A 57671-nucleotide genomic window follows, 5' to 3' on the forward strand; every position below is an offset into this window, starting at 1 on the left:
CGAACGTGATCCCGGCGAACTGCAGCATCCGCACCCCGGGCCCGAGGTCGAGCCGGTCACGGATGCCGGCCAGGAAGGCCACCACGGCCCGGTTCTCGACCATGACGCCCTTGGGCCGTCCGGTGGACCCAGAGGTGTACGTCACGTACGCCAGGTCGCCCGGACGGGCCCGGCGCGGGGTGGGACCCGGCACGGGGACCGTACCGTCGTCGACCGCCACCACGGGCACCCCCCCCGCCGGCAGCCGCTCCCGCAGCCCCTCGCGGGTCAGGACCACCGCCGCCCGGCAGTCCTGAAGTACGGTCGCGAGCCGCTGTGCCGGATGTTCGGCGTCGAGCGGTACATAGCCGGCGCCGGACTTGAGGATGCCCAGCAGAGCCACGATCCGCTCCGCCGACCGGTCCAGGAGCAGAGCGCACAGGCTACCGGGGCCGATCCCCAGACGGGTCAGCCGAGTGGCCATCTCCGTGCTCCGGGCGTCGAGTTCGGCGTAGGTCATCCGGTGGTTGCCGCACTCGACCGCGACGGCGCCGGGGTCGGCAGCCGCCTGTTGCCGGAACAGTTCGGCCACGGTGGTGTCCTCGGGGGGCAGGTCCCCGCCACGGGCCAGACTCATGGTGACCGTCTCCAGTTCCAGATCGGTGATGACGGGCAACTCCGCGATCCGGCAAGCGGGGTTCGCGGCGGCGGACTCCAGCAGGCCGCCGAGTTGGTCGGCGAGCCGGGCCGTGGTGGCCCGGTCCAGCAGGCCCTTGCGGTACCGCAGGACGGTGGGTGATTCGCCGGACGGGCCGCCGATCTCGAGGACCATGTCGTAGGGCATGGTGCTGCCGATTCCGCCCTGCGGGGCGGGGCCGATGCCGATCCTCAGCAGGGTGTCGTCCAGGTCGCTGGGGTGGGGCTCCTCCGGCAGCGCAGGCCGTCGGCAGGCATCGGCCAGTGCCGTGCGGACGGCGCCGAGGTAGGCCGTGAACGCCACGTCGGAGGGGGACGGCACCCGTAGCAGGCGGTGTCCGGGTCGGCCACCGGGGCCGTCCCAAGTGCACCAGCCGACGACCTGGTCCGCCCGGCGCGTGTACCGGCCGAGCAGGGCCAGGAATCCGGCCGCCACGACCACCTGTTCGGCCGTGGCTCCGACCGGCGGGTCCACCGTGCGGGCCAGTGCGGCCACCGTGGCAGGCACCCTTGCCGTCACCTCGTCCGTCTGCCATCCCTCTGCCCAGTGCCGTGGCGGGACCTCGCGTTCCCCGGGGTCCGCAGAGCCGAGCACGGTCCGCGGCCACAGGTCGGGCATGCTCCGCCGGTTCCGGTGGTCAGCCATCGGTTCCCTCCGACAGCAGCTCTTCCAGTTCGGCCGGGGTGAGCCTGTCCAGTTCCGCGACGAGGTCGCCGGGCAGCGACTCGCCGGAAGGGGCCGCGCGTTCGACCAGTTCCGCGAACTCACCCAGAGTTGGGGCGTCGAACAGGGCCGCGCCAGAGAGGTCCACGGCCAGGTCGTCGCTCACCCGGGCGGCGAGTTGTGTGGCGAGCAGCGAGTGGCCGCCGAGTGCGAAGAAGTCGCTCTGCGGCCCTACGTCCGCCATGCCCAGCAACTCCTGCCAGATCACGCGAACCCGGTCGCCGACGGATTCGTCCCCGGCAGGCGGTGACGCGGACGGTGCCGGGGCCGGGGCGGCGGTCGGCGCCTGCTCCGGCCGGCTCCCCAGCCAGTGACGGCGGCGTTCGAACGCGTAGGTCGGCAGCGGCACCCGGCCTGGCTCCTCGTGCCGCCAGAACCCGTCCCAGTCGATGGTGACACCGCTGGTGAACAGGGTGGCTGCCGCGGACAGCACCGCTTGCCCGTCCGGTATCGCCTGCCGGGGATGACCTAGCGACCCGACCGCCACATGGCCTCCCTCGGCCAAGGACTGCTGGCGTACCAGGGTGGTCAGCGTGGTTCCCGGTCCCACCTCCAGCAGGACGTACGGGTCTGCTCCGTCCAGAAGCTGGCGCGCGCCCTCGTCGAACCGGACGGTGTCACGCAGGTGGCGGGCCCAGTAGACGGGATCGGTGGCCTGTTCCGAGGTGATCCAGCGGCCGTTCAGGTTGGAGATGAACGGGATCTTGGGAGGCCGCAGGGTGATGCTGGACAGCAGCGCGGTGAACTCGTCCAGGACGGGTTCCGTCATGGCGGAGTGGAAGGCGTGGGACGTGCGCAGGAGGCTGTGCCGGATGCCCCGTCCGGTCAGCTCGGCGACGAGCCGGTCGATGCCTTCCGCGGGACCGGAGGCGGTACTCAGCCGGGGGCCGTTGGCGGCAGCGAGGGACACGCCGGCGGGCAGCAGCCGGGTCAGCTCGTCGGCGGACAGGTGCACGGACACCATCTGGCCGGGCGGGAGCTTCTGCATGAGCCGCCCGCGGGCGGCCACCACCCGGACCGCGTCCTCGAGTTCGAACGTACCGGCGAGGCACGCCGCCACGTACTCGCCGACGCTGTGCCCCAGCATCGCCCGAGGGTGTACGCCCCATTCCGCCCAGAGACAGGCCAGCGCGTACTCGGTCGCGAAGAGGGCCGGCTGGGTGTACTCGGTCCGGTCGAGCAGATCCGCCGCCGTACCGGCCGGATCCGGCACCAGCCCGGTGACCACGCGCAGGTCGCTGTGGAGTTCGTCGGCCAGGAGGTCGGCGCACCGATCGAACGCAGTCCGGAAGGCCGGCTCGACGGCGTGGAGTCCGGCAGCCATCCCGTGGTGCTGCGCGCCCTGCCCGGGGAAGAGGAACGCGATCCGCCGTTCCCGCGGAGCCGGACCGTCACCGGCCGAGGGACCGGCCCCGGCCGCCCGGGCGGCGAGCCGGGCCGAGGCCTCGCCCCGGTTCGCAGCCACCACCGCCGCCCGGTACGGCAGTGCCCTGCGCCCGAGCTGGCTGGTGAAAGCCGCATCGGCCAGGTCCACGTCCGGACGCTCGGCCAAGGCGCGGCCCAGCGCCGCGGCGTTGTCCGCCAGCGCTCGTTCGGAGGCACCTGAGACCACCAGGACCTGCGCCGAACGGCGTGGCGCGATCCGCTCCGGCGGCACCGGGGCCTCCTCCAGGACGACATGTGCGTTGGTGCCGCCCATGCCGAACGAGCTGACTCCGGCGCGTCGCGGTCCGTCCCCTGGCGGCCAGGCGGCTGCCACGTCGGGGACGTGAAAGGGGCCGGACGCCAGGTCGATCTCCGGGTTGGGCTCGCGGAAGTAGGGGCTCGGCGGGATCGTCCGGTGCCGTAGCGCCAGCACGGCTTTGATCATCCCGGTGACACCCGCCGCCGCGTCCAGGTGGCCGATGGACGGCTTCACGGATCCGAGGGCGCAACCGGTCCGGTCCTGTGGTCCGTCCGTGTCGAACGCCTCCTGGAGGGCCGCGTACTCGATGGGATCACCGAGCGCGGTCCCGGTGCCGTGCGTCTCGACGTAGGAAATCGAGTCGGGTGACACGCCCGCCGCAAGGTGCGCCGTCCGGATCACGGCGGCCTGACCCTCGGCGCGCGGCGCGGTGAAACCGACCTTGCGGCCACCGTCGTTGTTGACCGCTGATCCCTTGATCACGGCGTGCACCGTGTCGCGGTCCCGCAACGCGTCGGCCAGCGGCTTGAGCACGACGGCCGCGACGCCGTCACCGTTGACCGTGCCGGTGGCTCGCCGGTCGAAGGCGTACACGTGCCCGTCCGCCGACATGACACCGCCGCGTACGGCCCGGTAGCCCTCGCGCTGCGGCACGTGCAGCGACACCCCTCCGGCCAGCGCCACGTCGCATTCGCGGCTGAGCAGGGCCTGACAGGCCAGGTGCACGGCGACCAGTGAGGAGGAGCAGCCGCTCTGCACGGTGATGGCCGGTCCCTGGAGATCCAGGTGGTAGGCCACCCGGGTGGCCAGGCTGTCCTTGTCGTTGGCCAGCATCAGTTCGTGCAGGGTGACGCCGTCCAGGGCCGCCGGGTCGCTGCCCAGGTGGTGCAGCAGATACGTACTCAGACTGGTGCTGGCGTACACGCCGGTCAGGCCCTGGTAGTACGGCGAGCCGTATCCCGCGTCCTCCAGTGCGGACCAGGAGGTCTCGAGGAACAGCCGTTGCTGGGGATCGAGGAGCGCGGCGTCCCGCGGCGTGTAGCCGAACAGCTCGTTGTCGAAGAGGTCCGCGTCGGCGAGCACGCCGCCGGCCGGCACGAAGTCGGCGCGTGAGCGGGTCTCGGCAGGCACCTCTGCCGCATCCAGCTCCGCTTCGCTGAAGCGAGAGATGGTCTCCCGTCCGGCGCGTACGACCTCCCAGAACTCGTCAGTGGACGCCGCACCGGGGAACCGGCCGGCCATGCCGATGACGGCGATCTCCAGACCGGTCGGCTCGTCGTGGGCACTGTCGTCGGACGTCATGACCGCGGTCCCCTCCCTTCGGCGCCGAGCCTGCGGGCACGTTCCCGGAGTGCTTGTCGGTCGCGCGGCGTGTCGGCGCCCGGTCCCCGGTCCGGACGGAGTGGCTCGGCGTCGAGGTGATCGGCCAGATCGCGGATGGTCGGGTGGCTGAACAGGGCGACCGTGGGAACCTTCCGGCCCAGAAGCTGACTCAGCCGGGCACGCAGCCGCAGCAACAGCAGGGAGTCACCGCCGGCTTCGAAGAAGTTCTCGTGGACACCCGTGTCGCGGCCCAGCACATCGCGCCAGGCGCTCGCCACCAGCCGTTCGAGTTCCGAGCCGGGTGCCGTCGGACCGGCGTCCGGCCGGCGGCCCAGTTCGAGCGCTTCGGTGCCGGCAAGCGCGCCGCGGTCCACCTTGCCGTTGGCGTTCAGGGGCAGGGCGGGCAAGGCGTACAGCCGATGCGGGATCATGTACGGGGGCAGCTGCTCGGTGAGTCCCCGACGCAGTCGCTCTGCCACTCCCGCGGGATTTGCGCCATCGCCGGCCAGTACGAGGTACGCGACCAGCTCACGTGCTCCCGAAGCGCCGAGCGGAGCCAGTACGGCGGCGTCTCGGACATCCTGGCTCGCGCGCAGCCGCGCCTCGATCTCGCCGGTTTCGACCCGGTAACCGCGGATCTTCACCTGTGTGTCCGCGCGGCCGAGGAACTGGATGTCGCCGTTCTCCAGCCACCGGGCGAGGTCTCCGGTGCGGTACATCCGGGCCCCGTACACGCCCGGGCGCGGGTCCGGCAGGAAGCGCTCGGCCGTGGCCGCGGGTCTGCCGAGGTAACCCCGGGCGAGCCCGTCGCCGGAGGTGTACAGCTCGCCGACGGCACCGATGGGCACCGGCACCAACGACTCGTCGAGGATGACCACACCGGTGCCACGGATGGGGCGGCCGATGGGCAGATACTCCCCCGGCGGCGGTCCGTCCGGGGTCCACACGGTGGTGAACGTGGTGTTCTCGGTGGGTCCGTAGGCATGGGTGAAGGTCAGCCCCGGGTGAGCCCGCAGCGTGTCGCGGACGTGCTGGGCCGACACGACGTCACCGCCGGCGACCAGCCTCCGGACGCCGGCGAAGACCTCGGGAGCGGTATCGGCGACCTGGTGGAAGAGCCCCGCCGTCAGCGACAGCACCGTCACGCCGTGGCGCTGTACCGTCTCGGCGAGCAGCTCAGGGGTGATTCGTCCCGGCGGATAGACGGCCAGCGTCGCTCCGTGCACCAGGCACGTCCAGATCTCGAACGTCGAGGCGTCGAAGGCGACCGGGGCGATCTGCAGGAAGACGTCTTCAGGTCCGAAGCGGGCCCAGTCCGGGTCCACGAGCCTGGTGACACCGAGGTGCGGAACAGCGACGCCCTTGGGCTCTCCGGTGGACCCGGAGGTGTAGCTGACATAGGCGAGGTGTCCTGGCCTCGGGTCGGGCAGCCGTGCGGGCACCGGGGCGAGATCGGCTGCGGCCAGCTCGTCGTCCAGGTTCAGCACCTCGGTCTCCCCGGTGGGCAGAGCGGCCAGGTGTGCACTCGCAGCGAGGACGAGGGCGGGCCGGGCATCGCCGAGCAGCCGTTCGATCCGGTCCCGGGGCTGTTCGGGGTCGAGCGCCAGGTAGGCGGCCCCTGCCGAGACCACGGCGAGCAGGGCGATCACAAGCTCCGGCGACCGGTCGGCACGTATCGCGACCACGGACTCCGGACGCACGCCTTTGGCCACCAGCCGGGCCGCGAGGGCCTGGGCACGCCCGTGCAGTTCGCCGTAGCGGAGCACGGTGTCGCCGCAGACCACGGCCGGGCTGTCGGGCCGTTCGGCGGCCTGGGCGGCGATACGGGCCGGTACGGTGCGGGTGTCGGCCGTGGGCGGCCCGGTGGTCCAGTGCCGGGACGGCAGCGCGTCGTCGGTTTCCGGGGCGAGGTCGCACAACCGCGTGCCGGTTCGCCTCATCGCGTCGTCGGCCAAGGCGGCTGCCCGGGTGAGCAGGCGTCCCGTCTCGGCGTCCGAGTAGCCCTCGGGCGGCCGCAGAAGGCGTACGCCGTCCGGCACGGCTTCCAGGGTGAGCACCGCCTCCCCCGCGCCGGTACGGCCTTCGTCCAGCACGGTCCGCACCCGGTCGACCAGGACGTCGAAAACGAGACCGGGAGACACGTCGACCACACCGTGCCGAAACGGGCTGCCGGCCTCCGGAGTACGCCAGGCGACGGGTACACGCTCCGTTCCGTCCCGGCGCTGAAGTACCGCGGCCAGGGCGGCCAGGGCCCGGGCGAGGTCAGTATCGAGAGCCGGTTTGACGGCCTCGTCCGGCAGCCGAAATTCGGCGGGCGCCGACGCCTCACTCCGCATCATTCCACTCCCCCCTGTATCCGTGCGCCGGGCTGGTTATCCCGGCTGACCGGAGTAACTATCAACCACGTCTTTGGCTGCCCCATGGAGGTTCCCTGACGTGGCCCTGGCAGCACGCTGGCGCCTTAGCGGCAGCCCAGTGAATTCCCTTGTAGTCGGCTCTGAGCACATGCCAGCCTCTCTCCCGGAAAGTTCAGCCCGAAATATTCAGGAAGGAATCGGCATGGCCGCACTGGATATTCCCTACACCGAGCTTTACGTGGGGGACCGGCACAAGACCGTCGAATATTTCACCGGCTCGTTCGGATTCGAGGAATCAGCAGTCTCCGAATCCCCCGACATGCAGTCGTCGCTGCTGCGTCAGGGGGCCGTCCGTCTCGTGGTGTCCAGCGGCCCGGCCACCGAGCACTTCCTCGACCAGCACGGCGACGGCATCGCCGATATCGCACTGACATGCGACAACGTGGCGGAGACCGCCGCCGCCGCGGTCGCGGCGGGCGGCCGCGTTCTCCCTTCCGACCGGGGCAGCATCGCCGTCTCCGGGTTCGGGGACGTGCGACACACCCTGGTTCCGACGGGACCGGGCGAACCGGCCGACCGGGTCTGGACCGAGGGGCGAACTGCCACGCCGGCGCGCGACGGAGCCGCACCGATCCTCTCGCTCGACCACATAGCGGTGTGCCTGAGCGCCGGCACCCTCCACGAGACCGTGCAGTACTACATCGACGGATTTGGGTGCGAACGGTTCTACAGCGAATACGTGGAGGTGGGTGAGCAGGCCATGGACTCGATCGTGGTCCGCAACCCGTCCGGCGGTATGACTTTCACCATCATCGAGCCCGACCCGCAACGTGAACCCGGACAGATTGATGCGTTCCTCCAGCGAAACTCCGGCTCCGGAGTCCAGCATCTCGCCTTTCTGGTGGATGACATCGTCGCCGCCGTACGCGATTTCCGAAATCGCGGTGTCGAGTTCCTGCACACACCCGGCACCTACTACGAAATGCTGGCCGACCGCATTCCCGAAATGGCCGATCAGATATCGAGCCTTTCGGACACGAACGTACTCGCCGACTGCGACGAATGGGGATACCTGCTCCAGTTGTTCTCGCGTTCGCCGCACGAGCGGAACACGCTGTTCTACGAGCTGATCCAACGCCACGGCGCCCAGGGCTTCGGCAGCGCCAACATCCGCGCACTGTACGAAGCCGTCGAGCGTGAGCGGGTGGCCTCGCAGTGAGCGGATCCAGCTCCGCCGTCGAGCGGATGGCGGACGCACTCACCCTGTCGGACGTCGCCCGCCTGGCCCGGCCACGACTGGCGCCGCCGGTCTGGGACTTCATCAACGGCGGCGCCGGCGAGGAACGTGCCCTCGCGGCGAACAGGTCGGCATTCGAACGGATTACGCTGCGTCCCCGGGCACTGGCCGGTACCGGCCGGCCCGATACAACGGTCAAGATCCTCGGGCGTGAGTGGGCGGCACCCCTCGGAATTGCCCCTGTCGCCTATCACACGCTGGCTCATGCCGACGGTGAAGTGGCCACCGTGCGCGCCGCCGATGCCGCGGGTCTTCCCGTCGTCGTGAGTACCTTCGCGGGCCGCGCCTTCGAGGAATTGCCGGCGACGACCGCTCCGCTGTGGCTGCAGGTGTACTGCTTCCGCGAGCGCGCGATCACTCGAGACCTGATTCAGCGGGCGGAACGGGCCGGGTTCGAAGCCCTGGTTCTCACGGCCGACACCCCCCACCTGGGTCGCCGACTGCGCGACGTCCGCAACGGATTTCGGCTGCCTTCCGGTATCCGGCCCGCCAACCTGCCGGGGGAAGGCTTCGACTCGCCTACCGACCACGGTCGTGACGCGCTCGACCCGGAGCTGGACTGGTCGGTGGTCGAGTGGCTGCGCTCGGTCAGCGACCTGCCGGTGCTCGTGAAGGGCATCATGTCTGCGGAGGATGCGCTGCACGCGTGTGCCGCGGGTGCCGACGGAGTGGTGGTGTCCAACCACGGCGGCCGTCAACTCGACTGCGCCCCGGCGACTTTGGATGTACTGGCCGAAGTGGTCCAGGCAGTGGCGGGCTCATGTGCCGTGCTGCTCGACGGCGGTGTGCGGGGTGGCACGGATGTCCTGACCGCTCTCGCCCTGGGGGCCGACGCGGCGCTGATCGGTCGACCGGTGCTCCACGGCCTGGCAGCCGCGGGGCAGGACGGTGTGACACAGGTGCTGGACATCCTGCGCACCGAACTCACCGACGCCATGGCCCTGACCGGCACCCGTACGATCGCCGACGCCGGGAAGGTCAGGCTCGACCGGGCCGGCCCGGGGCACCGCCGCGGCCTCCTCGTCCCGATGCAGGCACCGGCCACTCCGGCCGACGTCGGCGGGCCGGTGTCGCCTGGGGAAGCCGGTGTCCTGCGCAAGGAGGACCTGCACCCGAGCATCTCGGACCCAGTGCTCGACGCCATGAACTTCCTCAACGAGGTCACCGACCGCTACCCGGAAGCCATCTCCTTCGCCCCGGGGCGCCCGTTCGAAGGCTTCTTCAGCACCGATCAGATCCTCACCGCGGTTGAGCGCTACCTTGACCACCTCGCGGAGCAAGGCGTCCCGCCGGAACGCATCCGCAACTCGCTCTACCAGTACGGGCCGGCCGCCGGCCAGATCCGGGAACTGATCGCCAACTCCCTTCGCGTCGACGAGAACATCGACGTACCCCCCGAGTCGATCGTCGTGACGGTCGGTGCGCAGGAGGCCATGGTCCTGGTGCTCCGGGCGCTGTTCTCCCGGCCGGACCAGGTACTGCTCGTCTCCAGCCCGTGCTACGTCGGCATCACCGGCGCAGCCTCCCTGCTGGACGTCGCGGTGGCCGAGGTGGAGGAGGACGAGAACGGCTTCTCCTGCGCGGAGTTCGAGGCCACCGTACGCCGGGAGATCGCCGCCGGACGGCGCCCGACCGCGGTCTACCTGGTGCCCGAACACTCCAACCCGTCCGGCGGCACTCTCGCGACACCGGACCGCCACCGCCTGCTCGAACTCGCGGAGCGCTACGACGTCCTGGTCATCGAGGACAGTCCGTACCGCTTGGTCAGCCGGGGCGCGCAGCCACCCGCACTGAAGTCGCTCGACCGCGGGCGTCGCGTCATCCACCTGGGCTCGTACGCGAAAACCGTCTTCCCCGGCGCCCGGGTCGGATACGTCGTGGCGGATCAGCGTGTCCGGGACGACCTGCGCAAGGGCACGGGTCTGCTGGCCGCCGAACTCGCCAAGATCAAGAGCATGGTCACGGTCAACACACCGTCGCTCAGTCAAGCGGCCGTGGCCGGGGTGCTGATCGCGTCGGGCGGGCGGTTGTCACAGGCGAACGTCGGAGCCGCCGACCACTACGGCGAGGGTCTGGACACGGTCCTGCACGAGTTGGCCCGGGTCTTCCCCGTATCGGAACGCGAGCGGCTCGGTGTGCGGTGGAACGAGCCGACCGGCGGCTTCTTCCTCACCATGGGGGTCGGCTTCCGGGCCGACGACGAGGCACTGTCCCGCTCCGCCGAACGCTTCGGGGTCCTGTGGACGCCCATGTCGTACTTCTATCCGCGAGGCGGCGGCGAGAACGCGGTCCGGCTGTCGTTCAGCTACCTCACGCCCCAGAAGATCAAAGAGGGCATCGCACGGCTCAGCCGCTTCATCGAGGCGGAGACACTGCGGCACGGTTCCTCCTCCGCTGCCCGGCTCGACGGGGAGGGGGCGCCGGCATGAGATCCGCCGCAGTCATCGGCACCGGCCTCATCGGAACCTCGGTGGCACTGGCCCTGAGCCAGCGGGGCGTGAGCGTGTACCTGAGCGATGCCGACCCGTCAACCGCCAGAACGGCGGCCGCGATGGGCGCCGGCAACCTCGGGCTGCCGGAGACTCCCGTGGACCTGGCCGTGTTCGCGGTCCCTCCGGCCCGGATCAGCGCGGAGGTGGCCCGCTGGCAGCGGATCGGGCTCGCCCGCGCCTATACCGACGTCGGCAGCGTCAAGGCACGTCCTGGCCAGGAGCTGTCCGCATGCGGAGGCGACCCGGCCAGCTACGTGGGAGGCCACCCGCTGGCCGGAGGGGAGCGCTCCGGGCCACTGGCCGCCCGGGGAGACCTTTTCCAGGGCCGGTACTGGGTCCTGACCACCTCCGACCACACTGATCAGAGCGCCTTCAACCACGCTCTGGAGCTGGTGTCCCTCTGCGGGGCCGTCCCCGTTCTGATGAACACGGTGGCTCACGACCGGGCGGTGGCTCTGACCTCGCACGCGCCCCACATGCTCGCGGCCCTCATGGCGGGACGCCTGGTGGAGGCGGAGGACAGCGCGGTCCGCATTTCCGGACAGGGGCTGCGCGACATGACGAGGATCGCCGGCGGCGATCCGGGGCTGTGGAGCGAGATCCTGGACTCCAACGCCGCCGCGGTCGCCGATGTACTCGCGTCCGTTGCGGACGACCTGGACCGGACCGTCTCGGCGCTCCGAGCGCTTGTGGAGAAGGACGAGGCGTCCGCCGAGTCCAGCCGCCGGGACCTCGAGGAACTGCTGCGGCGCGGGACCACCGGACGAGCCCGGATACCGCAGAAGGACGGCCGGCCGTCCTTCGATCTGACGGCGGTGCCCGTGGAGATCTCGGACCGCCCGGGGGCCCTGGCCCATCTACTGGCCGACGCGGGAGCCTGCGGGGTCAATATCGAGGACGTACGCATCGAACACGTTCCCGACCCGCCGCGTGGTCTGGTGGAACTGATGGTGGAGCGGGCCGCCGCCGGACCGCTCAGTGCGAGCCTGCGGAACTCCGGCTGGCTGCTGCAGAAGTAGGAGACCGGCCCGGCCGACGGCGGCAGCGCACCACCGGCACCGGGTCGGCCTCCAGGTGGGGCGCTCAGTCAGGCCAGGCCGGGATGGGGATTTCCTCAGCCGGCATTCTACTCAGCACGCCTTTGTGCAGGTCTTGCAGTTCCACGCCCGGTTCGATTCCCAATTCCTCCCGCAGTCGGCTGCGGGCGACGGCGTAACCCTGAAGCGCTTCAGCTTGCATGCCGGACCGATAGAGGGCCAGCATCAACTGGGCCGCGAGCGTCTCTCGCAGCGGATGGGAATTGACCAGTTTGGTCAGCTCCGGAATTATCCGCCGATGGTTCGCGAGCGATATCTCAAGACTGAGCAACTCCTCGTAGACCGCGAGCCGCTCGCTCTCCAGGAAACGTGCTTCCTGCTGCAGAAGCTCTCCCGGAACTCCGGATAGAGCATTCCCGCGCCATACGGACAGTGCATCACGAAGTTCACGCGCCGCACCGCTGACATCCCCGCAGCGGACCAAGTCCCGGCCCGTCTGGACCCGCTGTCGGAATACCCGCAGGTCGATCGCGACAGGATCGACCTCAAGCATGTATCCGGCGTTTCCCGTGGCCAGTTCGACGCCCGGAGCACGGCCGATGAGCTGACGGAGCCGGTAGACGTAGGCCTGCAAGGTGGTCCGGTAGGCCGACGGAGGCCTACCGGACCAGACATAGTTCGCGAGGCTGTCGACCGAGACGAATTCATTTACGTCCAGCAGCAGCGACGCCAGAACAGCCTGCTGCTTGGGCGCCGTGACAACTACCCTTTTTCCTTCGAGTCTGATATCCAGCGAGCCGAGAATACCAAACTTGACCCGATCGGCTAAAATCGACACACTAACCCCCGTCAGGACACGCTTGAAACAGATTGACCCAATACGGATCAACCACACCAAGCCGGACGTGACCGGCTCTCTTGCGCTACCTCACTTGCAGCGTAACCCAGCACCGGCGCAGCAGCATTCAATTGCTGACCAAATTGATCCACCGAGACCCCCGTGGGGCCGACACAAGTGTCAACCCCGCCGAGCGAAGGCTCGGCGGGGTTGACACGGCGCACCGCGGAACTTTCAGCTGCTGGGTTCCTGCCCGCGAAAAGGGGCTTTCAGACGTCAGATGTGATCGGTCTCCTCGCCGGCGGCCTTCTCGGCGGTGGTCTCCTCGGCGGTGATCTCCTCCGCCGCCGCTGCCACCGCCGCCGACGTCTCCGCCGACTCCTCAAGGACCGCCGCGCCCAGCAGCTCCGTGGCCTCCTTCGCCGCGGTCAGCAGCACCGTGTCCTGCGGCGCCTGGTCGGCGAAGTTCTCCGGGTGGTGGCAGGCCACCTGCTGGCCCGGGCGGAGCTCGAGCAGCGGCGGCTCGGTCGTCTTGCAGATCTCCGTCGCCTTCCAGCACCGCGTGTGGAAGCGGCAGCCGGAGGGCGGCGAGATCGGCGAGGGGACGTCACCGCGGAGCAGGATGCGCTCGCTCTTCATGCCCCGGCGCTTGGGGTCAGGGACCGGCACCGCCGACATGAGCGCCTTCGTGTACGGGTGCATCGGCGACTCGTACAGCTTGGTGCTGTCCGCGAGTTCGACGATCTTGCCGAGGTACATCACCGCGACCCGGTCCGAGACATGCCGGACGACGGAGAGGTCGTGGGCGATGATCACGTACGTGAGGCCGAGCTCCTCCTGGAGGTCGTCCATGAGGTTGACGACCTGAGCCTGGATCGAGACGTCCAGGGCTGAGACGGGCTCGTCGGCGACGACCAGCTTCGGCTTCAGGGCGAGCGCGCGGGCGATCCCGATGCGCTGGCGCTGACCGCCGGAGAATTCGTGCGGGTAGCGGTTGTAGTGCTCGGGGCTCAGGCCCACCAGCTCCAGCAGGCGCTGTACCTCCTTCTTGACCCCGCCCTCCGGCTCGACGCCCTGGAGCCGGAACGGCGCCGAGACGATCGAACCGATGGTGTGCCGCGGGTTCAGGGAGCCATACGGGTCCTGGAAGATCATCTGGATGTCGCGGCGCAGCGGACGCATCTTTGCGGTGGACAGGTGCGTGATGTCCTGACCCTCGAAGGTGACCTTGCCGCCGGTCGGGTCCTGGAGCCGGGTGATGACCCGGCCCATGGTCGACTTGCCGCAGCCCGACTCCCCGACCACGCCCAGGGTCTCACCCTTGCGCACCTCGAAGTCGATGCTGTCGACGGCCTTCACCGCGGCCACCTGCCGCTGCAGGATGCCCTTCTTGATCGGGAAGTGCTTCTGCAGGTCCTCGACCTTCAGCAGCACCTCCCGGTCCCCGGACGCCTTCTCGGAAGCCGACGCCTGCTGCGGGATGACCGCCTCATCGGATTTCTTCGTGTCGCTCACAGCTTCGGCGCAATCTCTTCGGTCCAGATCCGCGTACGGTCCTCGGCCGAGAGGTGGCAGGCGGACCAGTGGCCGCCGTCGACCTGCTGCAGTTCGGGACGGACCGTGCGGGTGACGTTCCCCTTGGGAAGGTCCGCGTACGGGCAGCGGGGGTGGAAGGCGCAGCCCGAAGGGACGTTGATGAGGCTCGGCGGCTGGCCCTTGACCGGGATGAGCCGGTCGGAGGTCTCGCGGTCGATGCGCGGCATCGAGCCCAGCAGACCCCACGTGTAGGGGTGCTGCGGCTTCTCGAAGATCTCGTCGACCGGGCCGCGCTCCACACACCGGCCGCCGTACATCACCAGCACGTCGTCGGCGATTTCGGCCACCACACCCAGGTCGTGGGTGATGATGATGACCGCGGAGCCGAACTCCTTCTGCAGGTCACGGATCAGGTCGAGGATCTGCGCCTGGACGGTCACGTCCAGGGCGGTCGTCGGCTCGTCCGCGATGAGCAGTTCGGGGTTGTTGACCAGCGACATGGCGATCATCGCACGCTGGCGCATACCGCCGGAGAACTCGTGCGGGTAGCCGTCGACGCGCTTGGCGGGCTCGGGGATGCCGACGCGGTCGAGCATCTCGATGGCGCGCGCGCGTGCCACCTTCTTGCTGACGTCGTGGTGGACCCGGTACGCCTCGACGATCTGGTCGCCGATCTTGTAGTACGGGTGCATCGCGGACAGCGGGTCCTGGAAGATCATCGCCATCTCGCGGCCGCGCAGCCGGCGCACTTCGTCCGGGGAGGCACTGACGAGTTCCGTGCCGCCCAGCCAGATCTCGCCGGACATCTGAACGTTCTTGCCCCGGGCGCCGAGCCGGTGCAGGCCCATGATGGCGAGCGAGGTCACGGACTTGCCCGAGCCCGACTCGCCCACGATGGAGAGGGTCTTGCCCTTCTCCAGGGAGAAGCTGAGGCCGTCGACCGACTTGACGATGCCGTCGTCGGTCGGGAAGTGCACCTTGAGGTCGCGGACATCGAGGAAGGCGTCCGACGGGCTGCTCGGCGTGGGCTCACCCACGGCGGCACCGGTCTTGGAGAGTTCGGTCACGAGAGCCTCACCCGCGGGTCGGCGGCTGCGTAGAGCAGGTCCACCAGAAGATTTGCGATCACGACGAAGAAGGCGGCGAGCAGGGTCACGCCGAGGATCGGGGGCAGGTCGTTGTCATCGATGGCCTGCACCGCGTACTGGCCGACACCGTGCAGCGAGAACACGGTCTCGGTGATCACCGCGCCGCCCAGCAGCAGACCGAGGTCCATGCCGAAGACGGTGATGATCGGGGTGAGCGCGGCGCGCAGTCCGTGCCGGACGACGACCTTCCGCTCGCGCAGGCCCTTGGCACGGGCCGTGCGGATGTAGTCCTCGTTCATCGTCTCCAGCATGCCAGAGCGGGTGAGCCGCGCGTAGATGGCCGAATACAGGAGCGCGAGCGAGCACCAGGCGGGGATGAGCGTGTTGGCCCACTGTGCCGGGTTCTGGGTCAACGGGACGTATGTGCGGCCGAAGATCGGCCACTGGTAGGTGAAGAGCAGGATCGCCAGATTGCCCGTGAAGAACATGGGCAGCGAGACGCCTGCGAGGGCCACACCCATGAAGGTGCGGTCGAAGAAGGAGCGTGGCTTCAGCGCGGAGATCACACCGATCGCCACACCCGAGACCAGCCACAGCACGGCGGCACCGGCGGCCAGCGACAGGGTCACCGGCATCCGGGAGGTCAACTGCGGCCAGACGGCCTGGTGGGTCTTGAAGGAGTAGCCGAAGCACGGCGCGTCACAGTGCACCGTGGTGGGGCCCAGATCATAGGTGGCGCCGGAGACGATCCCCTTGATGAAGTGCCAGTACTGGACGTAGACAGGCTGGTCCAGACCGAGGTTGTGCTTGACCGCGGCGATGTCCGCCTTCGACGGGCTCTTGCCGATGTACTGCTGCGCCAACTGGTCGGCGGTCTGCCCGGCGAGCCGCGGCAGCACGAAGAAAATGGCGAAGGTGACCGCGGAGACGACCAGCAGCAGGATCACCGCTGCGAGCGTCCGACGGAGGATGTACGAGATCACGGGGATCGGCGCTGGTGCCCGCGGGCCACGAGGTCCGCGGGCACCAATGCCTTCACCTGCCTTCCGGGGCTGCTACTTCGACGCGACGCCGATGTTGAGGTAGTCGTACTGGCCGCTCCAGGCCGCCGAGGACACCAGGTTGGTGTTGTTCACCGGGCGGGCCAGCAGGACCTTGAAGTAGGTCAGCGGGACGATAACGGCGTCGTCCATGGCCTGCTTGTCGATCTGCGTGTAGAGGGCGTTGCGCTCGGTGTCGCTCTGCGTGCCGATCGCCTTCGCCAGCAGGTCGTTGACCGACTTGTTGTCGTACTGCGACAGGTTGGTGTTACCCGACTGGCTGATCGCCTCGCCGTTCAGGATCTGCTGCAGGAAGCCGTAGCCCGACGGCCAGTCAGCACCCCACTGCATCATCATCAGGCCGACGTTCTGCTTGTTGGCGAAGTTCGGCACACCCGCGTAGTCGGTGAAGTACTTGCCCGACGGGTACTGCTTGAGGCTGGCGTTGATGCCGACCTTCTTCAGCGAGTTGATGATCGCCGTGGCGGCGTCAACCTCCTGCGGACGGTCCGAACGGGCCGTGATGTTGGTGTTGATCGACGTCTTGCCGCAGGCCTTCAGCTGCTCCTTGGCCTTCGCCACGTCACCCTTGTTGCCGGTGGTGGCGTAGACGTCCGCCTTCGCGTAGCCCGGGATGTCCGGGGGCAGCACCGTGGTGGCGACGTCACCGCGGATCGGACCGCCCTCGGCGGTCTGCACCGAGACCTTGTCGATCGCGTACTCGACGGCCTTGCGGCAGGCGGCGTTGTCGAACGGCTTCGACTTGGTGTTGATCGCCATGTAGACCAGACGGCCACCGTAGGTGTTGTCCGTGTTGGCCTTCTTGCCGGCGTCGGTGAGGACCTGGGCCTGCGTGGCGGCCTGGACACCCGTGCCGCCGAGGTCGATCGCGTCGCCGGCCAGGACGTCCTTGTCGACCGTCTCCGGGTTGACCTTCAGGTTGACGATGATCTTGTCCGGCAGCTGCTTGCGCAGCGGGTCGGTCTTCGGGTCCCAGTTCTTGTTGCGGACCAGCACGGCCTGCTTGCCGTCCTGGTAGCTCTGGAACTGGTACGAGCCCGAGGACACGATGTTCTTGACGTAGTCGACGCCGTTGTCCTTGGCCTGCGGGACCGGGGCCGTCTGCGGGGCGGCGACCAGGTAGTCGAACTCCTGGAAGGCCGTCTTCAGGTGGAAGACGATCGTGGTGTCGTCCGGGGTCTCGATGGAGGCGAGGCCCTTGGCGCTCTTGTCCTTGTAGGGGCCCTTGTACTTGTCGCCGCCGACCAGGAACTGCTGGAAGTAGTTCGGGCCGAGGGAGAGCACGTCACGCGCGAAGTTGGAGCGCTCGACGGCGTACTTGACGTCCTTGGACGTGATCGCGGTGCCGTCCTGGTACTTCAGGCCGGAACGAAGCTTGTACGTCCAGGTCTTGCCGCCGTCGCTGGGGACGCCCTTGCCCGCGGCGAGGTCCGGGACCAGGGTGTTGCCCTTGGAGCCGGGGCCCGGCTCGAACGTCATCAGCGGGCGGGCGTACAGCCGGCTGAAGTTGTACATGTACGCGTAGTACGTGTTGCCCGGGTCGAACGAGTCCGGGACGTCGGACAGCTCGTAGGTGACCGTGCCGCCCTTCTTGTCCGATGCGTTGACGACACCCTTGGTAGCCGCGTTGGCCGCGGCGGAGCTGCCGCCGTTGTCGTCCTTGTTGTCATCGGCCTTGCTGCACCCTGCAACCAGCAGGGTGGCGGAGCCGATGGCCGCGATCGCGGCCAGCGCTGACCTTCGCATGATGGGTGGGTTCCCCTCCATTGTCGGAAACTTATCGGGCTCTCGGATGCCGGCAGGCGTCAGCGGCTGCGCGGGTCGAGAGCGTCGCGGAGACCGTCACCGAGCAGGTTGAACGCCAGCACGGTCACGAAGATTGCAAGGCCGGGCACGATCATGTACTCAGGATCGACCTGGTAGAACGTCACGGCTTCGCGGAGCATGCCACCCCAGGACGCTTGCGGGGGCTGGATGCCGACACCAAGGAAGCTGAGGGACGCCTCGAAGAGGATGTTGGTCGGGATCAGCAGCGTCGAGTAGACGATGATCGGGCCGACCAGGTTGGGCATCAGCTCTCGAAACAGGATGTACGGGCCCTTGGCACCCAGGCCGCGGGATGCGTCGACAAACTCGCGCTCCCGCAAGGCCAGGGTCTGGCCGCGCACGATCCGGCCCAGGTAGGGCCAGTTGAAGAAGCCGATGACGAAGATGAGCACGCTCAGGTGGAGCGGCAGTCCGTTCAGGCCGAACGCGCCGCCCTGCAGGGTGGCGGAGATCGCGATGGCGAACAACAGGAGGGGGAAGGCGAGGAAGGTGTCCATCAGCCGGCTGATGACCGAGTCGACACGCCCGCCGTAGTAGCCCGCGACGACACCCATGACGGCACCGATAACGTTGGACAGGATGGTGGCGCCGAAGGCCACCACCAGCGACACCCAGGAGCCCTCCAGGATGCGGGTGGCGATGTCACGGCCGAACTTGGGGTCCACGCCCAGAGGGTGATCGAGGCTCATACCGCCCCAGCCGCCGGACGGCAGCGAGGTGTTGGGGTCGATCAGCTCCTGGTGGAAGGCGTTGGGGTCGAGACCGAACAGAGCCTGGATGGGGCGGGCGAGGATCGCCACGACGATCAGCAGGACGACAACGATGCCGCCCACGACGGCGACCCTGTCCTTCTTGAACCGGGACCAGGCGATCTGCCCGAGGGAACGACCCTCGATCTGCCCCTTACCGGCACCCTGCAGCACAGCCTCCGGCTGCGCATCGGCTGCCGCCCCGGTGGTCTCGATCGGTGCGGTCACTGTGACCTGACCCCTCTCACCGGCGGTGACCGGCTTTTGTCCGCCGCGGTGGGCGGCTTGGTTCGCTTGCATGTTGCGCGGTGGCTGCCGATGGTTACGGCCCGACCGTCCGCGAGACCGTTGACTGGCACTGCGTACCGGCTCGCGGGATCGGTGACTTCGCGTCTGAAAGGCGAGTCTTCAGTGCCCTGGTGATCACGCGCCAGGGCTGATGGAGAAAGTATGCGCAACCGTGATGCCGATCGAGGTTTCCGCTATCCGGACTACTGGCAACAGAGGTCGGACGGAATAATTCGGACACAGTGCACAAAGAAGCTCCAATGGTGCGCATCTACGCGCGAAGATCACTGCATGGACAGCGGTCGAGCACCACCCGCCGAGAGCCCGGAGCGGAGCGTTCAGATGTGACCGACGCCACAAGCGGTGCGGGGCGCGTCCGGTTTGCCGCTTTCTTGCTTTTTCGCCCCACGCACAGAGTGGACAATCGGCATTTTGACCCTAAATCGATTTTCCTGTGCTTTACGAATCTGAGCTTTCTCTGAGAATTCGACCGGATCGCACCGCAGTAAACTGCTTGCCCAATCGAATTCACAGGGCTAACTTCATTCCCGCACCGCTGCTCCGGCGACCGAAATACTGGGGCAGAACGAAACGGGGAAACGGGGAGAACAAATGAAGACACCGAAGAGGCGCGCGCTCTGTTCTGTTGCGACGGGCGTCGCTCTGCTCGGCGGAAGCTTCGCCATCATTCCCGCGACGGCGACTTCGGCAGCCGCCGCGCACTGCGAGCCTTTCACCTACTACACCGTGTCCAAGCTGTCCGGCGCCTCCTACAAGACCCGTGGGCCTGTCCGCAGCAAGTACAACAGCAGCTCCCACTCGGCCACGCTCTCGATCTCCGAGACGACGAGCACCACGAGGGCGTCCGCCTGGAGCGGCGAGGCAAGCGTGTCCGTGGGCTGGGCCATCGCCACGGTCAACGCCAAGACCAGCTACTCGGTGACGAAGACGGCCGCCAAGGGCGTCACCGTGACCGACACCATGGTCGTCGACTCGCACAAGCGGGGATATGCGCAGCCGATGGTCGAGTACCACAACTTCGGCATCTACAAGTGGCGCCAGGGAGGTGACTGCAAGCAGTATCCCGTCAAGGACATGGGAATCCTCAAGGGGATAACTTCCTCGGAGCACTGGGCGGAGTGCCAGACGAAGAGCACAGACGGCTGCACTCCCAGGCCGTGATGTAATACGCGGCAGATACGGACGGGCACCACAAGAAATCCGGGTGAGCGGCAGAAGTCACTGCCGCTCACCCGGATTTCTTGTGCTCAGAATCAGAAGCAAGGAGATGGGGAAGAACTACTGTCCGAGCGGCGGTCAGTAGCCGCCGGGCGCGGGCGGGTAGCCGTAGCCGGCCGCCGGGGCCGGGGGGAGCGCCGCGTGGGCCTCCCGGTCGTAGAACGGACGGGCCGCCGCCCTCATCCACATCACGACCGGGTCGTACTCGTCGGTCATGGCCACCGTGGACACCGGCAGGCCGTCCGGTACCGCCCCGATCGACTGCTGCATCATCGCCCGCACCGAGTCCACGGCCGGCGGCGAGGTGTCGTACACGTCGAGGCCGATCGCGAGGTACGGCGCCCCGAGCGCCGGCTGCACCCAGGCACGGCGCAGGGAGCGGATCGCGGGCGTGCGGTGGGCGTTCTGCGACAGCAGAGCGTAGAACTGCGGGATCTCGATGGCCGGTTCGGCCAGCCGCAGCGGGCCGGCCGGCTGCCGGTCCAGGCCGGTGGCGATGCGGCGCAGGTCCAGCCAGGGGATGCCGACGCCGCCGCCCGGGGCGTGCGGGTTGAGCCAGAGCCCGAAGTGGTCGGGGTAGAGGGTGCGGGCCACGTCGACGCCGTCGACCACCTCGTACGACCGGTTCCAGCCGCTTGCCGACAGTTCCTGGGCCGAGGTCACGCAGGGGGCGTAGCCGTGGCCGTCGACCTCCATGTTCCCGTACTGGGCGTCGGGGGAACCGGACTGGCCGTGCCAGAGCAGCATCCAGATCTGGCCGGAGGCGGGCGTGGCGAGGGCGCGGAGGAGTGCCTCGTAGGCGTCGTAGCGCCCGGGCGTTACCTGGCGCAGCATGTGCTCGACCTGTCCGGTCGCCGCGGTGCCGCTGGCGCTCACGTGTTACCGCCCCTTCATCTGTCGCCCCGCGTGTGGAGGCCGCCCCGCGTTTGGAGACAGCTTAAGGGCCCAGGGAGCGGGGGCCGATTGTCCGTGCGCGGGTGCGGCTCCGTGGTGGCCGGGCGAGCCCGCCCGGCGAGCCGCGAACGGGCACGGGCCCGTGCCCCCGGCCGGTTGTTCCGAGGGTGTTTCTAGTGGCCGTACTGATAGAAGGGGCGGACGTGGTCCCGCATCCAGTGGGCCACCGGGTCGTCCGCCACGTCCAGCAGGACCAGGTTGACCGGCCAGGGCACCGGGACCCGGCCCAGTGCCTTGCCCAGCGCCTCCAGGGGCAGGGCGCGCAGGTCGCCCTCCCACTGGGAGAGTTCGACGCCCACGAACATCACCGGGTCGGACGTCTCGACCGCGGCCAGGCAGCGGCGGGCGGAGGCGACCACGCCGATCGCCGCGAACTCCGCCGACGCGGCGGCCAGGAAGTCCATCGGGTCGTCCTGCCAGTCCGGCTCGAAGAGGCGGACCCGGCCGCCGGAGGCGGGTCCGTCCAGTTCGGTGCGGCCGACCCGGCACAGCTCGGCGACCCCTTCCGGCGGCAGCGGGAGGCCCACCATGCCCCCGGGGTTCACGGCGATGCCGACCTGCGGGGGCAGGCCGCGGGCGAACTCGGCGGCGGGCGCGATCGTGTACGACAGGTGGGAGCCGGCCACCAGGCGGAACTGCTCCTCGGAGCTGAAGACCGGGACGTACACCTGGCCGGCGATCTCCGTGGTGGGCAGGTCGAGGGGGCCGCTGTGCGGGCCGCCGCCCTCGGGCAGCGGGATCCACAGGTAGCTGCGGCCCAGTACCTCGATGAGGCGGGCCGCCGCCGCGGGCACGCCGAGGGAGGCCGACAGCACCTCCTCCAGTTCGTTGCCGGGCCAACCGCCGTGCGGGTGGGGGTGTGCCTGTGCCGGGAAGTCCGCGGGAAGGTCCGCCGGGAAGTCCATCTGCCTACCGCCTGCTGGAAACCGCTGTTGAGGCTGAAAAGGCTAGCGGGTGACACCGACAAAGCCAGCAGCCGATTCAAGTCCACGGGCCGCTCCACCTCGTCCGGGGCCGCCCGCCTCGCGCGCTCAGGCTGTGAAGGCGATCCGGCGCAGGGTGTCCGCCGCGTCGCGGTCGAGGAGCACCGCCGAACCGCAGCCCGGAGGCAGATCGCCCTTCTCGACGGAGCGGATCAGCCGGCCCGCCGCCCTGCGGTGGCGCAGGAAGGCGTACCGCGAGACACCACGGCCGCGCTCGCGCTGGCCGTCCAGGGCCGTGCCCGGCGTGACGTCCAGGAGCAGCAGGTGCAGGGTGCCGCCGCGGCGCCGGGCCTCCCGGGCCAGCCAGTCGCGCACCCAGACCTGCGTGCCGCAGTCGTGCACGACCACGCCCTCGCCGGTACGCAGGGCGCGGCGCAGGCCGGCGTAGTGGGCGAGGCGGACCAGCGGGCGGTAGACGGCGTACGGCAGGAGCCGGGCCAGCCGGGCGTCCCAGCGGTCGCGGGTGTCCTGGGAGTCGACGCGTATGCCCTGGACGGTGCGGTGCATCAGCGTCGACTTCCCGCTGCCGGGCAGCCCGGTGACCACGACCAGGTCCCGGGGGCCGAAGAGCAGTCCGTGGGGGCCGTGGCCGGCGCGCTCGCGCAGATCGCGGACGACCGGTGCGGGGCGTGCGCCGTACCGCTCGCGGGCCGGGGCCGTCGGCTGCTCGGGCAGGGCGACGCCCGTCGTCGCCGCGCAGGTCCTCGCGTATGCCGTGGTCCTTGTCACCGTGACCGTCCTCCCTGGGGGTTCAGGAAAGGTTCTCCCCACTTAATGTAAAGAGAAGGTAATGCACGGTGTCTCGCGGTTCGGTGCGCGAACGGCCACAGGCCTGTCACAGAAGGCCGTGCCGGGTCCGGCCTGCCACGGCCGCGGACGGCGTGCAATGATGTCCGCGCCAACTGCATACCGGCCGCTTGAATCCGCGCGGGAGAGTCCCCCGGCACCACGGTGCCCGGGGCGCCGAAGGAGCAAGTCCCTCCCTTGAATCTCTCAGGCCCCGTTACCGCGCGGGCGAGGCACATCTGAAAAGCGGGCCGCTGTGACAGTGGCTCCACCCAAGGTGCAAGCCGTGACCACCCCGTGGTCAGGGCGAACCTCTCAGGTTCCGATGACAGATGGGGAGGACAGCTTCGCCTGTCATGCCCTTGGGACCTCCGGGAGACGACCGACCGATGAGCAGTACCGATTCCGCCGCACCCCGCCGTACCGCGCTCGATGCCCTGCACCGCTCGCTCGGCGCCACCATGACCGACTTCGCCGGCTGGGACATGCCCCTGCGCTACGGCTCCGAGCGTGACGAGCACGTCGCGGTACGGACCCGCGCCGGCCTCTTCGACCTCTCCCACATGGGCGAGATCGCCGTGACGGGGCCGGACGCGGCCCGGCTGCTGAACCACGCCCTCGTCGGGAACATCGCGTCCGTCGGGGTCGGGCGCGCCCGCTACACCATGATCTGCCGGACCGACGGCGGCATCCTGGACGACCTGATCGTCTACCGGCTGGACGAGACGGAGTACCTGGTCGTCGCCAACGCCTCCAACGCCCAGGTGGTCCTCGACGCGCTGCGGGAGCGGGCCGCCGGCTTCGACGCCGAGGTGCGCGACGACCGGGACGCGTACGCCCTGATCGCCGTCCAGGGCCCCGAGTCGCCCGGCATCCTGAAGTCCCTCACCGACGCCGACCTGGACGGCCTCAGGTACTACGCCGGGCTGCCCGGCACGGTCGCCGGGATCCCGGCGCTGATCGCCCGCACCGGCTACACCGGCGAGGACGGCTTCGAGCTGTTCGTGAAGCCGGAGCACGCGGTGGCGCTGTGGCAGGCCCTGACCGAGGCGGGCGAGCCGGCGGGCCTGGTGCCGTGCGGGCTGTCCTGCCGGGACACGCTGCGGCTGGAGGCGGGCATGCCGCTCTACGGGCACGAGCTCAGCACCTCGCTCACCCCGTTCGACGCCGGGCTCGGCCGGGTGGTGAAGTTCGAGAAGGAGGGCGACTTCGTGGGGCGCGAGGCGCTCACCGAGGCGGCGGCCCGCGCCGGATCGAACCCGCCCCGCGTCCTCGTCGGCCTGGTCGCCGAGGGCCGCCGGGTTCCGCGCGCCGGGTACCCGGTGGTCGCCGGCGGCAAGGTGATCGGCGAGGTCACCTCCGGCGCCCCCTCCCCCACCCTCGGCAGGCCGATCGCCATGGCGTACGTCGACGCGGCGCACGCGGCGCCCGGTACGGCGGGTGTCGGTGTGGACATCCGGGGCAGCCACGAGCCGTACGAGGTCGTCGCGCTGCCGTTCTACAAGCGCGAGAAGTAGCCGGAAACCGCCGGAAGAACCGCCCCGGCGCGCTCCGACCACGCCCCCGGGCGTGACCTCACACACATCACCGCTGGTCACGCCCGTTTCCAGCAGTCCCCCTTCACCAGCACTCCCCCGCGTACAGGAGAATTCAGGACATGAGCAACCCCCAGCAGCTGCGTTACAGCAAGGAGCACGAGTGGCTGTCGGCCGCCGAGGACGGCGTGGCGACGGTCGGCATCACGGAGCACGCGGCCAACGCGCTCGGTGACGTCGTCTTCGTCGAGCTCCCGGCGGTCGGCGACACGGTGACCGCGGGCGAGTCCTGCGGCGAGCTGGAGTCGACCAAGTCGGTGTCCGACCTGTACTCGCCGGTCACGGGTGAGATCACCGAGGTCAACGAGGACGTCGTGGAGGACCCGTCGCTGGTGAACTCGGCTCCCTTCGAGGGCGGCTGGCTGTTCAAGGTGCGCTTCGCGGACGAGCCGGCCGACCTGCTCTCCGCCGACGAGTACACCGCCTTCACCGCCGGCTGAGGCGACGCGGAAACAGACGTCGCAGACCAGGCGTCGTAGAAACAGGAGTCGTAGAAGCAGATGTCCGTTCTGAACACGTCCCTGCACGAGCTCGACCCGGAGGTCGCCGCCGCGGTGGACGCCGAGCTGGTGCGGCAGCAGTCCACCCTGGAGATGATCGCCTCCGAGAACTTCGCGCCGATCGCGGTCATGGAGGCGCAGGGCTCGGTCCTCACCAACAAGTACGCCGAGGGCTACCCCGGCCGTCGCTACTACGGCGGCTGCGAGCACGTCGACGTGACCGAGCAGATCGCCATCGACCGGGTGAAGGAGCTCTTCGGCGCCGAGTACGCGAACGTACAGCCGCACTCGGGCGCCTCCGCCAACCAGGCGGCCCTGTTCGCGCTGGCCCAGCCCGGGGACACCATCCTCGGCCTGGACCTCGCGCACGGCGGCCACCTGACCCACGGCATGCGCCTGAACTTCTCCGGCAAGCAGTTCGACGTGGTCGCCTACCACGTCGACGACGCCGGTCTCGTGGACATGGCCGAGGTCGAGCGGCTCGCCAAGGAGCACCGGCCGAAGGTGATCATCGCCGGCTGGTCGGCGTACCCGCGGCAGCTGGACTTCGCGGAGTTCCGCCGGATCGCCGACGAGGTCGAGGCGTACCTGTGGGTCGACATGGCGCACTTCGCCGGCCTGGTGGCGGCGGGGCTGCACGAGAACCCGGTGCCGTACGCCGACGTGGTCACGTCCACCACGCACAAGACGCTCGGCGGCCCGCGCGGCGGCATCATCCTCGCGAAGCAGGCCTTCGCGAAGAAGCTGAACTCGTCCGTCTTCCCGGGCTTCCAGGGCGGTCCCCTGGAGCACGTGATCGCGGCGAAGGCGGTCTCCTTCAAGGTCGCCGCCTCCGAGGACTTCAAGGAACGGCAGCGTCGTACCGTGGAGGGTGCGCGCATCCTGGCGGAGCGGCTGACGGCCGACGACGCCCGCGAGGCCGGCGTGAACGTCCTCTCCGGTGGTACCGACGTCCACCTGATCCTCGTCGACCTGCGCGAGTCCGAGCTGGACGGACAGCAGGCCGAGGACCGGCTCCACGAGGTCGGCATCACGGTCAACCGCAACGCCGTCCCGAACGACCCGCGCCCGCCGATGGTCACCTCAGGGCTGCGGATCGGCACCCCGGCGCTGGCCACCCGCGGCTTCACGGCCGAGGACTTCGCCGAGGTCGCGGACGTGATCGCCGAGACGCTGAAGCCCGCCTACGACGCCGCGGCGCTGAAGGCCCGGGTCGAGGCCCTCACCGCGAAGCACCCGCTTTACCCCGGTCTGAACAAGTAGTTCCCTGGTGGGGGCGCCCGACGGCGTGCGCCCCCGCCCTTTTCCAAGGAGTTCCCGTGGCCATCTCGGTCTTCGACCTGTTCTCGATCGGCATCGGCCCGTCGAGCTCCCACACCGTCGGCCCGATGCGCGCCGCCCGGATGTTCGCCCTCCGGCTGCGCAACGAGGAGCTGCTGCCCTCGGTCGCGCAGATACGTTCCGAGCTGTACGGATCCCTGGGCGCGACCGGCCACGGACACGGCACCCCGAAGGCGGTGCTGCTCGGCCTGGAGGGCGCCTCCCCGCGCACGGTGGACGTGGAGACCGCGGACGACCGCATCGAGGCGATCAAGGCCACGCGCCGCCTGTCCCTCCTCGGCGAGCACGAGATCCCGTTCTCCTTCGACGACGACCTGAAGCTGCACCGGCGCAAGGCGCTCCCCTATCACGCGAACGGCATGACCCTCTGGGCGTACGACGCGCAGGGCACCGAACTGCTCTCGAAGACGTACTACTCGGTGGGCGGCGGGTTCGTCGTCGACGAGGAGGCGGTCGGCGCGGACCGCATCAAGCTGGACGACACGGCCCTGAAGTACCCCTTCCGCACCGGCGACGAGCTGCTGCGCCTGACGCGGGAGACGGGTCTGTCGATCTCCGCGCTGATGCTGGAGAACGAGCGGGCCTGGCGGACCGAGGAGGAGATCCGCGAGGGGCTGCTGGACATCTGGCGGGTGATGCAGGCGTGCGTCTCGCGCGGGATGTCGCGGGAGGGCATCCTGCCCGGCGGGCTGCGCGTACGCCGTCGGGCCGCGGTCTCGGCCCGCCAACTGCGGGCCGAGGGCAACCCGTTGGCGCACGCGATGGAGTGGATCACGCTCTACGCGATGGCCGTGAACGAGGAGAACGCGGCGGGCGGCCGGGTGGTCACCGCTCCCACGAACGGCGCGGCCGGCATCATCCCCGCGGTCCTGCACTACTACATCAACTTCGTCCCGGGTGCCGACGAGGACGGCGTGGTCCGCTTCCTCCTGGCGGCCGGCGCGATCGGCATGCTCTTCAAGGAGAACGCGTCCATCTCGGGCGCCGAGGTCGGCTGCCAGGGCGAGGTCGGCTCGGCCTGCTCGATGGCGGCGGGCGCTCTCGCCGAGGTCCTCGGCGGCTCCCCGGAGCAGGTCGAGAACGCGGCCGAGATCGGCATGGAGCACAACCTCGGCCTCACCTGCGACCCGGTCGGCGGCCTGGTCCAGATCCCCTGCATCGAGCGCAACGGCATGGCCGCCGTCAAGGCGGTCACCGCGGCCCGCATGGCCATGCGCGGCGACGGCTCCCACAAGGTCTCCCTGGACAAGGTCATCAAGACCATGAAGGACACGGGCGCCGACATGAGCGTCAAGTACAAGGAGACGGCCCGCGGCGGCCTCGCGGTGAACATCATCGAGTGCTGAGGGAGCGCGCGCCGCGTCGCCCCGGGCCGAACGTGACTCGGACGGTCGAGTCCGCTGGAAGCACGAGAACACTTCCGGTGACCGGCTCCCAGTCCTCCGGGATGACGAACATCCGACGGTTGGATTCCGCGAGAATCCGCCGTACATGAACAGCTCCAGGCCGCCGCCCAGCAGGAGCGGCGTGTCCATTGCTCCGGCCTGCCAGACGGCGAAGCCGCCCAGCATGCCGAGCAGGAAGAGACATCCCCCGCACGCGGACAATCCGTAGGGGAGCAACCGGACCCCGCGTGCGCGTGGCGTGGTCCGGAGTCCCGCGGACCGGATGGCGTAGTACACGACGACACCCGCCAGCGCGACGGTCAGCGCCGCCCCGGCCGGCGTCGCCGCACGTCCCGGGGGCCAATGTTCCCCCTGGGGCTACCCATAAGTAATCGCCTGCTTCTACGCTGCCGCCAACTCACCCTTCGAGGCAGGGAGTTGGGGCATGGGAGTGGTCAGACGGGTGGCGGCGGGCGTGGTTGCCGCGGGGTTGCTGCTGGTGGTTCCCGGGGTGGCGCACGCGGACACCGGGGCGGGCGCGGTGAAGTTCTCCGCGAGCACCGGCATCGGTACCCACAACGCGTACGAGAAGGACAAGTACACCTACTGGGCGCAGGCGCTGGACTCCGGGGCCTCGCTGCTGGAACTGGACGTGTACGTGGACAGCATCACCAAACGGTGGCGCGTGAGCCACAGCAACCCGTTCGGCAACGACAACAACTGCGAACACGCTGACACACCTGGCGAGTTGTACAGCCAGAGCCGCAACCAGGATCTCGGCAGCTGCCTGGACAACATGGCCGCCTGGGAGCAGTTGCACCCCGACCACGCACCCGTGATCGTCAAGGTCGAGATGAAGGTCGGGTTCAACCAGACCATCGGCCTCGGCCCGAGCGCCTTCGACACGCTCGTCTCGCAGAAGCTCGGCAGCAGCGTGTACAAGCCGGCCGACCTGCTCGGCTCGTCGTACCCGACGCTCGACGCCGCCGCGAAGGCCGACGCCTGGCCCACCCGTGACCAGCTCAAGGGCAAGTTCGTCTTCGAACTGATCCCGGGCACGGTGGAGCAGGCCAACCCGTTCGACCACTACTGGACGGACCAGGAGTACGGCGACCACCTGCGGGATCTGTACGCAGCCGGAAAGATCTCCGAGGCGCAGGCCTTCCCCGCCGTGCTGGGCGCGGCGAACGGGGACCCGCGCACGAGCCGTTACGACGCCTCCATCCGGCCCTGGTTCGTGTTCTTCGACGGCGACGCGGCCACCTACGTCAACAACGGCTACGACACGTCGTTCTACGCCGCGAACCACTACATCCTGATCATGACGGACGCCTACAACGTCTCACCGGCGATCTCCTCCACCAGCCCGACGGACGCCGAGGTCGCGGCCCGTCTCGCCCTGCTCGCCGCCGACCACGCCAGCGTCATCACCTCGGACTGGTCCACCAAGTCGGCCGCCGTACTCGGCGAACTGGCGGCCCGCGGCTGACATTTGACCCGCTCGCGAGGATCCCCCGTGCAAAGCTGGGAATACGGAACGCGCAGTTGCAATTCCTGCCCCCCACCGTCCGTATCCGCACCGGCAAAGGGAGTTCCCCCACATGTTGCACGGAATCGACGTGAGCGCCTACCAGTCCTCCAGCTACGGCACGGACGACCTCTCCTTCGTCTTCATCAAGGCGACGGAGGGGCGTTCGTACGTCAACCCGAAGCTCGCCGCGCAGACGAAGACCGGCCGCGACGCCGGACTGGTCGTCGGCTTCTACCACTTCCTCTGGCCGGGCAACCTGACCGCCCAGGCCGAGTACTTCGTCAAACACGCCCCCGAGAAGGCGGGCGACATCCTCGCCGTCGACTGGGAGACCACCGGGGACGGCACCCACGCGAGCAACGCCGAGAAGGACTCCTTCATCCGCAAGGTGAAGGCCCTGCGCCCCGGTTACCGGGTGGTGCTCTACACCAACCGGAACTTCTGGCTGAACATCGACGACACCTCGTACGCCGGCGACGGCCTCTGGATCGCCGACTACGTCAGCGCCGGCCACCCCCGCATCAAGGCCTCCTGGCGTTTCCACCAGTACACCAGCGACCCGCACGACAAGAACGTCGCGAACTTCGCCAGCAAGGCCGCGCTGAAGGAGTGGGCCAAGGACGCGTGACGCCGGGGCCCGCCCACCGAGGAGGGGCGCAGGGCGGTGCCGTCAGCCGCGGAAGTCCGCCGGCCGCTCCGGGGACGCCTCCGCCAGGGCCTTGCGCACGCCCTCGACGCCCGCGCGCAGGCCGTACACGGGGGTGCCCGGCTGCTGACGCCAGGAGTCGTCGATGCCGCCGTTGTCGACGGTGTCGAAGCCGAGTTCGTCGATGAGGGCGCGGACGGCCGCCTTGGCCGCCTCGTCGTCGCCGGAGACCGGGAGGGCCTGCCGGCCGGGGTCGCCGGCGGGGCGGTGGCGGTCCAGGATGTCCTGGGCGAAGGTGCCGTTGAAGGCCTTGATCACGGGGTGGCCGATCTCCCGCTCGGTCCAGCGGCTCTCGGTGAGGCCCTCGTCCTCGATACCGGCGATACGGCCGTCCCGCTGCTGCGGGTAGTAGTTGCCGGTGTCGATCACGGCCACTCCCTCGGCCGCCCCGTCCAGCAGGCCCGCGGGAAGGTCAGGAACCGCCTTCAGCGGGACCGTGACGACCACGATCTCCGCGCCGCGGGCGGCCTCGTCGGCCCGTACCGCCTTCGCTCCGGTCTCCTCGACGAGCGCGGTCAGCGTCTCGGGACCGCGCGAGTTCGCCACGGACACGTCGTGGCCGAGGGCGGTGAGCCGCCGGGTGAGGTTGCCGCCGATGTTGCCCGCGCCGATGATGCCGATCTTCATGACACACCTCTCGAGAGTCTATGCACCTGCATACATATGCTGCTGTGCGGCATCAACCCCGGCCGTGCACGACCTATTCCGCGGCTGGTCCGACCAGGTGAGGCGCCGGGCCGAGTACCGCTTACGGTTACGGCTCCGGTCCCGCTTCCCGCTCCGGTTCCGGCCCCGGCGCGCGGCGCCGCTCAGCCCGTGAACGGGTCCGCCAGCTCCGCCCGCAGTACCTCCACCGCCTCGTCCGCGTCCCCCGCGGCCACCGCGCGGGTCAGCGCCTCGTGGGCCGCGTCGCCGGTGAGCGGGTCGGCGGCGCGCAGCCCGGTGAGGGCCAGCAGGTCGATCAGGCCCTCCCGGAGCACTGGCACGAACTCGGTGAACAGGTCGGTCAGGACCGGGTTGTGGGCCGCCGCGACCACGGCCGTGTGGAAGGCGATGTCGGCGTCCACGAAGGCGGCGTCGTCCGCCTGCGCCGCCGCCCGCCGCCCGGCGAGCGCCGCCTCGATCGCCGTGACGTCCTCGGGCGTACGGCGCTCCGCGGCGAGCCGGGCCGCGTGCACCTCGACCGCCGTCCGGACCTCGTACACGTCGGTCACCGCCGCCCGGCGCAGCCTGGTCGGCCAGTCCTCGGCCGCCTCGACTGCGATCACGAAGACCCCGGCGCCCTGCCGGGGCCGCACCAGCCCGGCACCGGCGAGCGCGCGCAGCGCCTCACGGACGGTGGAGCGGCCCACGCCGAGTTCCTTCGCCAGGGTGGTCTCGCCGGGCAGCCGGGTGCCGACGGGCCAGGCGCCGCCGGTGATCTGCGCGCGCAGCCGGGCGGCGGCCTGTTCGACCAGGGGGCTCGGGCGGACGGGTCCCAGCGCCATGCGGTGTCACCAACTCCTTCGGGGACCGTGCCGCGGTCGGCGGCACGCTGCACAGGAATTCTCACTTGTCTGAGGACCTGAGGACTCGCTAGCCTACCGGCCATGACGTTCCGCGGTCTTCTTCTCGGCTGCCGCGGCGGGGCCTGACGCGACCGGCACCCCGCCGCGGGTCGCCGTGCTGCCGGTCACTTCCGACCGGACCAGCCGAGAGGCAGCAGCACCGATGACCCTCCTGTGGAACCCGCAGCGCCCCAGCCCGATGCCGTACGACCGCTACCGCCCCTTCCAGGACCGGGTCGCCGTGCCGGTGGCGGACCGGAGCTGGCCCGCCGCCCGGATCGACCGGGCCCCGCTGTGGGTGCCCGTCGACCTGCGTGACGGCAACCAGGCGCTCGCCGAGCCGATGGACACCCCGCGCAAGCGCCGTCTCTTCGACCTGCTGGTCCGCACCGGCTTCAAGGAGATCGAGGTCGGCTACCCGTCCGCGAGCCGGACCGACTTCGACTTCGTACGGCATCTGGTGACCAGTGGGGCCGTACCAGACGACGTGACCCCGGTGGTGTTCACGCCGGCCAGGCGGGACCTGATCGACCGGACCTTCGCGGCGATCGAGGGGATGGACCGGGCCGTCGTCCACCTCTACATCGCCACCTCCCCGGTGTGGCGGGAGGTGGTGCTGCGCCGGGACCGGGCCGAGGTGTGGCGGACCGTGCGCGAGGCGGCCGCGCACATGGCGCGCCGGGCCGGTGACGCCCCCGGCGTCCGCTTCCAGTTCTCCCCGGAGACCTACAACCTGACCGAACCCGACTTCGTCCTCGAACTCTGCGACGGTCTCAGCGAGTTGTGGGACGCGAGTCCGGACCGGCCGGTCACCCACAACCTGCCCGCGACCGTGGAGATCGCCACCCCGAACGTCTACGCCGACCAGATCGAGTACGCCCACCGCAACCTCGCCCGCCGTGACGCGGTGATCCTCTCCGTGCACCCGCACAACGACCGGGGCACCGGCGTCGCATGCGCCGAACTCGCCGTGCTGGCCGGGGCGCAGCGAGTGGAGGGCTGCCTGTTCGGCAACGGCGAGCGCACCGGCAACGTGGACCTGGTCACCCTCGCGCTCAACCTGTTCGCCCAAGGGGTGGACCCGATGGTCGACTTCGGCGACATCGACGCGGTCCGTGAGACGGTCGAGGCGTGCAACCGGCTCCCGGTGCACCCACGGCACCCGTACGCGGGTGGCCTCGTCCACACCGCGTTCTCCGGCACCCACCAGGACGCGATCAGCAAGGGGTTCGAGGAACACGCCCGCCGGGCGGCCGAGTTGGGGGTTCCCGAGTCCCGGGCCCCGTGGTCCGTGCCGTACCTGCCGGTCGACCCGGCCGATCTGGGCCGCACGTACGAGGCGGTGATCCGGGTCAACTCCCAGTCGGGGAAGGGTGGATCGGCGTACCTGCTGCGCACCCACCACGGCGTCGACCTGCCCGCGCGGATGCGCCCGGAGTTCGCGCGGCTGATCCAGGAGGTGACGGACACCAGCGGCCGGGAGGCCACGCCGAAGGAGCTGTACGACCTCTTCCGCGCCGCTTACCTCGCCGAAGGGTCCGACGGCGAGGTCCGCCTCGACTCCTGGTCGGTGTCGGAGGAGGCGCCGGGCCGGCACCGCTTCGTCTGCACCCTGAGCACGGACGGCCGGACCGGCGACCACGAGGGCACCGGCTCGGGCCCGCTGACCGCGCTGGCCGACGCGCTGACCGGCGCCGGCCACGCCACGGAGGTCCTGGAGGTCACGGTGCACGGGTCGTACGCCTTCGCCGAGTGCCGCGTGGCCGGGTCCACGACGGTCTGGGGCGCGGCCGAGGACCCCGCACCGCTGGCGGCCTCCGTCGGCGCGGTGCTGTCCGCGGTGAACCGGGGGGCGGTGCGATGAGCGTCGTACTGCGTGCGGACGGGGTGGGGGTGGTCCGGGACGGGCGGCCCCTCCTCCAGGAGGTGTCGCTGACCGTCCGGGCCGGCGAGCACTGGGCGCTGCTCGGCGCCAACGGTGCCGGGAAGTCCACCCTGCTGGGTCTGCTCGGCGCCCTGGTCCATCCGACGCGGGGCACCGTCGAGGTGCTCGGTAGCAGGCTGGGCCGGGTCGACCTGCGCGAACTGCGGACGCGGGTGGGGCACGTGGACCCCCGTCATCCGCTGACCGAGCCGCTGCGGGTTCGGGACGTCGTCCTGACCGGGCTGACCAACTCGGTGGCGCGGCTGCCCCGGTGGCGTCCGACGCCGGAGCAGGAGGAGCGTGCCGACGGGCTGATCGGAACGCTCGGGCTGGCCGCGCACCGGGAGGCCCGCTGGCCCACGCTGTCGCAGGGACAGCGCGGCCGGACCCTGATCGCCCGCGCGCTGATGCCGGAGCCCCGGCTCCTGCTGCTGGACGAGCCGGCCACCGGCCTGGACCTGCCGGGCCGGGAGCGGTTGCTATCCGCCCTGGACGCGCTGCGCCGCGAGCATCCGGCGCTGGCGACCGTGCTGGTCACCCACCATCTGGAGGAGCTTCCGGCGGGCACCACCCATGCCCTGCTGCTGCGGGACGGGCGGGCGCTGGCGCAGGGCCCGGCGGCCGAGGTGCTGACCGGCGACCAGGTCGGCAAGTGCTTCGACCTGCCGCTCACCCTGGAACGGCACGGCGGCCGCTGGACCGTCCGCGTGGACTCCCCGGCATGAGAAAAGAGGGGGCCCGCGGTGCGGGCCCCCTTCCGCGCCCGACGCCTACTTGTTCAGGTAGGCCCAGAACTCGTCGAACGACAGGACCTTGTCGCCGTTGAGGTCGCGGGTCTTGATGATGCTCTCGGCGACCGTGTCGGTGACGTTCCAGTCACCCCCCTGCGCGAGGGCGGACTTGAACTCGGCGGCGGTGATGAATCCGTCACCGTCCGCGTCGATCCGCTCGAACTGCTTGCGCGCCTCGTCGATGTCCGACACCGATCCGCCCCTTTTGTCTACGTTCCAACTGCCTTACCGGCGTACTGTCGCAGGTCAGATTAACGGCCCGCCCAGTCCTTCAGCGCAGTGACCACCCAGTCGAACTCCGCCACACCCTCGTCAGACCAAAGTCCGGTGCCGTCGTGGATCATGTCTGCGATTGTGGGCCTTCCAGTGGGCGCGGACTCAAGGAGCACGGTGACAGGGACCCTGCGGGACATCCTCGACGCGGCGGCAGCGGGCGTCTTCCCGCCCGCAGACGGCGGCACCACGGTCGTACCGCAGCCGTCGCCGCGGGACGCGGGGGTGCTCTCCTTCACCGCGCACTCGGTGGTGTTCACGGACGAGGACCCGGACTGGGTGTACGACACCCTGCGCGCGGTCCCCTGCGACCCGCTGTGCGCGACCATGAACGCGCGTTTCCTCACCGCGCTGATGGACCGCACCGGCCGGGAGCAGGAGACGATCGACGCGCTGCTGGTCGCCGGCCCGCTCCCGGGCCGCCCGGAACTCGCGCTGACCGAGCTGACCGGCCCCGACCACTCCCGGGTCGTCTACGCCCGCGCGCGCCGCGACGAGGTGCGCGCCTGGGGCGTCGACGGCGGGGTGCTGGTGCTGGGCCGGGGTGTCGCCGGACGCCTGGAGGTCTCGGTGGAGGTGGCGGAAGGGGCACGGCAGCGGGGGCTGGGCCGCGCCCTGGTGACGGCCGCCCGGCAGCTCGCCGGTGAGCCGCTGTGGGCGCAGGTCGCACCGGGGAACGCCCGGAGCGTACGGGCGTTCCAGGCGGCCGGCTATCTGCCGGTCGGCGCCGAGGCCCTGCTGCACAAGGCCTGACCCGGGCGCGCGACCGGCCCCGGCCGACGGAAGACCCCGGCCGACGGAAGACCCCGGCCGACGGGAGACCCCGGCCGACGGAGGACCCCGGTCAGCGGAAGACCCCGGTGTGGCCGAGCGAGTAGCGGCCGGGCTGCGGGTAGACGGCCAGTCCGTGCGGGCCGCTGCCGACGTGGATGCGGGCGAGTTCGGTGCCGGTGCGGGTGTCGATGGCGTAAACCTCGGAGTTGTAGCGGCCGGACAGCCAGAGCACCTTGCCGTCCGCCGACACCCCGCCCATGTCGGGGCTGCCGCCGCCGGGCAGCCGCCACTTCTTGGTCAGCCGGTCGTGGGCGAAGTCGAAGACGGAGATGGTGCCCTCGCCCCGGTTGGAGATGTACATCTCCCGGGAGTCCCGGCTGACGTACAGCCCGTGGGCGCCCTTGCCGGTGCGCAGGAAGGTGGGTTTGGTGAAGGCGTCGCCGTCCAGGACCCACACTCCGTCGGCCATCATGTCCGCGATGTAGAACCGCTTGCCGTCCGGGGAGGCCTTGACGTCCTGCGGCATCGCGCCGTGGAGGGGCAGCCGCTCCTGCCGCAGCACCTCCATCCGTGCCGTGTCCACCTTCAGCAGTTCGCCGCTGAACTCGCAGGACACGATGAAGTACCGGCCGTCGAGGGAGAAGTCGGCGTGGTTGACGCCGTAGCAGGTGACCGGAAGGACCTTGACGGTCTTCATGGTGTGCGCGTCCCGGAAGACCAGCTCGCGGTCGTTGGAGGCCATCACGATCGCGTACTTGCCGTCGGGGGTGAAGTACAGGTTGTACGGGTCGTGCACGGCGACCGGGCGGCCGGCCTCGCCGGTCCTCGGGTCGATGGGGGTGAGGCTGTTGCCCAGGTCGTTGTTGACCCACAGGGTCTTCAGGTCCCAGGACGGCACGACGTGCTGGGGCTGCCGGCCGACCGGGATGGTGCGGATCACCCGGTACGTCCTCGGGTCGATGACCGAGACCGTGTCGGAGTTGGTGTTGGGGACGTAGACCAGGGACGGGAAGCCCTTGACCACCGGGGAGAGCCTGCCGGGACGGTCGGCGGCGTACATGTCCTTCGGGTCGAGGACCGGGGGCATGCCCGGCAGTCCGTCGACGGCCGGTTCCTCCTGCCGGGCCTGCGGCCGCGCGGGAGCGGTACTCGCGGCGGCCGAGGGCCGGCCGGAGTCGTCGCTGCACGCGGAGAGCAGCGCGAGGGCCGCGAGGGCGGCGCCGGCGGCCAGCAGACGGGCGGCTTTCGTGGTTCTCATCGGCTCAGCAGCTCCGTGGTGGTGACCGCGCGCAGTCCACGGCGGTGGAGTTCTTGGAGTACGTCGGGGAGGGCGTCGGCCGTGTCCTGGTAGCCGAAGTGCATGCTCACCACGGAGCCGCCCCTGACCTCGGCGAGCACCTTGCGGGTGACGGCCGACGCGCCGGGCTGTGTGTAGTCGAGCGAGTCGACGTCGTACGACAGCACGTGCGGGTAGCCGGCCGCGACGGCGAGCCGGGCGACGAGCGGCGAGGCGGTCGCCGCCCTGGACGGGCGGAACCAGCGGCCGATCGAACCGGTGAGCCGTTGGAGGCGGTCGGCGCAGTCGGTGATCTCCTTGCGGGCGCCGGCCTCCGCCATGGCGTTGATGGAGATGTGCCGCTGGGTGTGGTTGCCCAGGTCGTGACCGCCGTCGAGGATGCGGCGGGCCATCGCGGGACAGGCGTCGAGCCAGGTGCCGACGGCCAGCACGGTGAGGTGGGCGCCGTGCTGCTCGGCGGTGGTGAGGAGCCGGGTGGCCAGGGCGGGGTCGCCCTGGCCGTGGAAGGTGAGCGCGACCTTCGCGCTGTCGCGGGGGCCGTGGGTGACTTGGAGGGGGAGCCGTTCGGCGGCGGACGATGACGAGGGCGAGGGCGAGACCGAAGGTGAGGCAGAGGGTGAGGTGGGGGGTGCTGCGGTGGCCGTGCCGGTGGTGCCGCAACCGTTGGCCATGGCGCCGCCGGCTACCAGGCCGGCGCCTGCTCGGAGGACGTCACGTCGGTTGGTGGGGGTCACCCGCCCCATTTAAGGGGGATTGGGTAAGAAAATCGGCTATTGACGCCGGCTGCGGGTCGGTGGGGGCCGGTCGTGCCCCCCCCCGACGGCAGCCGGGGACCGACACAGCCCGGCGCCCCTTCGGGGGCACCCCGGCGGACCGCTATCGGTCGGCGACCCGCATCTCGAACCATGTCGTCTTGCCTCGCGGGAGCAGGTCGACGCCCCATCTGTCCGACAGTTTGTCGACCAGGAACAGGCCCCGGCCGCTGATGTCGAGTTCCTGAACCGGCATCAGGCAGGGCAGGCCGCGCGACGGGTCGCGGACCTCGATCCTGATCCAGCCGGGGCGACGGCGCATCCGCAGGCCGAACACGCGGGCCCCGGTGTGTCGCACGGCGTTCCCCACGAGTTCGGAGACGAGTAAGACCGCGTCCTCCGTCATCTTCGGGGTGAGGCGCCACTGACGGAGGATGACGACCTGGGCGAGCCGGCGGGCGGTCGCCGCGGACTCGGGGCGGGACGGCAGCGGAATCTCCGCCTCCGTCGGGTTGCCGAACAGTTCGATCGCCTTGAGCGCCTGCTCGTCCTCGACCGCAGGCGACCACCGTGCCGCGGCCGCACGGCTGTGTCCCCGCGGCTGTTCGATGCCCTCCAGCCCCGCCATGCCCCCATCATGGCCGTCCCGAGCGCGCTCCGGGGCCGTTCCGGCGGAATACGCCCCAGGGAACGCACCGCCCGGCGACTGCCGATCGGCATATGCCATCGGCATTTCGATGCCTCTGACACCCCGCCCGACCTGCGGCGACGGCTCATCTCCGGGCAATCGACAGACCCCCTCGACAAGGCAGACTTAAGGGTGCCTTAAGGCTCCCATAAACCGCCCCATCGAGGGACCCGGAATCAGACATCACGTCAATTGCAAGTGGTTCGGGGGATTCACAACAGGGTGAAGATCACAGGAACTTGGCCTTGCCAGGCCCTTCCTCCACGAAGCTGCGCATGCCGCGCTCCCGGTCCTCGGTCGCGAACAGGCCCGCGAACCAGTTCCGTTCGACGGCGAGCCCGGTCTCCAGGTCCGTCTCCACACCGGTGTCGACCGCCTCCTTGGCGGCCCGGAGCGCGATCGCCGGACCCCGGGCGAGCCGGGCGGCCCAGGCGTGCGCCTCGGAGTAGACGTCGGCGGCGGGTACGACGCGGTCGACGAGGCCGATGGCGAGCGCCTCGTCGGCCTTGACCATCCGGCCCGTGAAGATCAGGTCCTTGGCCTTGGACGGGCCGACGAGCCGGGGCAGCCGCTGGGTGCCGCCGGCCCCCGGGATCAGCCCGAGCAGGATCTCGGGCTGCCCCAGCTTGGCGTTGTCGGCGGCGATCCGGTAGTCGGCGCAGAGCGCGAGTTCACAACCGCCGCCCAGCGCGTAGCCGGTGACGGCGGCGACGACCGGCTTGGGGATCCGGGCGACGGCCGTGAAGGAGTCCTGGAGGCCACGGGCGCGCAGCACCATGGCCGCGTGGTCCATGTTCTGCATCTCCTTGATGTCGGCTCCCGCCGCGAAGACCTTCTCGCCGCCGTAGACGACGACGGCACGAACGTCCTCGCGACGGCCGGCCTCCTCCGCCAGCTCCTTGATCCGGTCCTGGGTGGCGACGTCCAGCGCGTTCATGGGCGGCCGGTCGAGGCGCAGCGTGCCCACACCTTCGGATACTTCGAGGGTAACGGTCATGGAGAGGAGGTTAGCGGGCGTTCACTTCCGGGCGCGGCCCGGCGGGGGCTCACGCGGTCCATTCCTTCCACGACATGTTCCACCCGTTGAGGCCGTTGTCCGGGGACACCGTCCGGTCGTTCGAGTGCTTCACCGTCACCACGTCACCGATGATCGAGTGGTCGAAGAACCAGGCGGCCGGCACCGACCGGTCGCCGCCGCCGCGGAGGTCCCGCAGGCCGACGCACCCGTGGCTCGCGTTGTAGTTGCCGAAGGCGTCCCCACCCCAGTAGTTGCCGTGGATGAACGTCCCCGACGTGGTCAGCCGCATCGCGTCCGGCACGTCCTTGATGTCGTACTCGCCGCCGTAGCCGACCGTCTCGCCGTTCATCCGCGTGACGCGCAGCTTCTCGCTGATGACCATCTGGCCGTTCCACGTGTCGTAGCCCGGCTTGCCGGTCGTGACCGCGAGGGTCTTCACGACCTTGCCGTCCTGCATGACCTTCATCGTGTGCTTCTTGGCGTCGACGACGGAGACCTGGTTGCGGCCGATCGTGAACTTCACGGTCTTGGACTGCTCGCCGTACACCCCGTCACGGCCCTCGACGCCGTTGAGGTTGAGGGTGACGGAGACCTTCGTGCCGGACTTCCAGTAGTTCTCGGGCCGGAAGTCGAGGCGGTCGTTGCCGAACCAGTGGCCCTGCACGTCGACCGCCGGCTCGGTCTTGACGGTGATGGCCTTCTCGACGGCCGCCGGGTCCGTGATGCCCCGGGTGAAGCGGACGGAGAACGGCATTCCGACGCCGACCGTGGAGCCGTCCTCCGGCGTGAAGTACCCGACGAACGTGTTCTTCGGGGTGAGGGTGGTGAAGCTGGAGTCCTCCGCGGACTCCCGGCCCTCGGCGTCCTTGGCCACCGCGTGCACGGTGTACTTGGTCGCGTTGGCGAGGTGCAGGGACGGCGTCCAGCTGACGCCGTCCGCGGCTATCGCGCCGTCCACCTTGTTGCCCTTGGCGTCCTTGACCTCGACGTCGGTCAGCTTGCCCTTGGCGGCGGTGACCTTGAGCGCCCCGCTGGTGTCCACCCCGGTCGCCCCGGACTTGGGGCTGATGCTGACCGTGGCGAGGGACTGCTTGCTCGCCTGGGTCGTCGAGTCCTTCTGCTTGGCGCCGTCCCCGGCCCCCTTGTCGTCGGAGGAGCCGCCCCCGCACGCGGTGACGGCCACCAGCAGGACCCCGGATATGCCGGACATGAGCGCCAGCCGCTTCCCCCGAGCCCTCCGAGTCCGAACCGACGCCCCCGATATCGGCCGCACGTTCAAGTCGTTCTCCCCTCCCAGGGCCTGGTCAGGCCCACCCCGGCGCGTTCACCGCGCACATTGGCGCATATTAACGGCAGGGTTTTGAGCTTGGTGTTGGGCGAATGTCACCGTTGCGTCGCAACTTCCGCCCCCCACCGTCCGGCCGCCGCCCGGTCACTTGACCGCGCCGCCCGCCTTCCACTCCTTCCACCCCATGTTCCAGCCGCCGAGCCCGTTGTCGGGAGCGACCGTCCTGTCGTTGCTGTTGACGACCTCGACCACGTCCCCGACCAGGCTGCGGTCGTAGAACCAGCCCGCCGGCGTGTCCGAGCTGCCGCCCTTCACGTCGCGCAGGCCGACGCAGCCGTGGCTGACGTTGACCCGGCCGGGGGCGTCCGGCGCCCAGTAGTTGCCGTGCAGGAAGGTGCCGGAGTCGGTGAGTTTGAGGGCGTGCGGGACGTCGGGGATGTCGTACTCGCCGCCGAAGCCGACCGTGCGGCTGTTCATGCGGGTGACCTCGTGCATCTCCATCACCACCATCTTCCCGTTGTAGGTGGTGTGCGCTGGCGCGCCCGCGGTGACCGGCACCGTGGCGAGCAGGTCGCCGTCGCGGGTCACCTCCATGGTGTGCTTGGCCGCGTCGACGAGGGAGACCTGGCTGCGGCCGACGGTGAAGGTGAAGGTCTTGTACTGCAGGCCGTAGACGCCCCGGGCGCCTTCGACGTCACGGAGCCTCAGGTCGACGGTGACGACCGTGCCGGGCTGCCAGTAGCGCTCGGGGCGGAAGTCGAGGCGGTTCCTGCCGAACCAGTGCGGACGGATGTCGACCGCGGGCGCGGCGCTGACCCGTACGGCGCGCTCGACGGCGGCGCGGTCGTCGATGTCGCGGCTGAACGCGAGGGAGACGATCATCCCGGTGCCCACGGTGGCGCGGTTCTCGGGGGTGACGTATCCGATGAAGCGTTCGTCGGGGACGAGCGTGGTGAAGGTGGTGTGGCGGGCGGAGCGGTGGCCGGAGCCGTCCAGCGCCACCGCGTCCACCGTGTACTTGGCGGCCAGCGCCAGCTTCGGGTCGTCCGGCCGCCAGGTCACGCCGTCCGCGGCGATGTGCCCGGGGACCGGGGAGTCCTGGGCGTCCTGGGACCTGACCACGTTCACCGACTCGAGCCGGCCGCTCGGCACCCGTACCGTCAGCCCCGCGCCGGGGCGCACGCCCGTGGCGCCGTCGTCCGGGGAGATGCGGATGACGTCCTCGGGCGACGGCGGCGCGCCCCCGAGGACGTGGTCGACGCCCAGTCCGTGCGTCTCGTCCGAGGAGCAGCCGGCGGCGCCCGCCAGCAGCGCTCCCCATGTCAGTACCGCGGCCAGCGCGGCCCCCGCGCGCCGTGCGCGCCCTTGTGCATGCGTCACGTGCCGCTAACGATCGGGCATGCCCCGGGGAAACGTGAGTGCGACGCCGGCACTGGGCAGAACAGAGGGAAGGACGACGAGCTGGGGAGCCGCCGCGCCCGTGGACGAGCCGCCGCGGGCGCGTCCGTGACGGACGCCGTCCGTGCCCGGGGCCGGGAGCCCGGGTGCGGACGGCTGTCCGGGCGCGGTCCGGTGCGCCCCGGGGGCCGGCGAGCCGCGGAACGAAAAAAGGGGCCGACGTGACGAGCGCAGCCGAGCAGCAGGGAGCACCGGCGCGGGCCCCGAGGGCGGAAGCCCCCGCGGTGAACGGGACGCCGCTGCCCGTCCCGTCCGCGTGGCCGGGGGCGTCGACCCCGCTGGGCGCCCGGTTCCGGGTCGGTCCCGACGGGGTGGCGGGCACCAACTTCGCCCTGTGGGCGGCCGGGGCGGAGGCGGTCCGGCTGTGCCTCTTCGACGAGCACGGGCGGGAGACCCAGCTCCGGCTGACCGAACTCACGCACGAGATCTGGCACGGGTTCGTGCCCGGTGTGCTGCCGGGGCAGCGGTACGGCTACCGGGTGGACGGCCGCTGGGACCCGTGGACCGGCGCCCGCTGGAACCCGGCGAAACTGCTCCTCGACCCCTACGCGCGGGCGGTGGACGGCGAGTTCGCGCTGCCGCCCGAGGTGTACGGGCACGTCCGGGACTGGCCCGACCAGCAGGTCGCCGACACGGTCCGCGACGACCGGGACTCGGCGCCGTACGTCCCGAAGGGCGTCGTCGTCCACGACGACGACGACTGGTCCGACGACCATCGTCCGAAGACCCCGTGGGCGGACTCCGTCATCTACGAGCTGCACGTGCGCGGCTTCACCAGACTGCACCCTGGCATACCGGAGGAACTGCGCGGCACCTACGCGGGGCTGGCGCACCCGGCCGCGATCGAGCACCTGGTGAACCTGGGCGTGACGGCGGTGGAGCTGCTCCCCGTCCACCAGTTCGCCCACGAGGACCACCTGCTGAAGCGCGGCCTGCGGAACTACTGGGGCTACAACTCCATCGGCTACTTCGCCCCGCACGCGGCCTACGCGGCCTCCGGTACGACGGGACAGCAGGTCGGCGAGTTCAAGCGGATGGTGCGCGCGCTGCACGCGGCCGGCATCGAGGTCGTCCTCGACGTGGTCTACAACCACACCGCGGAGGCGGGCGAGCTGGGCCCGACGCTGTCCCTGAAGGGCATCGACAACCGGGGTTACTACCGCCTCCAGGACGACGCCCGGCGCTTCGCCGACTACACCGGCTGCGGCAACACCCTGCACGTGGTCCGCCCGCACGTGCTGCGCCTGATCACCGACTCGCTGCGCTACTGGGTGACCGAGATGGGCGTGGACGGCTTCCGCTTCGACCTCGCGGCGGCGCTGGCGCGTTCGATGCACGACGTCGACATGCTCTCCCCCTTCCTGGCCGTCATCGCCCAGGACCCGGTGCTGCGCCGGGTGAAGCTGATCGCCGAACCCTGGGACGTGGGCTCCGGCGGTTACCAGGTGGGCGCGTTCCCGCCGCTGTGGACCGAGTGGAACGACCGCTACCGCGACGCGGTCCGGGACTTCTGGCGCGGCGCCCTCCCCGACGTCCACGACCTCGGCTACCGCCTCTCCGGCTCCAGCGACCTCTACGCCTGGGGCGGGCGCCGCCCCTACGCCTCCGTCAACTTCATCACCGCGCACGACGGTTACACGCTGCGCGACCTGGTGTCGTACGAGACGAAGCACAACGAGGCGAACGGCGAGCACAACCGGGACGGCTCGAACGACAACCGCTCCTGGAACTGCGGGGCCGAGGGCGAGACCGACGACGAGGACGTACAGGCGTTGCGCAGGCGGCAGTTGCGCAACCTCCTGACGACGCTGCTGCTGTCGACGGGGGTCCCGATGCTGGTCGCGGGCGACGAGCTGGGCCGCACCCAGCGCGGCAACAACAACGCCTACTGCCAGGACAACGACATCAGCTGGCTGGACTGGAGCCTGCTGGACGACCCCGCCTGGCGGCCGCTGTTCGACCTCACCTCCCGCCTCATCCGGCTCCGCCACCGCCATCCGGTGCTGCGCCGCCGCGCCTTCTTCTCGGGGCGCGCGCACTCGGCGGACGGACTGCGCGACCTGGCCTGGTTCACGGCGCGCGGGGAGGAGATGACGGAGGGCGACTGGTACGCGCCCGCCGCCACCCTCGGCATGTACCTCTCGGGGCGGGACATCCCCGGCCGCGACGAGCGCGGGGCACCGGTCCTGGACGACAGTTTCCTGACCGTCCTGCACGCCGGCGACCGCCCGGCCCGGTTCGTGCTGCCGGGTCCGCCCTGGGCGGAGCGCTACGAGGTGGTCGTGGACACCTCGTGGGAGGAGCAGCGGGCGGCACCCGGGGTGGTGCACCGGGCGGGGACGGCGATCACGGTGCCGGCGCGGTCGGTGCTGCTGCTGAAGGTGACCGGGTGAGACAACGTTGCAGCCCCGTGAATTCAGCGCCGCCCTCCTGGCCAGGTGATCGGGGCCGCTGATGCACTGAAGCGCATGCCTGAGATTTCCCGTCGTACGTTCGGTGGTCTCCTCGGCGGTGGCGCGGCCGCCGCCGTCGCCGGACCGGCCGCCGCCCCGGCCGAGGCCGCCGAGCGCCCGTTCCAGGCCCGCACCGCGGCCTCCCCCACCGGCCGACCCAACTTCCTGGTCATCCTCGGTGACGACCTGGGCTGGGCCGACCTCTCCTCCTACGGCGCCCCGCACATCAGAACGCCCCATCTGGACCGGCTGGCCCGTCAGGGTGTGCGGTTCACGGACGCCTACTCCGGCTCCGCCACCTGCTCCCCCACCCGGTTCAGCCTGTACACCGGCCGCTATCCGGGCCGTACGCCGGGCGGTCTCGCCGAGCCCGTCGCCAACCGGACCCAGGGCCTTGACCCCCGCCACCCCACCCTCGCCTCACTGCTGAGGAAAACCGGTTACGCCACCGCGCTGATCGGCAAGTGGCACTGCGGCTGGCTGCCCGACTACAGCCCGACCAAGTCCGGCTGGGACGAGTTCTTCGGCAACCACGGCGGTGTGCTGGAGTACTTCTCCAAGCTGGGCCAGCTCGGCGACCACGACCTGTACGAGGGCGACGCCGAGTACCAGGACCTGCGCTACTACACGACCGTGCTGACCGAGCGGGCGGTGGAGTACGTCGGCCGCAAGCACACCGCGCCCTGGCTGCTGAACCTCAACTTCACCACCCCGCACTGGCCCTGGCTGGCCGAGGGCGACGCGGAGACCGGCGCCGAGATCGCGGCGCGGATCCGGGCCGCGAAGAGCCAGGCGGAGATCAGCAACGCGCTCAACCACTACGACGGCGGCTCGGTCGCCAAGTACACGGAGATGGTGGAGAGCCTGGACGCGGCCGTCGGCGAGGTGCTGGAGGCACTGCGCCGCTCCGGTCAGGAGGAGAACACGGTCGTCCTGTTCGCCAGCGACAACGGCGGCGAGCGCTGGTCGTACCTGTGGCCGCTGAGCGGCGAGAAGTTCGTGCTCCAGGAGGGCGGTATCCGGGTGCCGACCATCGTGCGCTGGCCGGCCCGGATCGACGGCCGGCAGGTGAGCCACGAACCGGTGTTCACCCCGGACTGGACGGCGACCCTGCTGGAGCTGGCCGGTGCCCGTCCCGACCCGGCCTATCCGCTGGACGGCACCAGCCTCACGGGGTACCTGCTGCGCGGTGAACGCCTCGCGGAGCGTGACCTGTTCTGGCGGGTCCGGGCCAACCGTGCGCTGCGGCGCGGGGACTGGAAGTACTACCAGGACGCGGACGGCGACGACCACCTCTACGATCTGGGTGCCGATCTCCGGGAACAGGCCGATCTGGGCCCCGACCGCCCCGAGTTGCTCGCGGAGCTGAAGGCGTCCTGGGAGCGGATCGCCGCCGGGCTGCTGCCGTATCCGAACTAGCCGAGGATGCCCCGCTGGTACGCGGTCGCGACCGCTGCCGCGCGGTCCTTGACGCCGAGCTTGGCGTACAGGTGGGTGAGGTGGGTCTTCACCGTGGCCTCGCTGATGAAGAGTTCACGGGCGATCTCGCGGTTGGAGGTGCCCCGGGTGACCAGGGCCAGCACCTCGCGTTCCCGGCCGGACAGCGGTTCGCTGCCCGGGGCGCCGGGGGCGCGGACGGCGGAGACCAGCCGGGAGGCGACGGCCGGGGAGAGCACGGTGCGGCCCTGGGCGGCGGCGCGGACGGCGGTGAACAGCTCCTCGCGCGGGGCGTCCTTGAGGAGGTAGCCGGTCGCGCCCGCCTCGATCGCGGGCAGGGTGTCGGAGTCGGTGTCGTACGTGGTGACGACCAGGACCCTGGCGCGGGCGCCGCGCCGGGTCAGTTCGCGGATGGCGTCGACTCCGCCGCCGCCCGGCATCCGCAGGTCCATGAGGATCACGTCCGGGTCGAGGGCCGCGGCCAGCGTGACCGCCTCGACGCCGTTCGCGGCCTCGCCGAGGACCGTGAAACCGGGGGCGGACTCGAACATGCCGCGCAGGCCGTCGCGGACCACGGGGTGGTCGTCGACGATCAGCAGGGAGACGGGGGCTTCGGCGGTCGGCTCAGCTGTCATGGCGGACCAACGGTACGCGTGCCGACAGGGCCGTGCCGAGCCCCGGTTCGGACTCCACGGTGAGCGAACCGGCGATGCGTTCGGCGCGGGCCCGCATCCCGTCGAGGCCGAAGCCGCCGGCGCGGCTGCGGACGGGCACGGCGAGCGGGTCGAAGCCGGTGCCGTCGTCACGGATGTCGAGGATGACCTCGTCGCCCAGGTAGGAGAGGGTGACTCCGACCCGGGAGGCCCGCGCGTGCCGGGCCGCGTTGGAAAGGGCCTCCTGGACGATGCGCAGGAGGGTGGCCGCGACCTCCCCGTGCAGGTGCTCGGCGGTGCCGGTGAGGGTGAACTCGGCGCGGACGCCGGTGTGTTCGCCCCATTCGGCGACCGTCTTCGTCAGCGCCTCGGGCAGGCCGTCGTGTTCCAGGGCGACCGGCGCCAGGTTGTGCACGGACCGGCGGGCCTCCCCCAGGCTGTGCCGGGCCAGTGCCAGCGCGCGGCCCGCGTGGTCCGTGGCCGTCCCCGGGTCGGGGGTGTTGATGACGACCTGGAGCTGGGCGATGATCCCGGCCAGCCCCTGGGCGATGGTGTCGTGGATCTCGGCCGCCAGCCGCCGGCGTTCGTCCGCGACCCCGGCCTCCCGTGCCTGGACCAGGAGTTGGGCGTGCAGGGCCGCGTTCTCGTCGAGGGCCTGCTGGAGGGCGACGTTGGTGCGTTCCAGTTCGGTGATGGTCTCGGTGCGCTCGCGCGCGCGCCGCCTCTCCTGTTCGTCGAGGTGGGCGACGACCATCTGCAGACCGGAGTTGGCGACCAGGAGCGGGATGAAGAGGAGCCACTGGACGGCGCCGGCGAGCGGCAGCCCGCCGGCCTGCGCGCCGGCCACGGTGACCGCGCTCGCGAGCAGTCCGATCCGCTGCCACCTGGGCGGCAGCGTCTCGTCGGCGTCCATGTAGCCGGCGGCGGCGTAGAACGCGAAGAACGGGTTGAGCCAGGTGAGGACGAAGGCCAGGGCCCAGCGCACGGCGTAGTACACCGTCCCCGACCGGGACGGCGCCCGGCCGCGACCTGGCCTGCGCACCCGGGTGCCGTGCCAACAGAGCTGGAGTGCGAGCGCGGCACCGACCAGCGACCAGGCCGAGTACCACTTGACCGGCGCGGCATGCGGGTCGGCGGAGGCGACGGCGAGGACGACTCCGACGCCGAGCAGTCCGTACGGACCCCAGGTGTGCAGCTGGTCCCAGCGCCGGTCGATCCGGCTGTCCACCGCGGTCATGTCCCCAGTCTGCACGGCCGGCCGCCTACTCCCAGCGGAACCAGCGGGCGGCCCCCGCCGTGAGCAGCACCGCCCAGACGGCGAGCACGCCCAGGTGTTCCCAGCCCGGCCAGTGCCCGGCGGCGGCCTGGTCCAGGGCACGGGCCGCCGCGCCGAACGGGGTCAGCTGGACGATCCGGGCCATGGTGTGCGGCATCTCCCGCACCGGGATCCACACGCCCGCGCAGAACATCATCGGGAAGAACACCGCCGAACCGATCGCGCCCGCGATCCTCGTCGTGCGGGAGAGCGCCGAGACGACGGAACCGAGGGCGAGGGCGGCCGCCGCCGCGAGCAGCAGCGCCAGCAGGTAGCCGCCGGGCTGCCGTGGCAGTCGTACGCCGAAGGCCAGCCGGCCGACGGCGAGCGCGAGCAGCGCCGAGCCGAGCGCGACCGTGCCCTGGACCGCCATCTGCGCGGACAGCAGCGCCGCGGGCCGCACCGGGGTGAGCCGCGTGCGGCGCAGGATGCCCCGCTCGCGGTAGCCGGTGAGGGCCTGGGGCAGGGTCTGCACCCCGGACATGATGAGGGCGATCAGCACGGCGACGGGCACGTACGCGTCGACGGGCCGCAGTCCGCCCAGGGACGTGTCGGCGTCCCGGAACGAGGGGATCGAGCCGAGGATCACCAGCAGCAGCGTCGGGAACAGGGCCACCCAGAAGACGGCGCCGGGTTCGCGGCGGAACAGACGGAACTCGGTGCGCAGGACGGCGGTGTTCATACCGCTTTCTCCTTCGTCAGGTCCAGGAAGGCGTCGTCGAGGGTCGCGTCCACCACCCGCAACTGGTGGGCGGTGACGCGGTGGCGGGCGAGCAGGGTGATGACCGCGTTCACGGTCTCGTCGGTGCCGGCGAGCGTGATCCGGCCGTCCTTGCGCTCCACGGAGGCGAGTGCGGGGAGGGCCGCGAGGTCGTGGTCGTCCAGCGGGGCGGAGGGGGTGAAGCTGATGACGGTGGCGCCCGCGGAGCGGCGGATCAGCCCGGCCGGGGTGTCCAGGGCGGCCACCCGCCCCTTGTCGATCACGGCGATCCGGTCGCAGAGCCGCTGCGCCTCCTCCATGAAGTGGGTGACGAGCAGGACGGTGACCCCGCGGTCCCGGACGTCCTCGATCAGCGCCCAGGTGTCGCGCCGGGCACGCGGGTCGAGCCCGGTGGTCAGCTCGTCGAGGACGACGACGCGCGGGTTCCCGATCAGGGCCAGCGCGATGAACAGGCGCTGCCGCTGCCCGCCGGAGAGCTTGCCGAACCGGGTGCCCAGCTTGCCGGTGAGCCCGAGGCGCTCGGCGAGCGGCCGCCAGTCGGCCGGGTCCGGATAGAAGGAGGCGTACAGCTCCAGTGCCTCGCGGACGGTCAGCTTCGGCTGGAGTTCGCTCTGCTGGAGCTGGGCGCCCAGGACGAGGGCGACCCGCTCGTGCTCGGCGACGGGATCGAGCCCGGTGACCCGGACCCGCCCGCCGTCCGGCACCCGCAGTCCCTCGACGCACTCGACGGTGGTGGTCTTGCCGGCGCCGTTCGGACCGAGGATCCCGAAGATCTCCCCCTCCTCGACGGCGAAGCCCACCCCGTCCACGGCGGCCCGGCCGCCGTACGACTTCCGCAGTTCTGTCACTTCGATGACGGTCGGCATGCTTCGAGGGTCCCGGCCGGAGCGGGTCCGCCGCATCGCCCGTCCCGCTCGGCCCGGCATCCTCCGATCGGTTGACGCGCGGCGTCCGATCGTCCGACCGCTCGAACCCTTCCCAGGTCGGGGGCCCTACGGCGGATCCCGGTCCGGCCAAAACTCGGTGGGCGTTGTCAGTGCCGGTCCGTAGGCTCGGCCCTGATGCCTCCGACACGTGCAACCACCAACGACCGGTCCGCCCTCCGTATCCTGCTGCGCCTGTGGCCCTATGTACGGCCGGTGCGGGTGCGGCTGTTCTCCGCCGCTCTCGTGGCGATAGTCGCCTCCTGTACGGGGCTCGTGATACCCCTCGTCCTCAAATGGATGGTGGACGGCCCGGTGGCCGACCGTGATCCGGCCGGGGTGTGGCTCGGCGCGCTGTACCTGCTGCTGCTCGGACTGGCGGAGGCGTTGCTCTTCGGCCTGCGCCGCTGGCTGGTCGCCAGACCCCTCTCCCACGTCGAGGCGTCGATGCGGGCGGGCCTCTACGCCCGGCTCCAGCGGCTGCCGGTCGCCTTCCACGACCGCTGGGCCTCCGGCCAGTTGCTCTCCCGGGCCACCACCGACCTGATGCTGCTCCGCATGTTCCTCGCCTTCCCCTTGACCTTCCTGCTGGTCAACGGGGTGACGATCCTGGTCGGCGTGGTGATCATGCTGATGCAGGACTGGACCCTGGGCCTGGTCATCCTGCTGCCCACGGTCCCCGTGATGTGGACGTGCGTGATCTTCGAGAAGCGGTACGCGAAGGTGGCCAGGCTCGCCCAGGACCAGGTCGGCGACCTGACGACGGTGGTCGAGGAGAGCGTGCTCGGCATCCGCATCATCAAGGGCTTCGGGCGCCACCGCAGCCAGGCACGCGCGTTCCGGGAACTGGTCCGCACCCTGCGGGGCACGGAACTGCGCAAGGCGCGGATGCTGGCGACGATCTGGGGCGTCATCGTGACGCTGCCCGAACTCGCCATCGGGGCGGCCCTGTTCTGGGGTTCGGTGCAGGTCGCGAACGGCGACCTGAGCGCCGGCACCCTGGTGGCGTTCCTGTCGACGGCCCTGGCACTGAGGTGGCCGGTGGAGTCGATCGGCTTCCTGCTCGCGATGAGCCAGGAGGCGGCGACGGCGACGGAACGGTACTTCGAGGTACAGGACGCGCTGCCGGAGGACGCTGAGGCGTTGCCGCAGGACGCGGGTGCGTTGCCGCAGGACGCCGGTGCGTTGTCGGGTGCGGGTGGTTCGGGGCTGGGCGCGCAGTTCCCCGCGCCCCTTTCGGGGCGTTGTCCGGCCGCCGGTGATGAAGCGCCCCGAAGGGGCGCGGGGAACCGCGCGGTCGGCCCCCACCGTCCCGCACGCGACAACGACGGCATCCGCTTCACCGCCGTCTCCTTCCGCTACCCCGACGCCGCCCCCGACTCGCCCCCCACCCTGGAGGACATCACCCTCCACATCCGCCCCGGTGAGTCCATGGCCCTGGTCGGCGCCACCGGCAGCGGCAAGACCACCCTCACCGCCCTCATCCCCCGCCTGCACGAGGCCACCTCCGGCCACATCACCCTGGACGGCACGGACATCACCGCCATGCCCCGCGAGGAACTCCGCACCCTGGTCGCCGTCGCCTTCGAGGAACCCACCCTCTTCTCGGCCTCCGTCGGCGAGAACGTGCTCATGGGCGCCGACGACACCGCCGGCGAGCCCGAACTGGCCCGCGCCCTCTCCGTCGCCCAGGCCGACTTCGCGCACGCCCTCCCCCAGGGCACCGGCACCCAGGTCGGCGAGCAGGGCCTCAGTCTCTCCGGCGGCCAGCGCCAGCGCCTCGCGCTCGCCCGGGCGGTCGTCGGCCGGCCCCGTTTCCTGGTGCTGGACGACCCCCTGTCCGCCCTGGACGTGCACACGGAGGCCGCCGTCGAGGCCGCCCTGCGCGACGTCCTCGCCGACACCACCGCGCTGATCGTCGCCCACCGTCCGTCCACCGTGCTGCTCGCCGACCGCGTCGCCCTGCTCTCCGGCGGCCGGATCACCGCCGTCGGCACCCACCACGAACTGCTCCGCGACAACGCGGAGTACGCCCACCTCATGTCCGGGGAGGATCACCGCCGATGACCACCGCCACCTCCCTGCCCGTCCCCGACGAGGACGACGAACTCCCCGGCCCGCGTGTCCGGGGCGACGGCGACCCCTTCGACCAGGACGTGCTGCCCACCCCGCCGGGCGCCACGGCCGACCTGCTCCGCTCGCTCCTCGCGCCCATGAAGGCGCGGGTCGCCGTCACCACGCTCCTGCTGCTGCTCCAGCAGGCGGCGGTGCAGGCCGGCCCGCTGCTGGTGGCGTACGCCATCGACCGGGCCGTACCGGCGTTCCGCCACCACGACCACGGCCCGCTGATCGCGGTCGCGGTGGGCTACGGCCTGTGCGCGCTGCTCTCCGGCGGCCTCCAGTACGCGTTCATCGAGGCGTCCGCGCGCGTCAACCAGGACGTGCTGCTGGACCTGCGCGGCCGGATCTTCCGGCACGCCCAGGCGCTGAGCGTCGACTTCCACGAGCGCTACACGTCGGGCCGGCTCATCTCCCGCTCCACCACGGACGTCGAGTCGCTGCGCGAGCTGCTGAACGAAGGCCTCCAGGAGCTGGTCACGGTCATCCTGTCCTTCGTCTACATCTCGGCGATGCTGCTCTGGCTGGACGCGGGTCTCGGCGCGGTCGCCGTCGCCTCGTTCGTTCCGCTGTACCTGCTGGTGCGGCTCTACCAGCGGCGGGCGGTACGGGTGTACAAGGCGCGGTCCACGGCGATCGCGGCGGTGATCGTGAAGTTCGTGGAGACGATGAACGGCATCCGCCCGGTGCGCGCGTTCCGCCGGGAGGCCGCCAACGACGCCGAGTTCGCCGAACTGAACCACCGTCACGAGCGCACCAACGGCGACGCCCTCCTGGAGATGGCCCGGTACGTCGTGGGCTCCCGGCTGGTCGCCAACACGGCGGTCGCGGGGATCGTGCTGTGGGGCGCCTACCGGGTGGCGTCCGGCTCGCTGGAACTGGGCGTGCTGGCCGCCGCGGTGCTGTACCTGCGCCGCCTGTACGACCCGATCGACCGGCTCGGCATGTTCCTCAACTCGTACCAGTCGGCGGCGGCCTCGCTGGAGAAGATCGCGGGTCTGCTGGCCCAGACACCGTCCGTGCCGGAACCCTCGGTGCCGGCGGAGCTGCCCCCGCGGGCCACCGGACTGCCCGGCCGCGAGGTCGTCTTCGACGGCGTCCGGTTCGCCTACCGCACCGGCGGCGAGGTGCTCCCCCGCTTCGATCTCACCCTCCCGGCCGGCCAGACGGTCGCGGTCGTCGGCTCCACCGGCGCCGGCAAGTCGACCCTCGCCAAACTCCTCGCCCGCTTCTACGACCCGTCCGCGGGCCGGGTCCTCCTGGACGGGGTGGACCTGCGCGAACTGACCGTGGCCGAACTGCGGCGCGGGGTGGTGATGGTCACCCAGGAGTCGTTCCTGTTCTCCGGCACGGTCGCCGAGAACATCGCGATCGGCCGGCCGGACGCCACCCGCGAGGAGATCGAGCAGGCGGCGAAGGCGATCGGCGCGCACGAGTTCATCGCGGCCCTGCCCGACGGCTACGACACGGACGTCCGCAAGCGCGGCGGGCGCATCTCGGCGGGCCAGCGCCAACTCGTGGCGTTCGCACGCGCCTTGCTCGCCGACCCGGCGGTGCTCATCCTCGACGAGGCGACCAGTTCGCTGGACGTCCCCGGGGAGCGGGCCGTGCAGCGGGCGATGCAGACCGTGCTCAAGGGCCGTACCGCGGTGGTGATCGCGCACCGCCTGTCGACCGTGGAGATCGCCGACCGGGTGCTGGTGATGGAACAGGGCCGGATCGTCGAGGACGGCCGCCCGGCCGAACTCATCGCGGGGACCGGCCGGTTCGCGGATCTGCACCGGGCGTGGCGGGACAGTCTCGCGTAGACCGAGGGATCGGGGGCCCACAGGGTGATCGACGCGTACGAGGATCCGGGCACGCCCGACACGCGGGGCGGCTGGTACTACCTGTGGTGGCTGGTGCGCGTCCAGCCCGGCCGGTCGCTCGCCGGGGCGCTGCTGGGCAGTGGCTGGCTGACCCTGATGGCCGGTACGCCGTACCTGATGGCCCGCGCCGTCGACGACGGCCTGGTGCCGGGCAGGATGACGGTGCTGGCCGGGTGGACGGCGGCGATCTTCCTGCTCGGGGCGGTCAACGCGTGGGTGAGCATCATGCGCCACCGCACGATGACCCGGGTGCGGATGGACGCCTACTTCCGCACGGTCAAGGTGGTCGTCGGGCACGCGGTCCGGCTCGGCGCCGAACTGCCGCGCCGGGCCGGGGCCGGTGAGGTCGTCACGATCGGCGTCGGCGACGTGCACACCATCGCCCAGGCGCTCACCGTCGTCGGCCCCGGGGTGGGCGCGGTCGTGGTGTACGCGGTGGTGGCCGGCCTGCTGACGACGGTCTCGCCGCTGCTGACCGCGGTGGTGCTGCTCGGGGTGCCGGTGGTGGCCCTGTTCGCGGGCCCGCTGACCCGGCGGCTCCAGGGCAGGGAGACCGAGTACCGGGAACGCCAGGGCATCCTGACGGCCCGCATCGGGGACCTGGCGGCCGGCCTGCGCGTGCTCAACGGCCTCGGCGGCAAGAGCCTGTTCGCGGACGCCTTCCGCCGCGACTCCCGGCATCTGCGCGCCCAGGGCTACCGGGTGGGCGCGGTGGCCAGCTGGGTCCAGGCCCTGGGCATGGGCCTGCCCACGGTGTACCTGGCGGTGGTCACCTGGATCGCGGCCCGGATGACCGCCCAGGGCGAGATCACGGTGGGCCAGCTGGTGTCGGTGTACGGCTATGTCGCGGTCCTGGTGGGTCCGGTGGCCTTCTTCCTGGACATGGGCTACCAGCTGAGCCGCGGCGTGGTGGCCGCCCGCAGGGTGGTACGCCTGCTGCGCCTGGAGCCGCAGCAGCCCCCGGCCACCGAGCGGGCACCGGCGGAGCCGGCCGTCCTGCACGACCCGGAGTCGGGGGTACGGGTACGGCCGGGCCTGCTGACGGCCCTGGTCGGCGCGAGCGCCACGGAGACGACGACGGTGATCGACCGCCTGGGCAGGTACACACCGTCGAACGTGACCTGGGGCCCGGTACGCCTGGACGCGGTCCCCCTCCCGGAGGTCCGCTCCCGCATCCTGGTGGCCGAGAACGAGGCCCACCTGTTCGCCGACACCCTGCGCGCTGTCATCTCCGCCGGCGCAGGCGCGCCCCACAGGGGCGCGGGGAACTGCGCGACCAGCCACGAACCACCCGCACCTGCCCACGCGCGGCCCACCCCACCCCCCGACGCGCACCTCACCGCGGCCCTGCACGCGGCGGCGGCCGAGGACATCGTCCAGGCCCTCCCCCACGGCCTCGACTCCCCCCTCACCGCCCAGGCCCGCAACCTCTCCGGCGGCCAACGCCAACGCGTCCGCCTCGCCAGGGCGTTGCTGACCGACCCCGAGATCCTCCTCGCCGTGGAACCGACCTCCGCCCTGGACGCCCACACCGAGTCCCTCGTCGCGGAGCGCCTCCGCACCGCCCGCGCCGGCCGTACCACCCTCCTCACCACCACCTCCCCCCTGATGCTGGCCCAAGCCGACGAGGTGATCCACCTGGTCGACGGCAAGGTCGCCGCGACCGGCACCCACGAGGACCTGCTGGGCCACGACCCCGGCTACCGCGCCCTCGTGGCCCGGGACACCGAGGACGCGGAGGACACCGGAATCACCGAGGGCCCGGAGAACACAGCGGGCGCGGAGAACGAGGCACCGACGCGGGCACCGGAAGAGGAGGTCGCCAGATGACGTCAGGTCAGCTACCGGTCGCCGACCGCGCCGCCGTACGCCGCGCCACCGTCCGCCTGGTGAAGGCCGACCGCGCGGCCTTCGCCGCCGCCCTCCTGCTCAACGCCCTCGCGGCCGCCGCCGGCCTGGCCGGCCCCTGGCTGGTCGGCCGGATCGTGGACGCGGTCCGGGCCGGCCGCGGGGTCGGCGCCGTCGACGGACTCGCCCGCTGGATCGTGCTCTGCGCCCTCGCCCAGCTGCTGCTGGCCCGTTTCGCGCGCTATGTGGGCCACCGCTTCGGTGAACGGACCCTCGCCCGGGTCCGCGAGGAGTTCGTGGACCGGGCGCTCGCGCTGCCCGCGTCGGCCGTGGAACGTGCGGGCACCGGCGACCTGACTGCGCGCGGCACCGGCGACGTGGCGACCGTCGGCACCACCCTGCGGGACGTGGGGCCCGAACTGCTGGTCTGCACGGTGCAGGCGCTGTTCGTGATGGGCGCGGTCTTCGTACTGGACCCGCTGCTCGCGCTGTTCGGGGTGGTCGGGCTGACCCCGGTCTGGCTCGCGCTGCGCTGGTACCTGCGCCGGGCCCGGGACGGCTATCTCACCGAGGGCGCGGCCACCTCGGGGGTCGCGGAGACCGTCACGGCGACGGTGGCGGGGGCCCGTACCGTGGAGGCGTTCCAGCTCCAGGAGCAGCGGATCGCGAGCAGCCGGGACGCTCTGGAGACCAACCGGAAGGCCCGCTTCTACACCCTGTACCTGCGGTCCGTGTTCTTCCCCGCGGTCGAGGTGTCCTACACCGTGCCGGTGGCCGGGGTGCTGCTGCTCGGCGGGCTGCTGCACGCGGGTGTCGGGGTGGTGGTGTCGGCGGCGCTGTATCTGCGGCAGTTCACCGAACCGCTGGACCAGATCCTGATGCGGGTGGAGCAACTCCAGTCCAGCGCAGCTTCGTTCGCACGGGTGGAGGGGCTGGCGCAGGCGCCCCGGGCGGCCGCGGAGGGCGGGGCGCCGGTCCCGGCGGACGACCGGATCGACGTGCGCGGCGTGCGGTACGCGTACGAGCGGGGCGGCGAGGTGCTGCGCGGGGTGGACCTGACGGTGCGGCCCGGGGAGCGGCTCGCGGTGGTCGGTCCCTCCGGGGCCGGGAAGACGACGCTGAGCCGGCTGCTGGCGGGCGTCGACGCGCCCGGGGCGGGCTCGGTGACCGTCGGCGGGGTGCCGGTCGCCGGTCTCGGGCCGGAGCTGCTGCGCCGTCAGGTGGTCCTCGTCACCCAGGAACACCACGTCTTCCTGGGGACGGTCCGGGACAACCTCCTGATCGCGGCGCCGGGCGCGGGCGACGCCGACCTGTGGGCGGCGCTGGCGGCGGTGGGTGCCGACCGCTGGGTCCATGCCCTCCCCGACGGTCTCGACACCCCGCTCGGTACCGGTGGTCGCGCGGCCGACGGTTCCCAGGCCCAGCAGCTCGCCCTCGCCCGGGTGGTGCTGGCGGACCCGCACACGCTGATCCTGGACGAGGCGACCGCGCTGCTGGACCCGGCGACCGCCCGGCACACCGAGCGCGCCCTGGCGGCCGTACTGGCGGGCCGTACGGTCATCGCCATCGCCCACCGGCTGGGGACCGCGCACGACGCCGACCGGGTGGCCGTGATGGAGGACGGCCGGCTCACCGAACTCGGCACGCACGAGGAGCTGGTGGCGGCGGGCGGGGCGTACGCGGCGCTGTGGGCGACCTGGCACGGCGACCGGAAGGCGTAGCTCCGGCGTGCCGCCGTACCCCCTCGTCCGCCGCCACAACATTCCGCATACCGGACATGAACATCCGGACAACGAACGATTTCCGGCCAAGTTCCTGACGCGGTCCTGACAGATGCCGTTTTCTGCTGCCACTCTTCCCACGGCCGACTCACAGCAACCCCACAGCTTCACCTCGTCGCTGCCGGGTCCGGCACTGCACGCGCACATGGTTCCGCGTTCCGCCGAGTTCTGCCCGGACCGCCCACCCGTGGCCCGGATCTCCCCTGGCCGCGTGACCCGCGGCCACGCAGAAGGAGTCAGTGTTGAGAAGCAGTTCCTCTCGCAGACGCACCCCCCACCGCACCGCCGCAGTGGCCCTCGCGGGCGTCACCGCCCTGATCGCCGCCGCCGTCCAGTCCGGCGCCGCCAGCGCCGCCCCGGCCGCGCCGCACCCCGGCAAGGCCCACGCGGCCGTGAGCCTGTCCCCCTCACAGCGCGCGGAACTGCTCCGTGACGCGAGCGCCGAGCGGGCCGCCACCGCCAGGGCGATAGGCCTCGGCGCCCAGGAGAAGCTGGTCGTCAAGGACGTCGTCAAGGACGCCGACGGCACCCTGCACACCCGCTACGAGCGCACCTACGCGGGCCTGCCCGTGCTGGGCGGCGACCTGATCGTGGACACCGCGAAGTCGGGTGCCACCGAGCGCGTCGTCAAGGCGAACAACGCCACGCTCAAGGTCGCGGACCTCACTCCGGCCAGGAGCGCGGCGAGCGCCGAGAAGACGGCCCTCACGGCCGCCAGGGCCCTCGGCTCCACCAAGTCGGCCGCGGA

45 protein-coding genes and 2 riboswitches (2 of these 47 running past the window's edge) are annotated in these 57671 nt (G+C 70.9%); of the genes, 20 read left to right on the plus strand and 25 right to left on the minus strand.

Going from position 1 to position 57671, the window contains the following annotated elements; genetic code table 11:
- The 3 genes from MB828_RS14195 to MB828_RS14205 all read right to left on the minus strand — a co-directional run.
- Positions 1-1183, minus strand: the 5' portion of a protein-coding gene (locus MB828_RS14195; RefSeq protein WP_301648450.1) for a non-ribosomal peptide synthetase. Its footprint begins 5645 nt before the window's first position; only the first 1183 of its 6828 coding nucleotides appear in the window; its start codon is at positions 1181-1183; its stop codon lies off the left edge, out of view.
- A 130-nt stretch (positions 1184-1313) separates the two neighbouring features.
- Positions 1314-4385 (minus strand): type I polyketide synthase, encoded by a 3072-nt coding sequence (locus MB828_RS14200; RefSeq protein WP_301648451.1) that lies wholly within the window; start codon positions 4383-4385, stop codon positions 1314-1316.
- Positions 4382-6745, minus strand: a complete 2364-nt coding sequence (locus MB828_RS14205; RefSeq protein ID WP_301648452.1) for an amino acid adenylation domain-containing protein — start codon at positions 6743-6745, stop codon at positions 4382-4384. The genes MB828_RS14200 and MB828_RS14205 overlap by 4 nt, the downstream gene beginning before the upstream one ends.
- 220 nt (positions 6746-6965) lie before the next feature.
- On the opposite strand from MB828_RS14205, the gene hppD reads away from it, so the two are divergent.
- From hppD to MB828_RS14225, 3 genes are read left to right on the plus strand one after another with little or no spacing between them, the layout of a single operon-like run.
- Positions 6966-7982: a 4-hydroxyphenylpyruvate dioxygenase gene (gene hppD, locus MB828_RS14210; RefSeq protein ID WP_301648453.1), complete on the plus strand. Its 1017-nt coding sequence runs from the start codon at positions 6966-6968 to the stop codon at positions 7980-7982.
- Positions 7979-10489 (plus strand): aminotransferase class I/II-fold pyridoxal phosphate-dependent enzyme, encoded by a 2511-nt coding sequence (locus MB828_RS46665; RefSeq protein WP_343236167.1) that lies wholly within the window; start codon positions 7979-7981, stop codon positions 10487-10489. The genes hppD and MB828_RS46665 overlap by 4 nt, the downstream gene beginning before the upstream one ends.
- Entirely contained in the window at positions 10486-11571 is a 1086-nt protein-coding gene (locus MB828_RS14225; RefSeq protein WP_301648454.1) for a prephenate dehydrogenase, read from the plus strand. Before MB828_RS46665 ends, MB828_RS14225 begins: the two co-directional genes overlap by 4 nt.
- Before the next feature lie 64 nt (positions 11572-11635).
- Here the strand turns inward: MB828_RS14225 and MB828_RS14230 are convergent, their stop codons facing one another.
- From MB828_RS14230 to MB828_RS14255, 6 genes are all read right to left on the minus strand, one after another.
- On the minus strand, positions 11636-12427 hold the full coding sequence (locus MB828_RS14230) for an AfsR/SARP family transcriptional regulator (protein ID WP_301648455.1): 792 nt from the start codon (positions 12425-12427) through the stop codon (positions 11636-11638).
- Positions 12428-12703: 276 nt separating this feature from the next.
- On the minus strand, positions 12704-13942 hold the full coding sequence (locus MB828_RS14235) for an ABC transporter ATP-binding protein (protein ID WP_301648456.1): 1239 nt from the start codon (positions 13940-13942) through the stop codon (positions 12704-12706).
- Positions 13939-15030, minus strand: a complete 1092-nt coding sequence (locus tag MB828_RS14240) for an ABC transporter ATP-binding protein (RefSeq protein WP_301648457.1) — start codon at positions 15028-15030, stop codon at positions 13939-13941. The genes MB828_RS14235 and MB828_RS14240 overlap by 4 nt, the downstream gene beginning before the upstream one ends.
- Positions 15027-16034, minus strand: a complete 1008-nt coding sequence (locus tag MB828_RS14245) for an ABC transporter permease (protein WP_301648458.1) — start codon at positions 16032-16034, stop codon at positions 15027-15029. The genes MB828_RS14240 and MB828_RS14245 overlap by 4 nt, the downstream gene beginning before the upstream one ends.
- A 72-nt stretch (positions 16035-16106) precedes the next feature.
- Positions 16107-17879, minus strand: a complete 1773-nt coding sequence (locus tag MB828_RS14250; protein WP_430381380.1) for an ABC transporter substrate-binding protein — start codon at positions 17877-17879, stop codon at positions 16107-16109.
- 38 nt (positions 17880-17917) lie between these two features.
- On the minus strand, positions 17918-18916 hold the full coding sequence (locus MB828_RS14255; protein WP_301648460.1) for an ABC transporter permease: 999 nt from the start codon (positions 18914-18916) through the stop codon (positions 17918-17920).
- A gap of 672 nt (positions 18917-19588) precedes the next feature.
- On the opposite strand from MB828_RS14255, the gene MB828_RS14260 reads away from it, so the two are divergent.
- Positions 19589-20158: a hypothetical protein gene (locus MB828_RS14260; protein ID WP_301648461.1), complete on the plus strand. Its 570-nt coding sequence runs from the start codon at positions 19589-19591 to the stop codon at positions 20156-20158.
- Positions 20159-20293: 135 nt separating this feature from the next.
- Here the strand turns inward: MB828_RS14260 and MB828_RS14265 are convergent, their stop codons facing one another.
- The 3 genes from MB828_RS14265 to MB828_RS14275 form a co-directional block, all read right to left on the minus strand.
- Complete coding sequence (locus tag MB828_RS14265; RefSeq protein ID WP_301648462.1) at positions 20294-21091, minus strand: enhanced serine sensitivity protein SseB C-terminal domain-containing protein; 798 nt, start codon at positions 21089-21091, stop codon at positions 20294-20296.
- A 191-nt stretch (positions 21092-21282) separates the two neighbouring features.
- The gene (locus MB828_RS14270; RefSeq protein WP_301648463.1) at positions 21283-22074 is read right to left on the minus strand and encodes an enhanced serine sensitivity protein SseB; all 792 of its coding nucleotides are present in this window, start codon (positions 22072-22074) and stop codon (positions 21283-21285) included.
- 126 nt (positions 22075-22200) lie between these two features.
- Positions 22201-22881, minus strand: coding sequence for an AAA family ATPase (locus tag MB828_RS14275; RefSeq protein WP_301648464.1), 681 nt, complete (start codon positions 22879-22881; stop codon positions 22201-22203).
- A 189-nt stretch (positions 22882-23070) separates the two neighbouring features.
- Positions 23071-23171, plus strand: a riboswitch (glycine riboswitch).
- A riboswitch (glycine riboswitch) is annotated at positions 23172-23280 on the plus strand.
- 47 nt (positions 23281-23327) lie between these two features.
- Between MB828_RS14275 and gcvT the strand changes: the two genes are divergently transcribed.
- From gcvT to MB828_RS14305, 6 genes are all read left to right on the plus strand, one after another.
- A complete protein-coding gene (gene gcvT / locus MB828_RS14280; RefSeq protein WP_301648465.1) occupies positions 23328-24455 on the plus strand; it encodes a glycine cleavage system aminomethyltransferase GcvT in 1128 nt (375 codons plus the stop codon).
- A 140-nt stretch (positions 24456-24595) separates the two neighbouring features.
- Entirely contained in the window at positions 24596-24973 is a 378-nt protein-coding gene (gene gcvH / locus MB828_RS14285) for a glycine cleavage system protein GcvH (RefSeq protein ID WP_046730696.1), read from the plus strand.
- Positions 24974-25033: 60 nt separating this feature from the next.
- Complete coding sequence (gene glyA / locus MB828_RS14290) at positions 25034-26296, plus strand: serine hydroxymethyltransferase (RefSeq protein WP_301648466.1); 1263 nt, start codon at positions 25034-25036, stop codon at positions 26294-26296.
- Between the two features lie 56 nt (positions 26297-26352).
- Complete coding sequence (locus MB828_RS14295; RefSeq protein ID WP_133027190.1) at positions 26353-27720, plus strand: L-serine ammonia-lyase; 1368 nt, start codon at positions 26353-26355, stop codon at positions 27718-27720.
- 484 nt (positions 27721-28204) lie between these two features.
- The gene (locus MB828_RS14300) at positions 28205-29248 is read left to right on the plus strand and encodes a phosphatidylinositol-specific phospholipase C domain-containing protein (RefSeq protein WP_301648467.1); all 1044 of its coding nucleotides are present in this window, start codon (positions 28205-28207) and stop codon (positions 29246-29248) included.
- A gap of 112 nt (positions 29249-29360) precedes the next feature.
- The gene (locus tag MB828_RS14305; RefSeq protein WP_301648468.1) at positions 29361-29918 is read left to right on the plus strand and encodes a glycoside hydrolase family 25 protein; all 558 of its coding nucleotides are present in this window, start codon (positions 29361-29363) and stop codon (positions 29916-29918) included.
- 42 nt (positions 29919-29960) lie between these two features.
- Here MB828_RS14305 and MB828_RS14310 read toward each other — a convergent pair whose 3' ends face one another.
- Together MB828_RS14310 and MB828_RS14315 are read right to left on the minus strand one after the other, a co-directional pair.
- Positions 29961-30623, minus strand: a complete 663-nt coding sequence (locus tag MB828_RS14310) for an NADPH-dependent F420 reductase (RefSeq protein WP_301648469.1) — start codon at positions 30621-30623, stop codon at positions 29961-29963.
- A 182-nt stretch (positions 30624-30805) separates the two neighbouring features.
- Positions 30806-31483, minus strand: coding sequence for a FadR/GntR family transcriptional regulator (locus tag MB828_RS14315; protein ID WP_301648470.1), 678 nt, complete (start codon positions 31481-31483; stop codon positions 30806-30808).
- Between the two features lie 223 nt (positions 31484-31706).
- Between MB828_RS14315 and MB828_RS14320 the strand changes: the two genes are divergently transcribed.
- Both MB828_RS14320 and MB828_RS14325 read left to right on the plus strand, forming a co-directional pair.
- The gene (locus MB828_RS14320) at positions 31707-33407 is read left to right on the plus strand and encodes a 2-isopropylmalate synthase (protein WP_301648471.1); all 1701 of its coding nucleotides are present in this window, start codon (positions 31707-31709) and stop codon (positions 33405-33407) included.
- Positions 33404-34192, plus strand: coding sequence for an ABC transporter ATP-binding protein (locus MB828_RS14325; protein ID WP_301648472.1), 789 nt, complete (start codon positions 33404-33406; stop codon positions 34190-34192). Before MB828_RS14320 ends, MB828_RS14325 begins: the two co-directional genes overlap by 4 nt.
- Positions 34193-34237: 45 nt before the next feature.
- Here MB828_RS14325 and MB828_RS14330 read toward each other — a convergent pair whose 3' ends face one another.
- Complete coding sequence (locus MB828_RS14330; RefSeq protein ID WP_133027175.1) at positions 34238-34450, minus strand: EF-hand domain-containing protein; 213 nt, start codon at positions 34448-34450, stop codon at positions 34238-34240.
- A gap of 150 nt (positions 34451-34600) precedes the next feature.
- On the opposite strand from MB828_RS14330, the gene MB828_RS14335 reads away from it, so the two are divergent.
- Positions 34601-35284 (plus strand): GNAT family N-acetyltransferase, encoded by a 684-nt coding sequence (locus MB828_RS14335; RefSeq protein ID WP_301648473.1) that lies wholly within the window; start codon positions 34601-34603, stop codon positions 35282-35284.
- A gap of 91 nt (positions 35285-35375) precedes the next feature.
- Here MB828_RS14335 and MB828_RS14340 read toward each other — a convergent pair whose 3' ends face one another.
- The 6 genes from MB828_RS14340 to MB828_RS14365 all read right to left on the minus strand — a co-directional run bounded on the left by MB828_RS14340 (position 35376) and on the right by MB828_RS14365 (position 41728).
- Positions 35376-36563, minus strand: a complete 1188-nt coding sequence (locus MB828_RS14340; RefSeq protein WP_301648474.1) for a YncE family protein — start codon at positions 36561-36563, stop codon at positions 35376-35378.
- On the minus strand, positions 36560-37345 hold the full coding sequence (locus MB828_RS14345) for a polysaccharide deacetylase family protein (protein WP_301648475.1): 786 nt from the start codon (positions 37343-37345) through the stop codon (positions 36560-36562). Before MB828_RS14345 ends, MB828_RS14340 begins: the two co-directional genes overlap by 4 nt.
- Positions 37346-37478: 133 nt before the next feature.
- Positions 37479-37982, minus strand: coding sequence for an ATP-binding protein (locus tag MB828_RS14350; protein WP_046730711.1), 504 nt, complete (start codon positions 37980-37982; stop codon positions 37479-37481).
- Positions 37983-38271: 289 nt separating this feature from the next.
- Entirely contained in the window at positions 38272-39039 is a 768-nt protein-coding gene (locus MB828_RS14355) for an enoyl-CoA hydratase/isomerase family protein (protein ID WP_133027169.1), read from the minus strand.
- A gap of 49 nt (positions 39040-39088) precedes the next feature.
- Positions 39089-40339, minus strand: a complete 1251-nt coding sequence (locus tag MB828_RS14360) for a L,D-transpeptidase (RefSeq protein ID WP_301648476.1) — start codon at positions 40337-40339, stop codon at positions 39089-39091.
- 153 nt (positions 40340-40492) lie between these two features.
- Positions 40493-41728: a L,D-transpeptidase gene (locus MB828_RS14365; RefSeq protein ID WP_301648477.1), complete on the minus strand. Its 1236-nt coding sequence runs from the start codon at positions 41726-41728 to the stop codon at positions 40493-40495.
- Between the two features lie 239 nt (positions 41729-41967).
- Here MB828_RS14365 and glgX point away from each other — a divergent pair, with 239 nt between their 5' ends.
- Both glgX and MB828_RS14375 read left to right on the plus strand, forming a co-directional pair.
- Entirely contained in the window at positions 41968-44199 is a 2232-nt protein-coding gene (glgX, locus tag MB828_RS14370) for a glycogen debranching protein GlgX (protein ID WP_430381381.1), read from the plus strand.
- 75 nt (positions 44200-44274) lie between these two features.
- Positions 44275-45678 carry a sulfatase family protein gene (locus tag MB828_RS14375; protein WP_301648478.1) on the plus strand — a complete coding sequence of 468 codons (1404 nt, stop codon included), beginning with the start codon at positions 44275-44277 and terminating at the stop codon, positions 45676-45678.
- Here MB828_RS14375 and MB828_RS14380 read toward each other — a convergent pair.
- The 4 genes from MB828_RS14380 to MB828_RS14395 are packed head-to-tail and all read right to left on the minus strand — an operon-like array spanning position 45675 to position 49251.
- Positions 45675-46331 (minus strand): response regulator, encoded by a 657-nt coding sequence (locus MB828_RS14380; protein ID WP_301648479.1) that lies wholly within the window; start codon positions 46329-46331, stop codon positions 45675-45677. The genes MB828_RS14375 and MB828_RS14380 overlap by 4 nt on opposite strands.
- Entirely contained in the window at positions 46321-47586 is a 1266-nt protein-coding gene (locus MB828_RS14385; RefSeq protein ID WP_301648480.1) for a sensor histidine kinase, read from the minus strand. Before MB828_RS14385 ends, MB828_RS14380 begins: the two co-directional genes overlap by 11 nt.
- A 25-nt stretch (positions 47587-47611) precedes the next feature.
- The gene (locus MB828_RS14390; RefSeq protein WP_301648481.1) at positions 47612-48346 is read right to left on the minus strand and encodes an ABC transporter permease; all 735 of its coding nucleotides are present in this window, start codon (positions 48344-48346) and stop codon (positions 47612-47614) included.
- Positions 48343-49251: an ABC transporter ATP-binding protein gene (locus tag MB828_RS14395; protein ID WP_301648482.1), complete on the minus strand. Its 909-nt coding sequence runs from the start codon at positions 49249-49251 to the stop codon at positions 48343-48345. Before MB828_RS14395 ends, MB828_RS14390 begins: the two co-directional genes overlap by 4 nt.
- A 195-nt stretch (positions 49252-49446) precedes the next feature.
- Here MB828_RS14395 and MB828_RS14400 point away from each other — a divergent pair, with 195 nt between their 5' ends.
- The 5 genes from MB828_RS14400 to MB828_RS14420 all read left to right on the plus strand — a co-directional run.
- Positions 49447-51375 (plus strand): ABC transporter ATP-binding protein, encoded by a 1929-nt coding sequence (locus MB828_RS14400; RefSeq protein WP_301648483.1) that lies wholly within the window; start codon positions 49447-49449, stop codon positions 51373-51375.
- The gene (locus MB828_RS14405; protein WP_301648484.1) at positions 51372-53234 is read left to right on the plus strand and encodes an ABC transporter ATP-binding protein; all 1863 of its coding nucleotides are present in this window, start codon (positions 51372-51374) and stop codon (positions 53232-53234) included. The genes MB828_RS14400 and MB828_RS14405 overlap by 4 nt, the downstream gene beginning before the upstream one ends.
- 24 nt (positions 53235-53258) lie before the next feature.
- Positions 53259-55124 carry an ABC transporter transmembrane domain-containing protein gene (locus MB828_RS14410; protein WP_301648485.1) on the plus strand — a complete coding sequence of 622 codons (1866 nt, stop codon included), beginning with the start codon at positions 53259-53261 and terminating at the stop codon, positions 55122-55124.
- Positions 55121-56863 carry an ABC transporter ATP-binding protein gene (locus MB828_RS14415; RefSeq protein ID WP_301648486.1) on the plus strand — a complete coding sequence of 581 codons (1743 nt, stop codon included), beginning with the start codon at positions 55121-55123 and terminating at the stop codon, positions 56861-56863. The genes MB828_RS14410 and MB828_RS14415 overlap by 4 nt, the downstream gene beginning before the upstream one ends.
- Before the next feature lie 302 nt (positions 56864-57165).
- Positions 57166-57671, plus strand: partial view of a M4 family metallopeptidase gene (locus tag MB828_RS14420; RefSeq protein ID WP_301648487.1) — the beginning only. The gene runs 1519 nt beyond the window's last position; the window shows 506 of its 2025 coding nt (coding positions 1-506); the start codon lies at positions 57166-57168; its stop codon lies beyond the right edge, outside the window.

This window comes from Streptomyces arenae (genome assembly GCF_022343545.1).
Classification (GTDB): Bacteria; Actinomycetota; Actinomycetes; order Streptomycetales; family Streptomycetaceae; genus Streptomyces; species Streptomyces humi.

Bases quoted from the DNA above. Each gene is read 5' to 3' on its own strand.
- MB828_RS14325 (WP_301648472.1), top strand. From the start codon at position 33,404: ATGAGCGTCGTACTGCGTGCGGACGGGGTGGGGGTGGTCCGGGACGGG.
- MB828_RS14340 (WP_301648474.1), bottom strand. From the start codon at position 36,563: ATGAGAACCACGAAAGCCGCCCGTCTGCTGGCCGCCGGCGCCGCCCTC.
- MB828_RS14270 (WP_301648463.1), bottom strand. From the start codon at position 22,074: ATGGACTTCCCGGCGGACCTTCCCGCGGACTTCCCGGCACAGGCACAC.
- MB828_RS14400 (WP_301648483.1), top strand. From the start codon at position 49,447: ATGCCTCCGACACGTGCAACCACCAACGACCGGTCCGCCCTCCGTATC.
- MB828_RS14225 (WP_301648454.1), top strand. From the start codon at position 10,486: ATGAGATCCGCCGCAGTCATCGGCACCGGCCTCATCGGAACCTCGGTG.
- MB828_RS14345 (WP_301648475.1), bottom strand. From the start codon at position 37,345: ATGGGGCGGGTGACCCCCACCAACCGACGTGACGTCCTCCGAGCAGGC.
- MB828_RS14355 (WP_133027169.1), bottom strand. From the start codon at position 39,039: ATGACCGTTACCCTCGAAGTATCCGAAGGTGTGGGCACGCTGCGCCTC.
- MB828_RS14315 (WP_301648470.1), bottom strand. From the start codon at position 31,483: ATGGCGCTGGGACCCGTCCGCCCGAGCCCCCTGGTCGAACAGGCCGCC.
- hppD (WP_301648453.1), top strand. From the start codon at position 6,966: ATGGCCGCACTGGATATTCCCTACACCGAGCTTTACGTGGGGGACCGG.
- MB828_RS14395 (WP_301648482.1), bottom strand. From the start codon at position 49,251: ATGCCGACCGTCATCGAAGTGACAGAACTGCGGAAGTCGTACGGCGGC.
- MB828_RS14320 (WP_301648471.1), top strand. From the start codon at position 31,707: ATGACCCTCCTGTGGAACCCGCAGCGCCCCAGCCCGATGCCGTACGAC.
- MB828_RS14375 (WP_301648478.1), top strand. From the start codon at position 44,275: ATGCCTGAGATTTCCCGTCGTACGTTCGGTGGTCTCCTCGGCGGTGGC.
- MB828_RS14200 (WP_301648451.1), bottom strand. From the start codon at position 4,385: ATGACGTCCGACGACAGTGCCCACGACGAGCCGACCGGTCTGGAGATC.
- MB828_RS14250 (WP_430381380.1), bottom strand. From the start codon at position 17,879: ATGGAGGGGAACCCACCCATCATGCGAAGGTCAGCGCTGGCCGCGATC.
- MB828_RS14305 (WP_301648468.1), top strand. From the start codon at position 29,361: ATGTTGCACGGAATCGACGTGAGCGCCTACCAGTCCTCCAGCTACGGC.
- MB828_RS14350 (WP_046730711.1), bottom strand. From the start codon at position 37,982: ATGGCGGGGCTGGAGGGCATCGAACAGCCGCGGGGACACAGCCGTGCG.
- MB828_RS14390 (WP_301648481.1), bottom strand. From the start codon at position 48,346: ATGAACACCGCCGTCCTGCGCACCGAGTTCCGTCTGTTCCGCCGCGAA.
- MB828_RS14405 (WP_301648484.1), top strand. From the start codon at position 51,372: ATGACCACCGCCACCTCCCTGCCCGTCCCCGACGAGGACGACGAACTC.
- MB828_RS14260 (WP_301648461.1), top strand. From the start codon at position 19,589: ATGAAGACACCGAAGAGGCGCGCGCTCTGTTCTGTTGCGACGGGCGTC.
- MB828_RS14380 (WP_301648479.1), bottom strand. From the start codon at position 46,331: ATGACAGCTGAGCCGACCGCCGAAGCCCCCGTCTCCCTGCTGATCGTC.
- gcvT (WP_301648465.1), top strand. From the start codon at position 23,328: ATGAGCAGTACCGATTCCGCCGCACCCCGCCGTACCGCGCTCGATGCC.
- glyA (WP_301648466.1), top strand. From the start codon at position 25,034: ATGTCCGTTCTGAACACGTCCCTGCACGAGCTCGACCCGGAGGTCGCC.
- MB828_RS14310 (WP_301648469.1), bottom strand. From the start codon at position 30,623: ATGAAGATCGGCATCATCGGCGCGGGCAACATCGGCGGCAACCTCACC.
- MB828_RS14205 (WP_301648452.1), bottom strand. From the start codon at position 6,745: ATGATGCGGAGTGAGGCGTCGGCGCCCGCCGAATTTCGGCTGCCGGAC.
- gcvH (WP_046730696.1), top strand. From the start codon at position 24,596: ATGAGCAACCCCCAGCAGCTGCGTTACAGCAAGGAGCACGAGTGGCTG.
- MB828_RS14385 (WP_301648480.1), bottom strand. From the start codon at position 47,586: ATGACCGCGGTGGACAGCCGGATCGACCGGCGCTGGGACCAGCTGCAC.
- MB828_RS14300 (WP_301648467.1), top strand. From the start codon at position 28,205: ATGGGAGTGGTCAGACGGGTGGCGGCGGGCGTGGTTGCCGCGGGGTTG.
- MB828_RS14335 (WP_301648473.1), top strand. From the start codon at position 34,601: ATGTCTGCGATTGTGGGCCTTCCAGTGGGCGCGGACTCAAGGAGCACG.
- MB828_RS14415 (WP_301648486.1), top strand. From the start codon at position 55,121: ATGACGTCAGGTCAGCTACCGGTCGCCGACCGCGCCGCCGTACGCCGC.